This window comes from Gordonia sp. (in: high G+C Gram-positive bacteria) (genome assembly GCF_047600565.1).
In the GTDB taxonomy this organism is placed as follows: domain Bacteria; phylum Actinomycetota; class Actinomycetes; order Mycobacteriales; family Mycobacteriaceae; genus Gordonia.
In genome coordinates this window covers 1370934-1427323 of the sequence record NZ_JASGKN010000001.1, presented here as the reverse complement: position 1 = coordinate 1427323, position 56390 = coordinate 1370934, and the positions used below count along the sequence as shown (strand labels likewise).

Sequence of the window (56390 nt, the reverse complement as noted above, 5' to 3'; positions counted from 1 at the left end):
GCGACGCGCTGCGCAACAAGCGGAAGATCGGTCGACCGCACTTCCTGGTGATGACCGCGACCCCGATCCCGCGCACCGTCGCCATGATCACGTTCGGCGACCTGGACACCTCCTCGCTGTCCGAACTGCCCAAGGGGCGGCAGCCGATCGCCAGTTCCGTGGTCCCGATGGGCAAAGCCAACTGGGTGGACCGCGTGTGGGAACGCGCCGGCGAGGAGATCGACAAGGGCCGGCAGGTATACGTCGTCTGTTCACGGATCGGCGACGAGAAGTCGGCGCCCGACGCCGACGAGATCTCCGTCCTCGACCTGTGGCAGGAACTGTCGACCGAGAAGCTGGCGGACCGCAGCGTCGACTACCTCCACGGCCGGATGACGGCGGAGGAGAAGACCGAGGTGATGGACCGTTTCACCCGCGGCGACCTCGACGTCCTGGTCGCGACCACCGTCATCGAGGTCGGTGTGGACGTACCGAACGCCTCGATGATGGTGATCGTCAACGCCGAACGCTTCGGTGTGAGCCAGCTGCACCAGCTGCGCGGTCGTGTCGGTCGCGGCGAGCATCCCGGTCTGTGCCTGTTGATGACGACGGCGTCGCCGGGCAGCGGTGCGATGGAGCGGCTGGAGGCCGTGGCCGGCTCCAATGACGGCTTCGAGCTGGCGCGCATCGACCTGCAGCAGCGGCGCGAGGGTGATGTGCTGGGCGCGACGCAGGCGGGCGGCGTGAGTTCGCTGCACTTCCTGTCGCTGCTCGACGACGTCGACATCATCGCCGACGCCCGCGACCTGGCCACCGCGATCGTCGACGAGGACCTCAGCCTGGCGGATCACCGCGCACTCGCCGACCTCGTCGACTCCGTCGTCCTGCCGTCCAAGATGGGCTACCTCGAAAAGTCCTGAACGCGCCGCCGTCGACGCTCCGTGAGCCTGTTGACGCTCCGTGAGCCTGTCGACGCTCCTTGAGCCTGTCGAAAGGAACCGCCACGCCTCCCGCTGCGTCTAAACAGCGGGGGTGAGCGATGCGGTGGACGGATCTGCGGGGGCGGCTGCGCACCTGGGAGAAGAGGAATCGGGGCGGCTGTGCACGGCTGCCGATGCGCCACTGGCTGTGGGCGACCGGATTCTCCGGGACCGCGGTGCTGGTGGCGGTGACCGCCGGCTGGCCGGCGGGATCGGAGACGGTGATCGATCCGGCGCGGGTGACCCACGCGCGCACTGCGCTGGTGAGTCTGACCGTGCTGCCGGCGAGACCGCCGCACGACGAGGCCTATTCGCGGGAGGCGTTCGGCCAGGCCTGGACGGATACCGCGCCGGTCGCGGGCGCCGGCAACGGCTGCGACACCCGCAACGACGTGCTGGCCCGCGATCTGTCGGTGAACGGTGCGGTCGCGGTGACGAGCTGTCGTGAAGCGGTGGCGTCGGGACGGTTCCGGAGCCCGTACACCGGGCGGGAGATCGTGTTCACCCGCGGGCGCGGGTCGACGGCGGTCCAGATCGATCACATCGTGCCGCTCTCGTACGCCTGGGACATGGGCGCGTCGGCGTGGCCGCCGCAGCAGCGGACGGCGTTCGCGAACGACCCCGCCAACCTCCTCGCCACCGACGCCGCGAGCAATCAAGCGAAGTCCGATCTGGAGCCGGGCCGCTGGATGCCGGAGCTACGCGGCTTCTGGTGTCAGTACGCGATCCAGTTCATCGACGTCGCCGACGCTTACCGCCTGTCGGTGGACGAGGCGTCCCGACGGGTTCTGGCGACCGCATTGGGGGAGTGCTGATGGGCTGGTCCCTGATTGCCGTACGGCGGCATCGCCGGGGTCGGACGCTGCGATTCAGGGTCTACCGGATCGAGTTCCAGCCGTGGCCCTCGCCACGTCCTGGTCAGCCAGCGATCGTGGGATGCGATGAGAACAGTGCCCGGATAGCCGGCGAGGGCTTCCTCCACTGCCGTCACGAGGCCGAGTGACAGATGGTTGCTCGGTTCGTCGAGCAGAAGAATCTCCGGAGGGTCGGCCAGCAGGATCGCGAGTGCCAGTCGGCGCTGCTGACCCACGCTCAGATCGCCGACCGGGCGATCAAGGTCGCGGCCCGCCAGCAGACCGAATGTGCTCAATGGAACCGTGTCGGCACGCTCGGCGCCCACCTGCCCGGCGTAGATCTCACGCGCTGTGCGCCGCTCGCCATCCGGGTCCGCAACGCTGGAGTCGACGTCCTGGCTGAGAATCCCGATTCGATCCCGCAGCGATCTGGCCACGGTCCCGGACGTAGGCGTGACAGTGCCGGCCAGAACATTCAGCAGAGTTGACTTACCTGCCCCGTTCGGGCCTGTGATCAGCCACTTCTCGCCACGGCTGACACTCAGCGACATCGGAGCGAGACGGCCGTCGACGGCCACGTCCGTGGCCGTCAGAACCGGTTCGCGGGGACCGGTGCGTACGACGCCACCGGCGGTGAGACCCGAGAACTCGAGTTCGGCGGGTGGCCTGCGGACCTGGTCTCGCTCCATGGCGGTGAGCCGTGTGCGGGCGTCGTTCACCCGCCGCGAGACGACCTTCGCATTCCGGTCCGCATAGAACTTCCGGGCGGCCCGGGTCTCGGTGCGCGGGCGCCAATCGCTGTGGCCGACCGTGTGGTGATCGTCGACCCCGGCGCGCAGCCGCGCGATCTCGGCCTGCTCGTCCCGGTACCGGCGTTCCCACCGCTCTCTCGCCTCGGACCGAGCTCGCAGATAGTCGCTGTATCCGCCGGTGAAGCGGGTGACGCCGATCCCGGTTCCCGCGCCGTCCTGAACGAGGGGACCGGACACCGAATGCGGAAGAGGCGTCGGATCGAGGTCGATGATGGACGTCACCGCCTCATCCAGGAACGCGCGGTCGTGGCTGGCGACCACGACAGGCCCCCGCCACCCGTTGAGAACCCCGGTCAAGTAGGCGATCGCCGACGCGTCCAGATGGTTCGTGGGCTCGTCGAGGAGTAGCACTTCAGGGCCGCTGAGTAGGAGGACCGCCAATGCGAGTCGCGCGCGCTGACCACCCGACAGTGAACCTGTGTTCCGCTCCCGGCCGACGCCGCCGAGACCGAGGCCGGCAAGCACCGCGTCGATCCGGCCATCGATGTTCCAGGCGTCGAGACGCTCGGCCTCGTCAAGGGCTGCCGAGTACTCGTCCAAGAGTGCCGTGTCGTTCGGGTTGCCCGTGAGCGCTTCCGACTGCTCGACCACCTGCATGACCGTGCGCCGGAGCCGGACGACGGCCGCTTCGACGGCATCGTCGACGGTATCGGCGGCAGAGAACGGGGGTTCCTGGCGGAGCAGTCCGGCCGCCGGGCCGCCCCCTGCAGGAGGGCTGACCCATACCGTGCCCGAGGACGGTTCGACGTCCCCGACGATCACCCGCAGAAGCGTCGACTTGCCGGCGCCGTTCTCGCCGATCAGGCCGACTCGGTCGCCGGAGGACACGGTGAACGTCACATCGGTGAGTACCCGGCGATCACCGAACGACGCCGATACGCCGTCGACACGAAGGTGGGAAGAAGACTGTGGCATGAGTACAACCTGATACGGAGGCCTGAACCCGCCGGGCGTAACGCCTCGGCCGCGGGTCTGGAATCACTCACATGCGCACGCGTCAACGGTACACCGAGGCCGCGCGATCACCTACAGCGATAACCTGGACGTCATGAGTGCCCCGACCATCGATGACGCCGGTTCGATCGCCGCGACCGTGACCCAGCAGGCGCAGGCCGCGAAGAAGGCGTCCCGCACCCTCGCCACGCTGACCACCGCGGACAAGAACACGGTGCTGCTGGCCGCGGCCGACGCGATCGACGCGGCCGCGCCGCAGATCCTGAAAGCCAATGCGGCCGACGTGGAACGCGCCGAAGCCGCCGGCACCGAAGCCAGCCTCGTCGACCGGCTCCGTCTCACCGCCGACCGCATCGCCGGCATCACCGGCGGTCTGCGCCAGGTGGCGGCGTTGCCCGACCCGATCGGCGTCGTCGTCCAAGGCAAGACCCTCCCGAACGGTCTGGAGCTGCGTCAGGTGCGGACCCCGATGGGCGTCGTCGGCTTCGTCTACGAGGCCCGCCCCAACGTGACCGTCGACGGCTTCGGCATCTCGTTCAAGTCGGGCAACGCGGTGCTGCTGCGCGGCTCGTCATCGGCCGCCGACTCCAACGCCGCCCTGGTGTCGGTGCTGCGGGACGTCCTGACCGCCCACGACCTCGACCCGAACGCCGTCGCCCTGCTGCCCAGCGAAGACCGCTCCAGCGTGACCGCGCTGATCCAGGCGCGCGGCCTGGTGGACGTGGTCATTCCGCGGGGCGGCGCCGGGCTCATCTCCACCGTCGTGGAGAACGCCAAGGTCCCCACCATCGAGACCGGCACCGGCAACTGCCACGTCTACGTGCACGCCGGCGCCGACGTCGACATGGCCCGCGACGTCATCGTCAACGCCAAGACCCGCCGGCCCAGCGTCTGCAACACCGTCGAAACGGTGCTGATCGACCGGAAGATCGCGAACCTGGCCCTCGACCCGATCACGTCCGCGCTGGAGCAGGCCGGCGTCACCATCCATGGTGACGAGCCGGGCATGGTTCCGGCCACCGACGACGACTGGCATCGCGAATACCTGTCCCTGGACATCGCGGTGAAGATCGTCGACGACATCGAGGAGGCGATCAACCACATCGCCACCTACGGCACCGGTCACACCGAGGCGATCATCACCGAGGATCTGCGGGCCGCCACCGAGTTCACGCACCGCGTCGACGCGGCGGCCGTCATGGTCAACGCGTCGACCGCGTTCACCGACGGCGAGCAGTTCGGTTTCGGCGCCGAGATCGGCATCTCGACGCAGAAGCTGCACGCCCGCGGCCCGATGGGTCTGTCCGAACTCACCTCCACCAAGTGGGTCGTGTGGGGCGACGGTCAGACGCGGCCGGCATGAGCGGGCTTCGACAGGCTCAACCAGCGGACGAGCCGGCCTTCGACAGCACCGACGACGTCGTCGGCAAGCTGCGGTCCACCGGATATCTGGCCGACGAGGCGACCGCCACGACGACGTTCCTCGCCGACCGGCTCGGCAAACCGATGCTGGTCGAGGGGCCGGCCGGTGTCGGCAAGACGGAGCTCGCGCGCGCCATCGCCGCCGCGACCGGTGCCGAACTGGTGCGTCTGCAGTGCTACGAAGGCATCGACGAGGCGCGCGCCCTCTACGAGTGGAACCACGCCAAGCAGATCCTCGCGATCCAGTCCGCCGGACAGCGCGACTGGGACCAGACCAAGGACGACATCTTCTCCGACGAGTTCCTGCTGGCCCGGCCGCTGCTGACCGCGATCACCCGTGAGGATCCGACCGTCCTGCTGATCGACGAGATCGACAAGGCCGACGTCGACATCGAAGGTCTGCTGCTGGAGATCCTCAGCGACTTCGCGATCACCATCCCGGAGATGGGGACCGTCACCGCGCAGCGACGCCCGATCGTCGTGCTGACCTCCAACGCCAACCGGGAGCTGTCGGAGGCGCTCAAGCGCCGCTGCCTGTACCTGTACATCGACTTCCCGGACGCCGACCTCGAACGCGAGATCCTGGCGTCGCGGGTGCCTGACCTTCCGGACAACCTGGCGAAGGAACTGGTCCGGATCGTCGGAGTGCTGCGCGGCCTCGACATCCGCAAGAAGCCGTCGGTCGCCGAAACCATCGACTGGGGCAACACCCTGCTGGCCATGGTCACCGGCACGCCGGAGGAGCACGACGGCCGGATCTCCGACTCGATGCTCAAACGCACCCTCGGCGTGGTGCTCAAGCACAAGGCCGACGTGGTGACCGCGCTGCGCGAACTCAAACTCGACGACTGACCCGGACACCGTCATGGCATCGCCCCCCGAACCGCTGATCGACACCCTCACCGGGTTCGTCGACGACCTGCGGAACCGCGGGATCGTCACCGGTCCGTCGAACCTGATCGACGCGGCCCGGGCGATGGAAGTGCTCGACCTGCTCGACAGGGAGAGTCTCCGCGAAGGGCTGGCGGCGACGCTGCTGTCCGACCATCGGCATCGCGACACCTTCGACCTGTGCTTCGAACTGTGGTTTCCACTGGGCAACGAGGCACGCGCCGGGGCCGTCGAGGTCCCGCGCCTACCGGACGGCACGGTCGACGTGGAGGCGCTGCGCGACCTCATCGCCCGCACCCTCGCCGACCCGGAGGCGATCAGCGACGGACGGCTGGACCAGCTGGTGGCCGCCACCGTCAACGAGACCGGCCGCTACGAGTCGGCCAACGGCGAATCGTTCTCCGTCTACCAGGTGATGTCGCAGATCTCCCCGCAGACCCTGATCGCCCGGATCGCCGCCGCCATGCGCGACGGCATGAGCACCGAGGAGGGGGAGCGCCCCGGCACCGATGAGATGGCGCGCCGCGCCGCGCGCGACGCCACCCAGCAGTTGCGCGGCGCGGTCGAAACCGAAGTGCAGCGGCGCATGGCGGCACTGCGCGGCCGGGAGACCGTCGGCGAGTACGCGGTACCCAAGCTGCCCGAACAGATCGACTTCTTCTCGGCCAACCCCCAAGACATGGCCCGCCTGCGCCGCACCATCGACCCGATCGCCCGACTGCTGGCCGCCAAACTCGAGTTCCGTCGCCGCCGCAACCACCGCGGCGCCGTCGACATCCGGTCGACCCTGCGCGCGTCGATGTCCACCGGCGGCGTCCCGATCGCCCTCAAACACCGCAAGCCGAGGCCCGGCAAACCGGAACTCGTCATCATCTGCGACGTGTCCGGATCGGTGTCGGGGTTCAGCCAGTTCACCCTGCAGCTCGTGTACGCGCTCCGTCAGCACTTCTCGCACGTCCGGGTGTTCGCGTTCATCGACACCGTCGACGAGGTGACCGACTACTTCGACCGGTCGTCACCCGACGAACAGTTCGGCGAACGTATGGCCACCATGCTGACGGAGGCACGACTGTCCACCCGTGACGGTCACTCCGACTACGGCCACATGCTGCGCGGCTTCTCCCGCGACTACCTCGACTCGCTGACCCACCGCGGAGCGCTTCTCATCCTGGGCGACGCCCGCAACAACTACGCGCTGCCCAGCGTCGACGCCCTCGAGAAGATCCGCGAGCAGGTGCGCAACGCCTACTGGCTGAACCCGGAACGCAAGGAGAACTGGGACACCGCCGACTCGATCGCCTCCAAGTACGGCGAGGTGATCGAGATGTTCGAGTGCCGCAACGTGGAACAACTCGGGACCGTCATCGGCAATCTGCTGCCGGTGTGACACGGGTACACTCACGCTCCATGGCATCCGCGCCGAAGACACCCCGCCGAATCGGCATCATGGGTGGCACGTTCGACCCCATCCACAACGGTCACCTGGTGGCCGGCAGTGAGGTCGCCGACAAGTTCGATCTCGACGAGGTCATCTTCGTGCCCACCGGGCGGCCGTGGCAGAAGGAGGGGGAACGCGAGGTCACCCCCGCCGAAGACCGGTACCTGATGGCGGTCATCGCGACCGCCTCCAACCCGGACTTCCGGGTGAGCCGGGTCGACATCGACCGCGAGGGCGTCACCTACACCGTCGACACGCTCAAGGACATGCGGAAGCTGTACCCGGACGACGACCTCTACTTCATCACCGGTGCCGACGCCCTCGACTCGATCCTGTCGTGGCACGACTGGGAAACCCTGTTCGACCTCGCCAAGTTCATCGGCGTCTCCCGCCCCGGCTACAAACTCGACGACTCCCACCTCGCCGAACACCTGAAGAACAAGCCCGCCAACACGGTCCAGACGATGGAGATCCCCGCCCTGGCGATCTCGTCTACCGACTGCCGCGCCCGCGCCCGCGCCGGACGCCCGGTCTGGTACCTGGTGCCCGACGGCGTGGTCCAGTACATCGCCAAACACGGCCTCTACCGAAAGGACACCCAGTGACCGCCTCCCCGGACGCGATCGAGGTGGCGACCATCGCCGCCCACGCCGCAGCCGACCTCAAGGCGGAGAACGTCGTCGCCATCGACGTCTCCGAACCGCTGGTCATCACCGACGTCTTCCTGATCGCCTCCGCCGACAACGAGCGCCAGGTCAACGCCATCACCGAGGAGATCGAGGACAAGCTGCGCGACGCCGGCCACAAGCCGCTGCGACGCGAGGGCACCCGTGAGGGCCGCTGGGCGCTGCTGGACTACGGCGACGTCGTCATCCATGTGCAGCACGGCGACGAGCGCGACTTCTACGGTCTCGAACGCCTGTGGAAGGACTGCCCGATCCTGCCACTGGACGGCGACGCGGACGGGGCATGAGCTACGAACCCGATCTCGGCGACACCAGCGTCGAGCGGCTCACCCCGGTCGTCCGGCGCCTGATCCTGCTGCGTCACGGACAGACCGAATACAACAAGAACCGCCGCATGCAGGGGCAACTCGACACCGATCTGACTGCGGAGGGCGTCGAGCAGGCCAAGGCGGCGGCGCAGTCGCTGGCCACCCGGTCACCGCTGCTGATCCGTTCGTCCGATCTCCGGCGGGCCCGCGACACCGCCGAGGAACTCGCCGCGGTGACGGGTCTGGACGTCAGCACCGATCCCCGGCTGCGCGAGACGCATTCGGGGGACTGGCAGGGCAAGACACACCTGGACGTCGACGCCGAGATGCCCGGCGCCCGAAGGATCTGGCGGGACGACGCCACCTGGACCCCGCCGGGCGGGGAGAGCCGCGTCGACGTCGCGAACCGGTCGGTGCCGGTGGTGACCGAACTGGTCGCCGCGCTCAACGACTGGGGACAGGGCGAGAACCCGGAGGCGCCGGTGGTCCTCGTCGCGCACGGCGGCGTGATCGCCGCGATGACCGCGGGACTCCTCGGCCTGCCGGTCGCCAACTGGCCGGTGTTCGGCGGCCTCGCCAACACCAGCTGGGTACAGCTGTCCGGGCACGGCCTGCCCGGTGAGGAACCGACGTGGCGCCTGGACGTGTGGAACGCCTCCGCGCAGGACGCGGCAGCATCAGGCACGCTCGCGGCGGCGGACACGGGGGTGCAGTGAGCGGCTCAGTGCTGGTGTTCGGCGACTCCCTGTCGTACTACGCGGAGACCGGCGGACTGCCCGCCGACGACCGGAGGATCTGGCCGAATCTGGTCGGCGCGGCCGTCGGACGGCCGACCGACCTGTTCGCCCGCATCGGCTGGACCAGCCGGGACGTGTGGTGGGCCATCACCCAGGATCCGCGGATCTGGGCGGCCCTCCCGCACGCCGACGTCGTCGTGCTGGCCTACGGCGGCATGGATTCGCTGCCGTCGCCGCTGCCCACCGCGGTGCGCGAACAGATCCGCTACCTCCGACCCGCCGGGCTGCGGCAGACGGTCCGGGACGCCTACGGCTGGCTGCAGCCGCGGCTGTCCCGCGTGGGCTGGCCGATGGCGCTGCCGCCGGCCGTCACCGTCGAATACCTGGAGAGGGTGCGGGACGCCATCGCGCAGTTGCGTCCGGACCTCCCGATCCTGGTGTGCCTGCCGCCCACCCACGACAGCCCGTACTACGGGCACGTCCACACCGGCCGGATCCCGACCACCGCGGCGATCGCCCGCTGGGCCGACGAGCACCGGCTGCCGACCGTCGACTTCTATCCGGCGACCGCCGCCGATTTCGCGGATCCGGCGATCGACATGAATCCCGACGGCATCCACTGGGGTCTGCACACCCATCGGCGGATCGCGGACGTCGTCGCGCCCGCCGTCGAGCGCCTGCTGGACTGACTCGAGGTGGCATGCCGGGTTCGTCCGGCTAAGTTGTAGGGGTGCCTGTCGTCATCGTCACCGACTCCTCGTCGCGGCTGCCTGCGCCGCTGGCGGAACGGTACGGCGTCCTGACGGTTCCGCTGCATGTCACCATGCCCGACGGCACCGAGTACCTGGAGGGCGTCGACCCGATCCCGGACGACGTCGTCGCCACCCAGGGAGTCACCACGTCCGGCGCCAACAAGCAGGAGCTGACGACGGTGTACCGGACGGCCATCGAACAGTCGCAGGGCGACGGGGTCGTGGCCGTCCACCTGTCCCGCCGACTGTCGAGCACCTGGGCCAACGCCCGCATGGCCGCCGAGGAGATCGGCGACGAACTGCGCGTCGTGGACTCGCGCTCGGTCGGCGCCGGTGTCGGCCTGACCGTACTGGCCGCCGCCCAGGCGGCCGGTGACGGCGATGACCGCGACGCCGTCTACGAAGCCGCCATCCGGGCGGCCGCCACCGGCGAGTCGCTGATGGCGTTGCAGACCCTGGAGAACCTCCGCCACAGCGGCCGGATCGGGGCGGCCAGCCACCTGTTCGCGTCGGCGCTGTCGATCAAACCGATCCTGCACATCGCCGACGGCGTGCTGCAGCTGAAGGAACGTCAGCGCACCATGACCAAGGCCGTGAAACGGATGGTCGACACCGCCGTCGAGGAGGCGGGCACCGATCCGGTGACCATCGCCGTCCAGCACTGCCAGGCACCCGAGCTGGCCGCTGACGTCCACAGGACCCTGCGCACCCAGGTTCCGCGCGTCACGTCGTCGATGATCGTCGACCTGGGTGCGGTCCTCGGGGCGCATGTCGGCAAGGGCGCGGTCGGCGTGACCCTCGGCCGCGGCCTCGAGCCGCTCGACCAGTAGCCACCGCACCGTCCTGTGGACGGCCGCGACTGTCCACAGGGACCGTGCGGGCGGGTGTCGCGCCCCGGCCGTGATTCCTAGCGTCGGGGCATGACCCGAATCGATCCGACCACGTCCCGCCGGGGACTCGACCGGTTGACGCCCGCGACGGACGACCCCGACGAATGGGGGTCGTCGGAGATGCCGGACTGGCTCGCCACCGGCACCGGACGCACCGCCTGGGCTCAGCGGAGAGACGTCTCGGCCTGGTCGGAGGTGCTCGAGGACGACGGCGACGAGGGCCGTGAGGACGAGGACCGCGAGGACGACGACGAGTGGGCGCGCCCACCGCGGCGACGCCTCGCGATGATTCCGCCCGCCGCCGTCGGGCTGGTGGGCGTCGGCGTCATCGCGGCGATCATCGCCGGCTATTCACTGCTCAAGGGTGGTGAGCCGGTGACCCCGGTGGTGTCGTTCCCCTCGTCGGCCGGTCCCACCTCGGCCCAGGCCGACGGCGGCGGCGGGCCTGCGTCGTCCTCGGGGGCATACTCATCGGCGGTGCCCTCGTCGACGGTGACCGAGATCGTGGTCAGTGTGGCCGGTCTCGTCCACCGGCCGGGGCTCGTGCACCTGCCGCCCGACGCGCGGGTCGCCGATGCCCTCGACCGGGCCGGCGGCGGCCGGGAGGGCGCCGACCTGCTGAGCCTCAACCTGGCGCAACCCCTGCGCGACGGCGACCAGGTGCTGGTCGGTACGCGTGGTGCCGGATCGGTACGCAGTGCCGTGGTCGGAGCGGGCGGCGTCGGCGATGCCGGCGGAGGCGCGGGCGGGCGGTCCGGGGCGTCGGGGTCGTCCGGGGCGAAGGTCGACCTCAACACCGCGACCGCCGAGCAGCTGGATGCGCTGCCGGGGGTCGGACCGGTCACCGCGCAGGCGATCATCGGATGGCGCGAGCAGCACGGAGGCTTCTCGTCCGCTGATCAGCTGGCCGAGGTCGACGGGATCGGCCCGGCGCGGCTCGCCAAGCTGCGCGACCTCGTCACCGCCGGATGATGTCGGCGGACCTGCGCCTCATCCCGCCGGCGGTTGCCTCCTGGCTGACCGTCGTCGCCGTACTCGCCTCGCCGACGCTCGTGGCGACCGTGACCGTCGTAGTGCTGGCGGCGGCCGGAACCGTTGCGGCGGTCGCCCTGGTGCGGGGTCCGCGCCGTGGTCAGTGCCGTGGTCCGGCGGCGGCGATTCTGGCCGCCTGCGGAATCGCCGCGGCAGCCGGCACCGTGACCCTGCTGCGCGTGACGGTCGCCGACACGACGCCGCTGCGGTCGGAGAGTGGCAAACCTCTGGTCACCGCGGTGGTGACCGCGGATCCGCAGTTCTTCACCGCCCGGCCCGGTGCCAGGATTCCGGTGCGCGTCGGCCAGGTGGGCCGGCTCCGCATCCGGCCGGTGGCGGCCGATCTGATGATGTCGTCCCCGCCTCCCGAACTGACCCCGGGGCAGCGGATCCGTGTGCGGGTCAGGGTGCGTCCGCCTCCGGACGGTCTGGCCGACCGGCTGACCGCCGCACGGCTCACCGCGTCCGGCGACCTCCGTGTCGTCGGTGAGGCGCCGGTGTGGCAGCGCTGGGCGGGCCGCGTCCGGCAACGTTTGCGGGAGCTGTCCGCGCACGCGATGAGCCCCCGGCAGGCCGGCCTGCTGCCCGGACTGGTCCTGGGCGACACGTCGGGCCTCGATCCGGGACTGGGCGAGAACTTCCGGGCCGCCGGCCTGACCCACCTGGTCGCGGTCAGCGGGTAGAATTCTAAATGGAGGTATGGGAGAATGAACGCGTCAAAACCGCTGGTAGCGCGCGAATACCTGCGCGTCTCGAAGGACGCGGGCAAGAAGGGCAAGAGCCCGGCGCAGCAGCACGACGAGAACCTTGAGTCGTTCGAGCAGCAGGGCTGGGTGGCGCATCACGCCGAGCCGTACGCAGACCCTGACATCTCCGCGTCGAAGTTCACCACCAAGAAGCGTACGGGCTTCGACCAGCTCATCGCCGATCTCGAGTCCAATGCCTTCGATGCGGACATCCTGGCCATGTGGGAGGCCAGCCGCGGATCGCGTCGGGTGTCGGAGTGGCTGTCGCTTCTCGAACTCTGCGCCGACCGCGGGGTCCGCATCTGGGTGACGGCGAATCAGAGCCTCTACGACCCGAACGTCCCCGCGCACCGGAAGACCCTCCTCGACCAGGCCGTCGACGCCGAGTACGAGAGCGCCAAGATCAGCATGAGGATCAAGCGAGACGTCCGCGACGCTGCCAAGGCTGGCCGGGTGCACGGCAAGAACCTCTACGGCTACAAGCGCATCTACAAGCAGACGCCGGACGGCTCCAAGCTCGACAAGATCGTCGAGCACCCCGAGCAGGCCCCGATCGTCAGGGATGCCGCGGACCGCGTCATGAAGGGCGAGAGCTTCTACGCGATCGCCAAGGACTTCAACGAGCGCGGCATACCGCCCCGCCGGCCCAGCCACGCCAAGGACGGCCGCCGCAAGAACATCGGCTGGACCGGGGGAGCGGTGAAGCAGATGCTCTCGATGCCCGCCTACGCGGCCAAGCGACAGCACCACGGCGAGATCGTCGCCGACGCGCAGTGGCCCCCTCTGATCGACTACGACGAGTGGCTGAAGCTCCAGGCCATGCTGTTCCGTCCCGAGCGCCGTCGCAACCCGAACATGTGGACCGTCAAGCACCTGTGCACCGGAGTGGCCTTCTGCGGCGTCGAGCGCTGCGGCGCCCGGTTGCGAGTGGGCAAGCAGAACAAGGGCTCCATGCCCAAGGTCCCGGGGCTCGGCGAGGCCACTACCGCCGAAATCCACGCGGCCAAGAAGGTCCGCGACGCGGCGCTGGCCAAGCGGCGCGAGGAGTGCATCTGCTCCGAGGGCCCCGACGAGGACGGGGTCCCCGGCGCCGACCGCTGCCCCTGGCACTACCGGACCTACACGTGCTCGGGCTTGCCCGGGGTCGACGGCAAGCGCGGCTTCCACGTGGCCATGAAGGTCGAGTACCTCGACGAGATCGTCACCGCCCTGGTGATCGCCCGGCTGGCCCGCCCGGACTTCCTGGCCATGCTCGGCCAGCAGGACGGCGAGGTCGACGCCCAGCGCCAGGAGCTGCTCGACGCCATCGCCAAGAACCAGGCGTACCTGGAGCAGGTCCGCGAGCAGGCGGCCGCCGATCGCGACCTGACGATCTATCGGGACCAGCGGGACCGGATCGAGCCCCTGATCAAGGCGGCCAACGACAAGCTCGCCCGGCTCGCCGACGCCGACCCGCTGGTCCTCTCGATCGCCGCCACCGGGGACGCCGAGGTCGACCAGGAGGCCCGCGAGGCAGCGATCGAGGCCGTCTGGAACCGCCTCGACATCGTCGAGAAGCGCCGGGTGATCGCGGCGATCATGGAGCCGCACGTGAAGCCGGCCGCGCGCAGGGGCTCTCGGACGAAGGACCTGGATCGGGTCGTTCCCGGCTATCGCTGATCGCCGCATCGCCGCGGAGCGGCCACCGGGCCAGTGATGTCACACCCACTGGACAGGATGGTCGCCATGGACCCGTTGGATGAAGACCTCGCGGGGATGCCGACCCTCGACGAGAGGATCAAGTTCACCTGGACGCGCCGGCTCTTCGAAGCGCACCTCGAGCGCGACCTCGACGGCGAGTACGACCCCGAGGTACTGCTGGCGATCCGCGCCCAGGGCACCGCCGAGGCCATCGCCGCCCTGGCCGCCGAGCTGGTGTTCGCCTCGCCCGACCGGCGGGCCGGCATCGCCGCCACTCGGCTGTCCGAACCCGTCCACGCCCACGAGATCGAGCAGCTCCACCGCGAGCTGCAGATGCTCGACGCCCCGCAGGACCTGGTCGACGTCGTCACCCGCTCAATCCCTCGATGGCGCTGGCAGGACCAGCAGCCGGACGCCTGCCAGCTCCGCGTGCATCCGTTGATCAAATGCGACCCCGACCGTTGGTCCTTGCCGGCGGGATGGATCGGCGTAGTCAACGAGCTGAACCAAGACCTGTTCGACGCCATCGGTCCGTACGACGTAGGCGCAGTCGGCCAGAAGCTGAACCGGCTTCGGTATCAAGCGGTGCCTGCCGGCGGCTTCACCGACGCCAACCGCGGCATCGTCACCGAGCTGCGCGACCGCGCGATCGAGGCCTCCCGCCGAACGTGCAGCTACTGCGGGAGGCATCGCGACGACGCGGACCCGTACACCGACCGGTGCACCGAGCATCCGCTGAGTACCCACCCCACGCACGTCCGCGCCCGCCTGCCCGGCTGGCGATAGTCCTCGAAGGAGACACCAATGGAATACCGACCGTCCGAGGCCCGAATCCTGGCGATCATCGCCGCCGTCGACGCCGGCGAGCGCATGGAAGGCGGCGAGTCCCTGACCGACGCCGACAAGGCCGCGATACGACGGGTCCTCGCCGGGGAGACCCTGGTCGAGCAGGAGAGAGCAAACATCCTCGCCGAGCTGGAGGCCTCCCGCACCGCACCGCCGCCGCCCGGCCCGCCGATCGACGACAACCTGCTCGGGCTCACAGATCCCGACGAGCTGGCCCGTGCCGTGCGGCGCCTCGCCAGTTGCCGCATGGCTGAGCTGATGGCCAACTCGGCCGTCCTCAACCGACAGACCCCCGAGGAGAGCCATGACCCATGACAACCGCCCGCTGATCGCGCTGGACATCGACGGGGTGCTCCGCCCGATCGACCCCGACCCGAGCCTGTTCGAGTCCGGCTGGCAGACCCGCGAAGTGACCGTCACGCCGGAGAACTGGCCCCGACGCCGCTACCTGATCGGCCCGCCGCCCCACGCCGTGCAGTTCCCGATCACCTTCAACCCGGCGCACGGCGTCTGGATCAACCGACTGATCGACCGCGGCGTCGAGTGCGCCTGGCTGACCAGCTGGGAGGAGACGGCGAACGCCTTCTGGCCCGAACTGCTGGGCATCCCCGAACTGCCCATGGCAGCGTCCCACGAGCAGGGCGACCTCTCGAAGATGTCCATGACCGCCGAGGAGTGGAAGTTCTACTCGATCACCGAACGGCACGCCGGTCGCCCCATCGTCTGGATCGACGACTGGAACGCGCCCTTCGACGAGGAGCGGTTCGCCGGTTGCGGTCGTCCTGCCTGGATCTTCGAGGACGAGCCCTGGGGCACCCCCGACGCGCTGGTCATCACCACCGACGCACGGTTCGGACTCACCGCCGAGCAGATGTCCCGCGTCGATGCGTTCGTCGACCGATTCCTCCCACCGAAGGGCTGAACGTGACCGACCCGCACACCTACTTCGTGATCCCCGATGTGCATGCCCAGCTCGACGTGCTCGACGCTGCCCTGGAACTGGTGGACCTCGACGATCCCGGCACCCGACTCATCCAGCTCGGCGACCTCGTCGACCGAGGCCCCGACTCCCTCGCGTGCCTGGCCAGGATGCGTGATCTCGACACCGGCCCCAACGGCAGCCGGGTCACCGTGCTGCGCGGCAACCACGAGGAGTGGTTCCGGCTCTGGCTCGAAGCGCCCGAGGACAGCTACACCTGGCTCTACGCCGATCCGATGCTGCAAACGGTCTCTTCGTTCCTGCCGGACATTGACAAGCAGCACCTCGAGAAGCGCTTGATCTCAGTGGCTCGCAACCTCGACAAGATCCAGGTGATCAGTACCGAGGTACGGGACCAGGTTATCGAGGCCCACCCGTGGCTGCCCGGGTATCTCGACCAGATGCCGTTCTTCTACGAGCACGAGCACTTCATTGCCGTGCACGCTGGACTGGATGAAGAGGCTGGCGAACATGCGCTGCTCGGCGCCGACCCGGTGGCCATGATCGAGAAGTACCCGCCCAGCTTCGGCGCCCACGACGTCGGCAAGCTCATCGTGGCCGGGCATGTGTGGGCCCAGGAGATCCGCCCAGATGAGCGAGCCGATCCCTACCTCGACGAGGGCCACCTCTACCTCGACGGCGGGCCAGAGCGGCCGGACGGCCAGCTGAACCTATGCCGCTTCGATGCGAGCTCGCGCGACTGGTTCTACCGGGCCGTCACCGCTGGAGGCATCACCGAGGAGCGGCCCGTCACCCGGACTGACCGCTGAGGAACTAGGCGTCGCAACCGACCCCGCCGGCCGCACGCGGCTGGCGGGGTCCGCTCCTTTTCAGGTGCTACGTCTACGGGATCACTGCGTCTATACCCGCGACGAACGTGCGAAGTCACGCAAGATCATCAGCGACCTTCGCCTTGTCCACCGGTTCGCGTTTGATGTGCCGTGGTCCGGACTGACGTTGCAAGTCGCCCTCGTGCACGATCTGGTTCCTGCGGTGGACGATGCGATCCAGTCGCTGCTGGAGTTCTGATTTGCTCTGCGGCGGCGTGAAGTGGGCCTCGACTTTCGCGAATGGGTTCCTGACGTCGAGCAGGCGCATCCCACGCTCGACGCCACGGCTGCTCTGGAAAGTCATCGTCAGGATGACGCGCTCGAAGGACTCGGCGCGCGCGCACCTTCGGCCTGATCCTCTCCCGGTCCGCCACGACGGCCTCGCTCAACGAGATCAGCTCCTCGAACGGTACGTCGAGCCGCTTCAGCGCCGTCGGCAGCTTGTTCAGGGGCACGTCCGCGACCGCCCAGTGCAAACAGGTGTCTAGCGCCGCCACGCCCTGAGCGAGCGCGAACCGACGCAGTCGTCAGCAACGAGTAGATCGGTCACTGTGTCGGCGGCGCTTAGGAGACCGTCCGCTCGATCGAGGACGTCAACGGCAGCCTGAAGCGGAGAAAGTGGCACGGCCTCGAACTCTAAGCGAACAGGAGCCTGGCCGATGGCTGCACCCGTGAAGCCGTCGATCAGGCAACTGCGGCCGAGTTGCGCGCCGTGACCGTCGAGACGCAGATCGAGAGCTCCGTGAGGCCTTGTCGGCCCTCAAACCAACCCCAAAGAAGTAGTCGCCGGCCAAGAAGTCGGCTTGATTTGGGCCTCGCAGCAAGACTCCGTCGGCCAAGGGGGTCGCCTATCTATCAAACACGGTGAGATCGAGGTCGTGGATAACTCTGTGCAGGATGGTCCGATCGCCATCCGCGAAGTGGTAGAGCACGGTGAACATCTCATGGGGCAAGTAGAAGTAGGGCGGATCGTCGTCCGCGTCGATGCTCAGCAACTGGTCGTCTTCAAGATGTCTGGCCCAGGGCACGACTTCATCGTGACCGCCCTGAACCACACCTTCGATCTGCGAAGTTTTGACCCCAATCGAGCCGTGGACCTCTCTGCCGTGCACCAGGATCATGACGAGCAAATCCCGCGCCTTGCTGGGCTGACCGTCGACTCGCTTGATCAGCTCTGCGAACAACTCCCGGTAGTAGCCACGCTCTTGATCGTCCAGGTCGCTCTCAATCCTCTCGAAGTTCTCAGCAGGCCTGGGCGCTGGCGACGAAGTAGTGGTGTCGACAAGCCGTTCGAGTTCGACGAGAGCCTCTCTGTATCTGGCCTCATGCTTCAGCTTCATGTCGCGCACCACCTCGACCGTGTACTCGTGTTCGAGATCCTTGTTGTCGATGTCCAAGTGATGCTCCGTGCACATCAGCATCAGATTTGAAGGTTCCCTGAGCTCCTCGTCGCTGAGCTCGTGTTCGCCGCGAGCCGCATCCAACTTCACACCGTGGATGTGGGCGACCTGGCAGTTCCACGTGCCGTTGCTCTTCAACAACGGCTTCTTGCACCCGTCGTATGCGCACTGATTGCCTGAATAGAGGTACAACTCGCGCGTCGTCGGACCAGTGGGAGGGAGTCGATTCCGATCAGAGCCGCTCTTCTTCGTCGCCACAACTCTGACCATATCGAAGACCGTCCCATCGCGGCCCTCTGCGCCGCGATCCCGCGAGCGTCATCGCTGACCGGCGTACGCCCGCGTCGCCACCGAACGAGCTGCGACCCCCGCGTCGGGCGCGCTACGGCAGCGGGTCCGAGAAGTGTGCGGTTGCCGGCGCGAACCTGTCGGTCTTCAAGTGAGCTTCGGCCACGCTGGCGTAATCCGCGCGAACCTCATCCGGTACGGTCGCCGGGCGCGATGCAGTCCGTCGAGACCGTCCGCCGCCGCGACCGCGTACTCAAATGCCGAATGCAGATGCTGGAGCAGGTGCGTGTAGCCGTTGGCGGCATGCACGGCGTTCTCCTCTGGGCTCAGGATCATTCCTGCGGCGAGCGTCCCGTCGGGTGTGGGGTGTCCGCCGAACTCGCAGTGAAGTGAGTAGTCCTTGCGCCGGAAGTCGTTGTCCTCGTCGGAGTACAGCCGCGACGGCTTCCAATGGGCCTCGCGCTCCTCGCGACTGGACTTGAGCCAGTCCATGATTTCGCCGGGGGCCACGCTGAACTTCCACAGCAGATACTCACACTCGACCACTTGGCGAAGCAGCGCCGACCACGAGTAGTGGTTCTTGTCTGCGATCATCCCCAGTACTCCGGCGGACAAGGTAGTCGCGGTCATCGTCACCCGCGCGAGACCGCTGTAGGCCAGGCCGGCCTCGAGGTCGCCGCTCTCACGCAGTGACCGCGCAACTTTGTATGTCTCGTCCGCGACCCGTCCAGTCAGCCGCATCACGGTACTCGCAGTCTTCTGCCTGCTCTCGGCCATTGCCGGGTCGACTGCGTAGAGGGCCAGAGCCGTCATCGCTGCGGCGTTGTCGGTTAGCTGGACCGAGGGGTCCTGCGCCTTGAGCAGCCGCGGCAGCTCGCCCACGACCTTGTTCGGATGCACTCCGGACCCCTCTGCGATCAGCGTTGCCGCGTTGGCGGCGATCTCCTGGGCGGCGATGGCCAACAACGCGGTGTTGCAGGTGATCTGACCGGGAACGCCCCCGTCGATGACGACCGACAACAGTGATTCGAGGATCGCGTACTCCTCGGCGAAGTCGGGGTCACACTGTGAGACGACCGACGCGAATGCGGCCGCACCGTTGGTGCCCGACTCGATCGTGAGCTTGCGGACCAGTACCCCCGCGATATGGACCAGCGGGTCGAGCGCGGCCTCGACAGCGGGCACGTCCTTCCGCTTGATCGCTGCGTCGAGACTTCTCTCGAGCCCGCGCATGCGACCGTTGAGCAGATCTGCGCCGGTCAGGCACAGCTCCAACTGCTTCTTGTTCACGCGCCAGCCGGCCCTCGCCCGGTTGCCTTGTCGTTGAGTTCTGCGGTCGTGCGCGTGCCCAGCGGGCGACCGTCGACGTCCCGCACCTCGACGGTAGACACGCGGCCGCGCAGCCAGGTGCCGTCCTCGTCGTCGAACGCCGCGGGGATTCCGAACAGTTCCGCGAGATTGTCGAACGCCGAGGTCTCGATCAGGGCCCAGTACTCCGCGCCGGACTTCGCCGGGTCCAGGACAACGGTGACTCGGCCATCACCAAAGCGCACGTCACTAATCGCCTTGGCCACCATCACCCCGGCCTCCGCGCGCGCAGACGCGAACCTGCTGAAGGCGTCCACGATCTCATCGTCGGAGGGCGGGGTGCTGTAGTTCCTCATGCTTCGGACATTAGCTGGCGCCTACGACAATCACCGCGGCCGGCGCAAGCGCAGGCCGCTGAGTCTCACAAAACCTGACCGGCGATTTCAGCCTCCCGCCTCCGCCATCTGCATCGCAAACTCAGGCGGCGATCCCCTGGCACGCGACGAGGTCATTCCGATGGCTCCCCCGGCTGCTCAATGCCCGGTAGGGTCCACCACACCTGCTGGCGATCAGCCTCGTCCTCCGGAATCCGATCGACCTTGTACAAGAGGAAGTAGCGATGCTCCGCCGGCCGCATGACGGCGGGGAACGGGTCGCGCTGGCCGGCTTCCACCGCTTGCTTCAGCTTGTGGCCATCGAGCACCTTGGCGCAGCTCGTGGTTGCGCGGACGTCCGTGATCGGCAGGACTCGATTGCCCAGCCTCAGTGCGAAGTCGCTGACCGGGACGTTCACAGGCTGGCCGTCAGCGAGGAGTCTGTCAAGTTCGACGACGTCTATCTGCGCCGGGATGACCTCCACGTTGAAGTTGGCGGCACCGGGGGATTCGATGAAGTACCCCTCCAAGACGGCTCGGGCGACACGCAGGTCGATCCGCTCGCGCGTCGAAATCTCGGAGGGCATCTTGAACCTCTGATCCAGGTCCTCTTGGATCGCCAATAGGTCATAGGCCGCCGCCGCTAGCTCCAGGAGTGCGTCGTCGATGTCGTAGTCACTCGTGAACGTGAACGCGTGCTTCCCTTCAATATGCACCTCGCAGCGATTCGAGTCATCACTAAGACCCGATAGGAACTCGATGCACCGCGAAGTCTCATCCGGGTAGAGCTCTGCGAGCCGGTACTTCAACTGCATCGGACCTCCCGGCTCGCAGGAAGTCATCGCACCGAGTCCATCGACTCCGATCGCGAAGTCGAATTCAATCTCGATGCGTTCCAGCACCCGGAACGCCATCGATCCGCCCTCGACACCGTCGCCCGCGTGTTCTAGCACCGCGTCCTGACTGGCGAGGACAGCACCTGACGAGTCCACGAACCTGAACTCGGCCTCGCGCGGCTCGGTGCGCGAATGGGCCGCGATGACCACTCCCGGGTTTGCGATCTCTGTGTTGAACAACGGGTGGCTGCTCTGGACTGCGGCGCGGTTCACGACGCGCGACGACAGGTAGACATTTCCCCGGGCGCCGAACGCGATCGAACGCTTGAACGGTGCGAGCTCCGGGTCGTCGGCAGACTCGAACTTGAAGCCCAACTCCACTCTGATCGGATCGTCTGTCGCTGCACCCGGGTGCTTCGGCCGTAAGCCGTACGTGATCGTGTTCTCGGTGATCGTCATGTCGACGCCCCAGTGAGGATTGAGCGCGCTTGCGAGGTCACGCAGATTCGTCAGCCGATCGCCGAGGTCGTCCGGGCGTCCGAGGAGTGGGGCGGTTTCGAGGCCGTATTTCCTGACGAGGTGTTCGAGCTGATCACGAACAAGGTAGTTGTAGATGTCGGGCATACCCGCGATCATCTCGTCCAAGTCGTCGGAGTCCCAGATCGTGATCTTTGGCCCGTCGTCGTCGGCCAGCCCAACCACGAACCGGCGCTCCCCGGGAGTCAGGTTCTTCGGCACAACCAAGGTCCACTCGTACGGTGGTGGCTTCAGCTTCAGTGCGGTGTCGTACGACTTCTTGATCTGATTCTGCCGGGTCGTCTTGCGGTCTCCGCTGAAACCGTCCGGGAAGTACTTGATCTGGTAGATCCGTCGCCGTTCACCTTGGTCGACGGCGAGGATGTCGATCCCGCCGTCGCCGCCGCGGCCATCAGGAGCGTGGACATCAGCGATACCCGCCCATCGGCGCTTGACCATTATCTGGACGATTCGCGAGAAGCCGTGTTCGCCTAGACCGACCCAGACGACAGCGCCCGTCGTCATGTGCACCTCTTTGGCTCCGAATCGTGAGCTGCACGTCGGCAGCCAAGACGGGAAGATTTCGGGACCCCTCTGACACCTGGCAGCGCTACCTCGAACATCTGTGCGTAACACACGGCGACACCTTTCGGGCAGAGCCCTTCGGCTTGATCTACCACCGGTCGATCAGTAGCGGTCGAATCGACTGCAGCTCCACCAGCACGTCGCGTAGGTCCGCCCCGCTCGTCCACCCCTCGATGAGCGCCTCCACCACCGCGCGATAGTTCCTGCCAGAAATCATCTCGTCCGGGCCGATTACCTCGACCCAGGGCGACTTCTCCTGCACTGCATCGACGTACGCCTTGGTCCCGCCCTAGCAGATCGACATCACCACGACCTCCACCGACGTCGGCTAGGACCGGCGGGCCGAACGACACCGAATGCTTAGGCCCGCTGGCGTAGCACGGGTCTCGGTCGTGCCCGGTGAGGACGACCATGCCGACGTTGCTGGCCATCGCTGCAATCGCGTCGTGCAACGCAGGGTCGGACCGGCCGCGCGGATGCGGTGACGCTAGAGCCGAATCCTGAGCGTACTGGTAGTGCCCCGACGCAACGTCCGAGATCACGAGCACTTTGCGGTTCCGCTTGGCCATCGTTGGACTATACCGACCAATGCCTTCTCGCATGCGGACGCGACGGGCCCTACTCTAGTAACAGAAACTGTTACCGTAACTGGTTCTGTTACTGAGGAGCACGATGGGAACGAAGCCGATTACGACCGAGTCCGCGCCTGATTCGGCCCTCGCCGCTGCGTACGCCCGGCTCGTGGCCGACGGCGATGTTGGCGTCACGGTTCGTGCGCTCCGCGAAGAAGCAGGAGTCAGCTCTGCCGCCGCCGCCGCGTGGCTCAAGGCCAAACGAGAGTCCGACCTGGCGGCCGATGTGCCCGACGGCCTCATGGCCTACTTGAAGCCGTTGTGGGAGCGTGCGCTCGCCACGGCCAGGGACACGGTCGCCCAGGCCCACGCCGACGAGTTGCTCGCGCTCGCCGACGAGCGCGACTCCGCGCTCGAGTCGGCCAAGATCGCCCAGGGCCGCGCCGCCGAGGCGTCCGGCAAGGCGGCTCAGCTCGGTCGGGAATTGTCTGCCGCCGAAGCCGCCCTGGTGGACCTACGGGCCTTCCGGGACCACTGGGTCTCCGAGGCCGAGGGGGCCCGCCGCGCCGCTGCCGAGGCGATCGCGTCGCGCGCAGAGGCCGACAAGACCGCCGCCACGACCGCAGCGGAACTGCGTGCGCGCATCTCCGAGCTGGAGGGCGAGATGAAGGGGTTGCGCGCCGCCTCGGCCGGTCAACCCAAGGGTCGGCGATGACTGCGCATTCGACCAACCCGCCCACGGGTGTCGGACCCGCGCGAGACGATGGTTCCATGCGGCACGACGACATCGCCTCCCTGCAGCGGCTCAGCCCTGCATGGAAGCTGCTCAGCGCCTCGAACGCGCCACTGGTCCTGTCGTTCCTCGGCAGGGTCTTCATCGACGAGAACGTCCGAGAGATCTCCGAGACCGATCTGGTCGGCCGCCTCGACGACGAGCTGTACGCGCTGGCCCAGCAGCTCGGGCCCGATGCCTACCCGAGGACCGCCAAGCAGTACCTCGCTGATTGGTCCTCCACCGAGGCCCGGTGGTTACGCAAGTACTACCTGCCCGGCGACGACGAACCCCGCTACGACGCGACCCAGGCCGTCGAGCGCGCGGTCGCCTGGGTGAAGGGGTTGCGCGAGCGGGACTTCGTGGGCACCGAGTCGCGGCTGAACACCGTCTTCGACCTGCTCCGCCAGATCGTCCACGGATCCGACGCGGACCCGGACGCCCGCCTGGTCGAACTGCGGCGACGGCGCCTCGAGATCGACGAGGAGATCGCCGCGACCGAGCGGGGCGAGTTCACCGTCCTCGACCCGCTGGAGCGCCGGGACCGCTTCCAGCAGTTCGCCGAGACGGCCCGCGCACTGCTGTCGGACTTTCGCGAAGTCGAGGCCAACCTCCGTGACCTCGACCGGCAGATGCGCGAGCGGATCGCGACCTGGGACGGCACCAAGGGCGAACTTCTCGACGAGTTCGTCGGCAACCGCAGCGGGATCTCTGCGTCCGACCAGGGCCGCAGCCTCAAGGCCTTCTACGATCTGCTGCTGACCTCTGACCGGCTCGCGGAGATGACCAGGCTCATCGCGGCCGCTGCCACTCTCGACGGCGTCGACGCCGCCGACGAGCGCCTGACCCGCATCCACTACGACTGGCTCGCCGCCGCCAAGCGCGCCCAGGACACAGTCGGGGCGCTGTCGGAGCAGCTGCGCAGTTTCCTCGATGACCAGGTCTGGCTGGAGAACCGGCGCGTCATGGACCTCCTCCACAGCATCGAGACCACAGCGGTGAGCCAGCGCGAGGACCGCAGCAATGCTTTCTCGCACGAGATCGACGCGCTGGGACCGGACATCAAACTGCCAATGGAACGACCGCTCTACCGCAAACCGGTAGCGGCTAGCATCGACAGCAGTGGCATCGAGGCCGGCGTCGCCGAGGACGTCGGCGATGCGCTCTTTGAGCAGAATCAGGTCGACCCCGCCCCGCTCATCGACAACGTCCGCACCGCACTTCGGCGCGGCGGCCAGACAACGCTCGCCCAAGTCGTCGCCGACGCCCCGCTCGAGCGAGGGCTGGAGGAACTGCTCACCTACTTCCATCTCGACGACGGGGCCTTCGACACGCGGTTCGACGACACTGCCACCGACGCCGTGGCATGGGTGGGCGCCGACGGGATCGAGCGCACTGCCACTCTTCCCCGCGTCATCTACGCTCGCACCAGCGAGATCGGGGCCCGATAATGACTCGCGCCGTGCCCCGCGACCAGCTCAACCTGTCGATCCCGGTCACGACTCTGCTCAAGGGCGTGCTGTACCGCGACGCCAACGAGACCGCTTGGCTGCACCTGCAGGGGCTGTCGACGCAGGTGGGCGACTACGTCTCCACCTTGGGCCTGGAGGTCGTCGTCGACGAGAACCAGGGCTTCGCGTTCCTGCGTTCGCTGCCCGACGAGGAGCTCGAGGAGCGGGGGATCGCGCGACTCGTCCCGCGCCATCGCCTGTCCAAGAACACCTCGTTGATGCTGGCGCTGCTGCGCAAGAAGCTGCTGGAGTTCGATGCCAGCGACGCCGGCACCCGGCTGGTCCTCGACATCGAGCAGATCCGCCAGCTGATGCAGCCGTTCATGCCTTCCGGCGAGAACCAGGCCCAGGCCGTCGACAGGATCGATGCGACGTTGAGCAAGGTCGTCGACCTCGGCTTCGTCCGCCACGTGCGCAAGCAGGAGGGGCAGTACGAGGTCCGTCGCGTCATCTCCGCGTTCGTCACCGCCGATTGGCTCGCCGACTTCGACGAGAACTTCACCGGCTACGCCGACACTCGGTCTGAGGACACCTGATGGGCACCGACACCGAGATCGAGGCGACTGACGCGACGACCGGGCTTCCCGGCTTCCGCCTCCAGCGCCTCCAGGTACTCAACTGGGGAACCTTCGACAGCAACGTGTGGACGCTCGATCTCGACGGCCGCAACGGCCTGCTGACCGGTGACATCGGGTCCGGAAAGTCCACGCTGGTCGATGCGCTGACCACGCTGCTGCTCCCGGCCAACCGGATCTCCTACAACAAGGCGGCCGGTGCCGAGACCCGTGAACGCGACCTCCGTTCCTACGTCTTGGGCCACTACAAGTCCGAGCGCAACGAGAGCACCGGCGCCTCCCGGCCGGTGGCGCTGCGCGGCACTTCCAGCTACTCGGTGATCCTCGGCGTGTTCGCCAACGCCGACGCCGGCAGGCAGGTGACCCTCGCCCAGGTGTTCTGGCCACGCCAGGACTCCGGGCAGCCCGAGCGCTTCTTCACCGTCACCGACCGTGCCCTGGACATCAAGGGCGACTTCGACGACTTCGGGCCCGATCCGCGCACCCTGCGCAAGCGGCTGAAGAAGGCCGGTACCCGCCCGTACGACAACTTCCCCGAGTACGGCCGCGACTACCGCCGCGCCCTCGACATCCGGTCGGAGCAGGCGATGGAGCTGTTCCACCAGACGATCTCCATGAAGGCCGTCGCGAACCTCAACGACTTCGTCCGCCAGCACATGCTCGAGCCTGCCGACAACGCCGGTCAGGTGGCCGACCTCATCACCCACTTCGAAGCGCTAACCGCCGCGCACGACGCCGTGGTCCTCGCCCGCACCCAGATAGAGCAGCTCGCGCCGATACTGGCCGAGTGCGACAAGTACGAGGCCCACCACGGCGACGCGCTGGCCGCTCGCGCCCGCCGCGGTGCGCTCCGCTACTTCTTCGCCGAGCGCCGCTCCGACCTGCTTGCCGATCGCCTGGCCGCGATAGGCAGCGAGCACGCCACCGCCGAGCAGGACAAGGGCGCCGCCGACGCCCTCCTCGCCGAGCTGCGAACGACCCTGAGCGAACTAGAGCTTTCCCGGGCCGGACTCGGTGGCACCGAGATAGCCACCCTTACCGACCGCATCGAGGCGGCCGGGGCAACGCGAGATGCCCGCAAGCGCCAGTTCGACCAATACCAGCAGCTCCTGGCCGACGCCGGCTTGGATCCCGTGGAGGCCTCGCATGAATTCACGGCTCGAGTCGCGGAGACCGCGGCCGCAGTTGCCGAGCTCGACTCGCAGGCGACGGACCTGGGCAATCAGTTGTCCGAGCTGCAGTACTCCCAGCGCGACCTCAAGGGCGATGCAGCAAAGGTCAATGCCGAGATCACCGCCTTGCAGGGCCGCCCCAGCAACATTCCCCACCGGAACCTGGAGATCCGCTCGCGCATCGCCGCCGCGACCGGTCGCGACGAGGCCGACCTGCCCTTCGCCGGCGAGCTGATCGCCGTCCGTGACGACCAATCCCGCTGGGAGGGCGCCGCCGAGCGCGTCCTGCGCGGCTTCGCGCTGTCCATGCTGGTCTCCGCCGATGACTACCCGGCCGTGTCGCAATGGATCAATGACAACGACATGCGCGGGCGAGTGGTCTACTTCAAAGTGCCGGCCCGCATCGTCTCGACAAAGGCGTCGCCGGGGGTCGAGGCGCTCACGCACAAGCTCGACGTCAAGGACGGACCTTTCGCGTCCTGGCTCGAGAACGAGCTGAACCATCGCGCCCGCCACGTCTGCGCCGAATCCATGGAGCGCTTCCGCTCCGAGGACACGGCCGTGACCGCAGCAGGGCAAGTCCGGGCAGGCAGTCGACACGAGAAGGACGACACCCGCTCGGTCGGAGATCGTCGTCGCTACGTCCTGGGCTGGACCAACGAGCAGAAGGTCGACGCGCTCCTGGCCGAGGCAACCGAACTGGGTGAGGGCCTGGCCAAGGCGGCAGCGGAGATCGACGACGTCGTCGCGCGGCGCCAGGCCATCTCCGACCGCCGCCGAGCCATCGACAAGCTATCGGTCTTCGATTCGTTCGAACGCATTCGACTGGATGGGCACTGCGTCCCAGATCGCGAAGATGGTCGAGCGGCGGACCCAACTGGAGAAGTCGACGCAGGAGATCGCCGAACTCACCGAGTCGATCAACTCCACCAAGGAGATGATCACCGAGACCGGCGAGGAGCGCGACCAACTCGTCGGTCGCCTCACCTCGCTGCGCGAGGACGCCGAGCGCGCCGAGGCCGACCGCACCGATGCGCTGGCGATCCTCGCCGAGCCTGAAGCCGGCGATGCCCGCGCGCACTTTCCCGCCCTGACCGAGGCTGGCGCCGCGCCATCCACGCTGACCGAGTGCTTCCAGCACGAGAACGCGATGGCGACGGCGCTCACCGACGAGGCCGACAAGCACGACGAGCGCGCAGGCAAGATCGCCTCGCGGCTCGCCGGCAGGATGGCCGAGTTCAACCGCGATCACCCGTCGCACACCACCGACATCGAGGCCAGCGTCGCCTCGGCCGCCGAGTACCGTGCCCTCGGCGCCAGGCTGACCAATGACGACCTGCCCCGCTTCGAATCCGAGTTCGCCGAGTACCTGCGCAGCGAGACCATCAACGACATCGCGCTCTTCGCCGCATCGCTCGACCAGGGCGAGGACCAGATCAAGCGCAAGATCGACACCATCAACGACTCCCTGGCCGAGATCGAGTACAACCCCGGCCGATACATCCACCTCGAGGTCCACCCGAGCCCCAACGACGAGATCCGCACCTTCCGCGCCGACCTGCGCCGCTGCAGCGACGGCTCCCTCGACGCCGACACCGGCGACAAGTACGCCGAGGAGAAGTTCCTGCTCGTCAAGTCGCTGATCGAGCGGTTCCGCGGCCGCGAGGGCCACACCGAGATCGACCGCAAGTGGACAGCTCTGGTGACCGACGTGCGCAACTGGGTCACCTTCGCCGCCTCCGAACGCCGGGTCGACGACGATTCCGAGCACGAGAGCTACACCGACTCCGACGGCAAGTCCGGCGGCCAGAAGGAGAAGCTCGCCTACACCATCCTGGCCGCGTCCCTGGCCTACCAGTTCGACCTGGAGTGGGGGGCCAGCGCCTCGCGCGACTTCCGCTTCGTCGTCATCGACGAAGCCTTCGGCAGGGGATCGGACGACTCGGCCCGGTACGCCCTGTCGCTGTTCGCCAAGCTCGGCCTGCAGCTGCTCATCGTCACCCCGCTCACCAAGATCACCACCATCGAGCCCTTCGTCTCCGCCGTCGGCTACATCGAGAACAGGACGGGCCGATACTCCCAGCTGCAGTGCCTGACGATCGAGGAGTTCCGCGAGCAACGGGCCCTGCGCGCACTGCGCAGCGCCGCCGCCGAGGGCACCGAGATCGCATGAGCGGTTGGTCCACTCCCCAGGATTTTCGCGACCGGCTGGCCAAGCGGTGGTCCCGCGGCGTCTACCTCCAGGCCATGGCCGCCGGCGAGCCGTTCGAACCAGTCGACGCCAAGATCGCCGGTCCCAGGACCGCCGAGCTCAACAGCCGCCGCGCCGAGGTCGCCGACTGGATCTGCGCCTGGCACGCCCAGGCCCAACGCCCGGAGACCGACGTGGTGTACCGGATAGTCGGCGGACGCGGGTTGGTGGGGCACAACAGCGTGCCCGACCGGTTGCGCATCTCCTCGCTAGCCGATCTGGAGCGCTTCCTCGGGACTGCGGCCCAGACCCGGCGCTACCGCGAGATCCTCGCGCTGACCGCTGACCGCCCATCATTGCGCGAGTGGGCCGTCAAGCGGCCGATGCGCGCGCTGGAGCACCACGACCGCTTCGAGCAGCTCCTGGCCGCCCTGGACTGGATCGAGGCCAACGCCGGCACCGGCTGCCAGCTCCGCGAGATCGACGTGCCGGGCATCGACACCAAGTTCGTCGAGCACCACCAACGAATCCTGCTCGAGCTCGGCGGCATCATCGTCGCGGATGACCTCGTCGATCCGAACGAGAAGTCGATCGCCGGTCGCTTCGGCTTCGCCACCCCCGACCGCCGCGTACGACTGCGCAGGCTCGACCCCGACCTCGCCTGGCCGATGCCCGGCTTCGACGACGTAGAGGTCCGGGCCGTCGACTTGGCTCGCGTCCCCATCGTCGTCGACCACGTGTTCATCATCGAGAACCTGGCCACCTACCTATCGTTCCCACAGACCCCGCGGTCGGTGGCGATCTTCGGTGGCGGCTACGCGGCAACGGTGGCAGGAGGCATCGACTGGCTCACCGGCGTCGACGTGGCCTACTGGGGCGACGTGGACACCCACGGCTTCGCCATCCTGGACCGCCTGCGCGCCTCGCTTCCGTCGACCCGATCAATCCTGATGGACCGCCGGACGCTCCTGGCCCACCGGACGCAATGGGGCACCGAACCCGAGCAAGTGACGCGAGAGCTGCCAAACCTCACGCCCGAGGAGTCGAGGCTCCATCGGGAGCTCGTTACGGGCGAGCACGGCGACCGAGTCCGGCTGGAGCAGGAGCGGATACCGATGGCTGCAATTGACCGCGGCGATCTCGGTTAGCCCAGGCCTTTCGGCGACCGCGGTAAAAACGGACCGTCGCCTGTCCTTCTTCTGTGGCATCGTCATCTCCATGAGTTCGAGCAGCATTGATGATGACTTGCGCCGACTACGCGCCGCGCGTCGGGAACGCAGAGGGCTTCCGCCCGACGACGACATCGTCAGGATCGCGACGTCGGGTTCGACCCAGATCTGGCACACGGAGCAGACGTCGAGCAGCGAACCGCCGCGGGATGTCCCCTACTGCGACTTCACCCCACTTTTCCGCGGCTTCGCCATTGCCCAGCTGGCGGACGTTCTGACCTCGGGCATCGACACCCCTCGCGGCGTGCCATTCTTCGCTCGCGTCGTCGACCTCTCGAAGCCGTGGGAGTTTCCACTCGGTCGCACCGAACCGGCAGTGGCGGTCTACGACTCGGCCCTCGCAGTCCGCAGCTTCGTGAGGGCACCCGAAGGGGCCGGCGACTCGTGGCGCCCTGATCTCCAGCGGTACCCGCACCGCAACGGAGACCTCTGCACGATGTTCGATATGAATGCTCCGCTGCATTTTCCCGGTTCTGTGACGGACGAAGAGCTATACGGCTTCGCCTTTGACGGTGACCCTCGGGACGCGCTCGTCCACGTATATCTCGGGGGCCGCAGGGACGAGGTCCTTGCACGGCTACAGGACCTCGATCTCCCACCTCGATTCCGCATCGCCTTAGACTGATGAACCTGAGCTGTGCCGCATTCAAGGGCGAGCCCGTTGGCGGCGCCCACGTCCATACTCAGTTGGGCAATGAGGTTTGGCCGGACTCGATCCACACGGACCACGCCGCCTCATTGGCAGCGCGAAGCCACTGAGCAGCGACACCAACCCTGCCGTTTGCGAATGACTCGGTGAGGAGATCAAGGACCTCTTGCGTATCCGGTATGAAGAGCAGCACGTACCGAGCCTCGCTCGGGTCGTAGTTGCCGCTGGACGGATCGAGCCGTTCCACTGCAGATTGAACCCGACTCCCGAGGTAATCGGTTGAGTACCCGTTCAGGTGATTCAGCGCGTCAATCGCTGCCGGACACTTCGCCAAGATCCGTAGCGAGGTTCGCAACCGTTCACTTGCCGCGTGAAGCGCAGTGGGCATGCGGGCCCTCCCTTCAAGAAGAAAGCCATAGCGGACGACTCATAATGGTGAGCATCTCACGGTGCTGTGCGCGGTGCCGACGAACGCGAGAACCGATGACACCGGTCTGCGGTTCCTGATCTGCCCATCCGCCCCGGCCAACAAGTTCACTGAGCGCAGTCAGCTCGAACAGCTGCGACCGAGAGGACCACGAAAGTCACACCCTCGATGATCGCCGGGAACTTGAGGTCAATCGGGGGCACCTCCTCAGGCTCGTCGTCGTCGGCGCTGATCGTCGCCAAGATCCGTCCGGTGTCGTTTGTCAGAGGGCGCTGGCAAACTGTGAGGTATGACACATCTTGACGGCCCGGGTCCACCTAGCCACAACCCGCAATGCCAGCGGGCAAACAAGCCGCACTGCGTCTGCTCATGCGTTTCGCTGTTGCACTCCTGCGACTTACTCGACGCTGCTTTGGCGCGCCGGCACCCGCACGGCGCCGACATGTCAGCAATGCTGACGGATATCTACGGGAAGGCCTTCACCGACTTCAATGATCCGAACCCGCCAGGGTCCGAACGCCGGGGCAACTGGCAGAGCTTGTCAACGAAGCCGTCGAAGAAGCAGATTGCGACGCAATACGAGCAGCGGATCGTCGATGTTTGCCTTCATGACGTTCTGGCGTGGGTCCACAGCGCCGCGCCGCTGAACGGATCCTGGCTAGCGTTCGGCGACGGGCTCAGGGCGCGACACAAGTGGGAGAGGGTGGGGCCTCGCCTGGCCGCCGCTATGTCGAGCAGCGGAATCGTATCCGACGACGACACGCGTGGATTCTTCTGGTCCGCGGTCCTTGCGGCGACGGCGAAGGTGCTGGCTGCGACCGCGGCGATGCCGTCTAGGGCTCAGATCGTAGCTGAAATCTCGCGTCCAAGCGCTGTGGCGCCGGGGGTCATCGACCCGATTCCAGCGGTTCCGTCGATGGCCAAAGTCGCCTATCCGCGCTTGTCTTGTGCGAAGGTCATCGAGGAAGTTCGATGCTCGTCAGCGGTAGACATTGCTACGGCTGAGGTCGAATCAGCACTCCGTGCGACTGCCCTGGGGTGGAATGACCAGTTGGTAGTGATTGGTACCGTTGGGATCACTGTGTGCCCAGACCTGTGGCGCTTCCCGACCGCGGTGCGATACCTCTTAATTCCAACTATTGTCGCGTTGCGACGACGGGGTGCGAGATTCAGCCTCGATGGCATACCAGGCCCCGGGGACCAGGTCGAAGCCCTGATACGTGGTGAGCTGAGGGAGAAGTGGAATCGCCACAACGGCCGCGGCGGCCTCTGGTGAGTGCCTGTGGTGCCGGCTCGGCCTGACCGTCCCAGCGACAGCTAGGTGGCCCGTTGCAGATCGAATGCAGAGCCGTGCTCGCAGGGCAGGGGAGCGCGGCCTCTTGATCCCCAACGTTCCGGCGCAGCAGCGCCCCGGCCTCCTGCGCCCACTGGCGACACGAAGCTAACGAGATAGGACTGGCGCGGCTTGCCAAGGCGCTCGAAGCACGCACGTCGCATCGGATAGGCCGCGCTTGCGGGGTGTTCTTCGAATGCGATCTTCGAATGCGAACCGCTGTTGAAGACCGCGCGGATGCTGCCGACTGGTTCATCGAAAAGTGTTGCGGAGTGTCGCATTATCTGACACATTCTGTAGTTTGTAGCTCTACGGCTACACAGGTGATCGGGCACCTAGAACAAGGGGACACATGTGGGGAACGCGGCTCTTCGTCGTGACAAACTGGCGGCATGCCTGCGTCTGCCAAAAACCTCTCGGAGCGAGCGAGGCGGGTGCGGACCTTGCGTAGGACGGCTCTCGCCGAAGCACTGGTCGCCGCACGGCACGAGGCCGGCCTCACCCAGCAACAGCTCGCCGACAAGGCCGGGCTTTCGCGGTCGGCGATCGCCCGACTGGAGACCGGCAAGGCGTCCATCGGCTCGGACCTACTATGGGATCTCGCCGTCGCGCTCGGCCAGCGGCCCAGCCACCTCTTCGCGATCGCCGAGGAGAACCCTGTCGCCGAGGAGACGCTCAAGCCGACCTCGTAGTTGCTCGGCGCCCCGCCCATTTCGGGGGCGATCGTGCACATAGACCTTTATTCCGTTTACGCACTCGATAGTGGCCAGTCATCGGCCGAGCTTGCCCAGCGGCTGTCCGAGCAGCTCGGCCAGGTCGCTCCGCACGACGGCCTGACCCGAGCCCGGATTCAGACCGCTCTGGCAATCCTCAGCGACCCCGGTCGCCGGTCGGCCTACGACGTGCTGGTCGCCGATCCGAGCATCCCGATCACCGAGCAGACGCTCGCGGCGATGAGCGGCGTGCCGCAGCCCGGCGCGGCGCCTGTGCCCTCGGCGCCCGTGACCGCCGCCCCGCTGCGCTCCGACCTCGCTGCCGCGTGCGGCCAGTTGAAGGGTTCGCAGAAGTGGACGCGCAAGAGCCCTTCGCTCAGGGCGGCGCAGGCCGAGCTGTCATCGGACGAGAAGGTCCTCGCCGTGCTCCCGGCGAATCTGGACAGCGCCGGAAGCGATTGGCTGGGCATGGAGTTGACCGCGTTCTGGACCGGCGCGCTGGTGCTCACGGACCGGCGTCTCGTCTACGCGATGGAGTCGCGCGTTGGCCAGGAACGCGCCGAGGTCCTCGTATCGGCGATGGACTCGGTGAACTGGACCAGACGCCTCCTGGAAGTCCTCATCACCATCTCGGCCGATGGCGACGAGCACGCATTCACGACCTACTCCACGAAGGACGCTCCCGCGTTCGTCGCCCGGCTCAACTCGATGGTGAAGCCGACCCAGTCGACGACATCGACGACATCAGCGTCATCGCGCTGGCCCGACCCTCCGCCGCCTCCCACGTCGGGTCCGCCACCCGGTTGGTACCAGAACCCGAATGACCCGGCGCAGCAGCGCTGGTGGGACGGGAGCACCTGGACCGAGCACATCCAGACGGCGACCCCGCCTCCGCCGCCACCGCCCAAGCCCACCGCAGAGCAGGAGAACAAATGAACGCGCCAGGCCGCATCGACCTGTATCGGGTCATCAATCTCGACCCTGCAGCGCCGCCGCACGTCCTCGCCGGCCAGCTGCAGCACCTGCTGACGCAGGTCGCCCCGGGTCCTGACCAGGCGTACCTGCAGCGCGCCCTGGCCATCCTCGGCGACCCGGCCAAGAAGCAGGCGTACGACGCGCTGCTCGCTGACCCCGCGGCGCCGGTCACCGACCAGACGCTCAATGCGATGGCCGGGCCGCAGGCCAACGTCGCGCCGGCCGCGCACCCTGCGCACCAGCCGACCCACCCGGGCCCGGTGGCCGCCTCGGCCCCGCAGACCGGCGCCATGCTCGGCCAGCCGACCTGGCCAGCGCCGGCGGCGCCCCGGAAAAAGCCGCGCTTCAGCAAGAAGGTGCTCGCGGCCGGCATCGGCGGTGCCGTCGTCCTGCTCATCGCGATGATCGGCATCGTCGGCGGGCTCAGCTCCAGCTCGGCCAACTGCGCAGACGTCATCTTCATCGGCGCCGCAGGATCTGGCCAGCGCAGCGCCGAGGCCATGGCCGCCGACGACGGCATGGGCAATATCGTCAACGACACCTACCAGAACCTCCTGTCCGACGCGAACGATGCCGGCAAGAAGGTCGAGAAGCGGGCCGTCGACTACCCGGCGCTGGACATCTCGATGGTGTGGAGCCCGGAGTACGCCAAGTCGATCGAGACGGGCCAGCTGATGGCGACCGGCATGATCCTCAACGCCATGAAGGAGTGCCGCAAGTCGAAGATCGTCGCCGTCGGCTACAGCCAAGGCGCGATGGTCATGCACCGGGCTCTCTGGGAAATCAAGACGAACGGCAACGTCATCGGCCTGCTGATCGCCGACGGCGACCGCGTCATCAACGACCCTAACGTTCTCTACGACGGCGGCGCAGCCAACTACCCGGGCATCGCCTACTCGAAGCTCGGCCAGGGACAGAGCGCGGTGTACCGCACGCGCCAGTTCTCCAACAAGTGGCGCGGCAACATCGGCTCCTGGTGCGAGAAGGGCGACACGATCTGCTCGAACCAACCGGGAGTCAACGAAGGGCTCGTGAAGGGCGGCATCGGCGCCTACGTCCACACCCACAGCTACGACGCCTCCGACTGGCGCCAATGGATCAAGCAGAAAGCGCTGGGCACCAAGTGAAGACGACGAACAAGCTGACATTAATCCTGGGCGCCGTCGCGACGGTGCTCGCCGTCTGCCTCGCGGTAGCGGCGGTCCTCCTGGTCCGCAGCGGCAGCGGCGGCAGCAAGGACGCGCCCTCGGCCGCGACCGAGCAGCTCGGTCCGATCGACGGACTGTCGCCCGGCTCGCAGGCGCCCAACAACGGCGGCAATGCGCCGCAGGCGCCGGTCGCAGGCGCCTACCCCGGCGCCGGCGGGCCGCGCCCGGCCACGGCGCAACCGATGCCCACGGAGACCAAGAGCGGGGCCGACTACGCGTATCTGCTCACGCCGTCAGGCAATATCGGCTGTGATTTCAGCACACAGAACGAGTACACCCGCCAAGGCCAGTGCGGCGTGAAGTCAATGAATGACACGAGCAGCCCGCTCGGCACCGAGCAGCTCGCCGGCAGCACCAAAGGCCGATGGCTGTTCCAGTTCTCCGACAACCGCGTCGGCGAGCCGGTGGGGAGCAGTGGGACGACCGGTTGGATGAACCAGCCGTCCAGCAAGATCACCACGGCCGCGTACGGCCAGCAGTACTACTTCGAGGACTGGGTCGCTGCCTCCGAGGAGTCAGGTCTAACGGTCTGGAACACCCAGACCGGCAGCGGGGTGTTCCTCTCGCGGGAGAAGGCCGAGCGCTTCGACGGCCCCGGTGGCCAGGGCTCGCCGCAGCAGTCATCGAACAAGGGCGAGCCGATCGTGCTCGGCTCAATGCCGTCGAACGGCCGCGGTTACGGAACCGAGCGTCCCCAGGAGGTGTACGCCGGTGGCGACCCGAGCAGCCGGATCACCGGCATCACATGGTCGAGCTGGGGCGGCGATCGAGCCGAGGGCACCGGAGCCGGCACCTACCAGACCGCTGGCAAACCCAGCGAGCAGGGAGTACCGGCGACCATCGTGGCCTCGGATCCAGGCGAGTGCGCTGGCAAGCGTGCCTACACGAAGGTCACCTATTACTTCCCGAGCAAAGGGGAGGCCTTCGGCAGTCGCAGCCCCATGAACGCCTGCTGGACCCGCTGACGCATCAGCGAACTTCAGACCGCAACAACGAAGGGAATCCCATGAAGAAGTTGACCACCACGACCGTCGTGGCCGCCACCATCGCGGCTGGTGCCATCGTCGGCACCACCGTCGCCGCGCCCGAGGCCCAGGCCCAGGTCTTCGACGGCAAGTACACCTGGATTCATTCGGGCGGCGGCCAGAAGAGCCGAGCTGCCGTAACCGTTCGACGAGGCGTGCTGTTCGGCCCAAACTACCGCTACCGGATTCGGTCGACTCCGCGCGGCGGCGTCATCAACGCCCAGTCCATGAAGTGGGTACTCAACCGCTACGGCAACGGCTACCGCGGACCGACCACTTACCGATCGCCGTGGACTGGGCAGGTCCTTCCGTACGGCAGCTCCGCGCTCATCCCGCGCTAGCTCGCGGCCCACATCGAGGAGAACAGCCCCCGTGAAGACGGTCTCCGCCATTGTTGTCGCGGTCGCATTTGTGGCCGGTACGGTTCTGGCCACCCCGCCCGCCGACGCCGCTATCGCACCCGGCACTTACTGGATGCAGGGCGCCTTCGGCTTCGGCATCACCGGTCCGCGGGCCAAGGTGGTCGTGCACGACGACAAGCTGACCTTCCTGACGCCCAAGCGGCACTCCACGGCTTACCACCGCACGGCTGACGGTGGTTGGTGCGACAACGGCAAGGGCGGGCGCTACGTGTTCCACCGCATGGGCACCGGGTACGTCGGTACCGGTTACACGCACGGCATCCCCAACGCCACCTTGGTCCTCATCCCGGCAACAACTGAAAGAGGGAACGCATGAAGAGAATCGCCACCGCCACGACCTTGGCCGCCGTCACCCTGGCCACTGTCGGTACCGCCGTGGTCGCCGCGCCCGCCGAGGCGCGCGTCGACGCAGGCCGGTACACGATCCTGTACACGCACAGCCAAGTACGCCCGTCGCTGATCCTGCCGATGCGGACCCCCGCACCCAACTCGCGGGGCCGTGCCGTGGTCCGTGGACGGACACTCTCCATCACCCAGCACTCGCCCCTCGGCCCGGGAACCACGCAGTACCGGATCACTCCGACGGCGCATGGCGGCGTCGCCAGCGATGGATGCAGCCGGATCACCCTCACGCGGAACAGCTTCGGATACCGAGGCCGACTCACCGACTGCATCGACTACCAGCGTGCCGTCGTCACGCTCGTGCGCCGATAGTGAAGGAAATCAAATGAGCAGCATGAAGAAGATCGCCGCCGGCCTCGTCGTCGGCGGCGCCGCCCTCGCCGGCATCGTGGCCATCGGAACCGGCGACGCCACCGCCACGGTCGACTCCGGTCTCTACAGCTGGGTGCAGGGCTCCCAGCGAGGCAGCGCCGTCGTGCGCGGTGGCACCTTGACCCTCAACGGAACCGCCCACATGCGCCTGATTTCCACGCGCAACGGCGGCTATGGCGACTGGGTCTTCAACCGCTATGTCCTCACCAAAGCCCCCCGTGGCACCTACAACATGACCTGCTGCGGCGCCGGGATTCCCATGGGGAACTGCGGCAGGCTCGTCCCGCGCCGCTGAGCGACCCGCGACCCCAACCCACCCATCGAAGAGAAGGAATCACGAATGAGCATCAAGACCAAGATCGCCGCCGGCCTGCTGGTCGGCGCCGCAGCACTGACCGGCACCGCGGCCATCGGAGCCGGCGAGGCCTCGGCGAAGGTGGCCCCCGGCCGCTACACCTGGGTCGAGAGCGGCATCTTCGGCACCGTCCAGCGCGCCCCGGCGACCGTCCGCGGCAACGCCGTCTACATGCGCGGCGCCCGCATGCCGATCGCCTCGACACGGGCCGGCGGGGTCATCGACTACTCCGGTGCCCGGTACGTGCTGAACAAGCGAGGCGCCGGCTACTCCGGCTCCGCGTACCTGGGCCCCTTCCGGACCGGAGACGTCAAGCTGCTCCCGCGTCGCTGAGTTAACACCGACCGAGCCCCGCTCCTGCTGCCCGCAGGAGCGGGGCTCTGTTCGTTTCCAGGCCCGTTGCAGCGGCGCAGCCGCCAGAAGAGCCCTCCTCGAAGATCCACGATCCCCAGGAGGAACCCATGACCATGTTCGCCGACGTCGTGCCCACGCCCCGCGTCTGGGTCGGCTGCCTGCACTGCTACAACTCCGGACGGCTGGTCGGCGAGTGGTTCGACGCCCTCGGCGCCGAGAACGTCACCACCCAGCAGGTCCACGGCGGCCGCCGGGTCGACCCGGTCGAGCACGAGGAGATCTGGGTCATGGACACCGACGAGATGCCCGTTTCCGAAGAGATGAGCACCGTCGACGCCGGCAAGTGGGGCGAGGCCATCGACTCGGTCCCCGCGCACCTGCGGCGGGCCTACTACGCGTGGATCGCCAGCGGCTCGATCGTCGAGGATGGCGACGGCATGCCCAGCGTCTCCGACTTCGAGGAGCGCTACGCCGGAGAATGGGACTCGCTGAGCGAGTACCTGCAGGACCTGGCCATCGAGTCGGGCCTGCTCAACGGCGTGGACGAGGAGATCGCCAACTACATCGATTGGCGGGCCTACGCGCGCGACCGCGACAGCGAATACACCGTCGTCGACGCTCCCGGGCTCAAGGTGCATGTGTTCCGGGACTTCTGAGCCCGACGACCACGACTGGACGCAGATCTACGCGTCTGAGCTGGTGCCGGGAGACGTGATCGCGACTGGCCATTTCGCGGGCGCGACTGTCGTCGCTCTCCACCACCGGCCCGGAACAGTCGTGCTCCTCCTCGCCCTCCCTGATCCGCCCCGCATCGACACCGTCCGCTACCGCGCTGGCCACAGCGTCCGCGTCGTGGACTGGTGACCCAGCCCGAAGGAGGCCCCGCATGAACAGCCGAGAACCCCGAGACCGCCGCGAGCACGAACTGATGACCATGGCCACGCGGAACCACCCCTGGTTCGCGGACCTGTTGTTCAAGGGCCTCGAGACCGGCTATCGCTTTCGCTTCGAGATCGCGCACGACGGTCTCGACGTCGACCTGATCCAGCGGCTGGAGGCGTCCAGGGCAGCGCGGCCCACCGTGGACGACTGGGAGGCCGAACGCGCCCGGGTCGCCGAGGTCACCGGCCGCGACCTGCCCACCGCCGACCACTACGAGCGCGCCGTCGGCATCCGCCGGCTGTTCGAGCAGCCCGAGCCGGAACCTACGCGGACCGTCACCGTCGAACTGCCCGTGAGCGCCGTCGACAGGTTGCACGAGATGGCCGTCGACACCGGCCTGGGGGACGCCGAGATCATCGCCCGCGCACTTCGTACGGCGACATCCGGCGACTGGATCCGCGAGCTGCGGATCACCCGGCCACGGACCAGGGCGTTCATCTCGATCACAAGCGGGCGGCCCGGAACCGTCCCGGTGTACTGGTACTGCGATCTGTTCGGACTGCGCGATCGCAAGAGCTTCGCCGAGGGCGCGGCCATCGACGTCGACGATGCCCTCGCCCAGGCGCGAGACCACCTGCGCGCGTTCGGGCTCTGAACCATCTGACAGACCCTCGCGGGGCTGGCGGCCAAGGCCGCCGGCCCCGCTCCATTTCGGCGCGTCGTGGAACCGAACGGCAGTCCTGTGCGTCTAAGGAACTATGGATCCGCAGACCCACGACGAAGACGGCTACTACGCGGCCGGCGAGATCGACGCCGCGTTCGAGGCCAGCCAGCCCATCGGCGACCTGCTCAAGTGTCTGGCCATGGAAGGGCTGCTTCGAACCTTCGGTGGCCCGACTGGAGAATGATCTACTTGGGGAACGCGCAGGGAGAGACGGTCCCGTCCACCAACGACACCTCGTAGTCCACGCCGTTCCAGCTCCCAGCCATCAGACGACCGTCTGCACCGATCCAGATCGCGGTGTAAGGCTTGTCGTCCTGGGTTCCGTGGGGGCTTTCCTGGATTTGCCAGACCAAGCCGCCGTCGCCGTTCACAGCAAAGACGTTGCGGTTGTAGACGACCCCTTCCGGCGGGGCCACCCGCACGATTCCGAGGTCACCGACATGCAATAAATCGGCCGCAGGGTACGGCAGTTCGACGCCAAGATCCGCAGCCGGTTCAGCCATCGGCATGCTTGAAATCGTAGTCAGCATCCATGAGTGCGCCAGCAAGTTCCGGATCGCTCGAATCGACCTCGCGTGCAGCCATCAGACCGATGTCCACCCATTCTCGATCTTCCGCGATCGGCTCACGGCTGTTGAGGCTCGCGAGCATGGAGTCCAGCTGCTCCTTCGCGTGCACGTACACGCCGTACTGGCTGTTGAGCTGCAATCGTTCGTCCACGATTCTCAGAGCAGTTACGGCGGACTGCTGCGCTTCCATTCTTGTGACCATGACCCTGCCTACTTCACACGATCGTCGAGGACAACTCGCTCACGCACTCATGCTTCGGGACCTGCCCGCAGCATCAGTTATCGGAGCGTCCAACCGACGCATCGACCGATCTCGTTAAGGGCGTCCGGATTCAGATCAGGGTAGTGGTCGTGAAACTTGGTCAGGATTTCCTCGACGCCCTCGCGCAATGACTTCGAGCCCCACTCAATTGGTGTGCTCGCCGCTTCTCGGGTGAGTCGAGTTACCTCCTCGGCCAGTGCCGCGCCGCGTTCATCGCCGAACCGCTTGCGAAGCGCGTCCTCATCCACACCTGGGATTGCCGTCTCGCCGATCGCAGTCACGATCGCTTCGTTCAGCGTCTTACTGTCCACATCCGCCATCGTTCACCTCCTCGTGAAGATCGTCGTGTGATGGGCTACTAGCCCGAGCAGCAGAGCGCCCGCCATCCTGATAGATGGCGGGCTCTTATCGTTGTGGGCTCGAGTCGGACGATCCGCGGTCCACTTGCTACTCGCTGCCGGCATCATCGACGTTCGAGACGTAGGGGTCGACCCCAGACTCGATCAGCCGGTTCTGGACCTTGAACAGCACTGCATTAGCAGAGTCCAAGCCCTTTGATGCCTCGTGCGCCTCCGCCTCGGAGACCTCATCCTCGCGCATCTCGACTTGATGAGCCCCAGCGTCATAGCGGACGTAGAACTTCCCGCCCTGCTCGAACACTGCGAACCCGCTGTCGTCCTGGAAAAGGTAGTGCTTCATTCGGAACCCCCTCTCGTCAGAATACCGGAGCCACGGTATAGCTGCCGGGCTCTACTGGCTTGATGACCGCTTCGGGGACTCGCCCAGGATATGTGAACCCACCCGGTCTCCAGAAGTTATTTGCACCGAACTCGTTGCCGCTTGGAATCCGCAGCCCCTGCGGTCGGGGAATGTCGATAAGCACTGGATTCTTGCCCAAGTATCCCGGGTCGAACCCGAGCAGTCGCTCGAGCGCCGAGACGTCGCCTCCCGCCTTCGCTATGGCATCCATGGCTACGGATCGCGGTAACACCCAGGTTTCCGAGTGCCCGATCCGCCCGTTCGGTGCTTTCGGTTGAATCCGCACCGCGCCGCCGTCGAATAGCCTTCGATGTGCGGCAATGTAGGACTTAGACAGATAAGTGCTGGGATCCGGCCTGTTCGGCTTCGGCGTATTTAGTACGCGCGTCTTGACTGCGATGTCGAGCGAATCTGCGTCGATCGACGTACCACGCTTGGGATACAAACTGCCCGATTTCCCGAGCAAGCGCCTCGCGGGGCAGTTCTCCCACTTTTTGGCAACGCTCTGCCCGACCCGACTCGCCGTCTGCTTTGCATGCGCAAGACCGTCCGAGACCTTGGCCATGCCTGCGCGTGCCGCGTCCTTCGCTGCGGCTTTGCCATCCTTGAAGCCCTCCTTGAGGGCAGTTCCAGTTCTGGTCACCGCCTGGCCGGCTCCCTTGGCGCCCGCCCCCGCGCCCTTGACCGGGATGATAAGCATGCTGACGCCGAAGACCGCGTCGCCGACCAAGGCGCCTTTGTCGGCGTCCGGGTCGGCGAAGTCTCGGAAGTCGACTCCGATCCAGGCCTTGTTGGCTCTGGCGGCGCGATCCACGGGGTTCTCCGACGGGACGTAGGTGCCGCCGGTCACGCGGCTTTGCGTAAGTCGGACGAAGTCGTAGCCATTGCGGCCGCCGACGATTAGCGGGTTCTGCGTCCAGAACAGTTCGCCGAAGGATTTGCCGAATGTCTTGTACGGGGAGCGTTGGGCGGCCCACGCCCGAGACATCCGCGCTTTCGGGTCCTCGGAGGGGACGTACTCGCCGGGTTCGCTGTGGGATAGCTGGTACTCGTCATAGGCGCTGCGGGCCTTGGCGATCGCAACGTTCTGGGTCCACCACAAGTTCGCGGTCGCCTTCACCGGACCGACGACAACGCCTTTCAGTTTTCCGGCGACCGCCTTGTCCGCGGACCACAGGAAGTCAACGCCCTGCCGCCACAACGGCCGCAGCTTCGTGCGTTTGATCTCCTCGCCGTTGGCGTCGAGCTCGACTTCGACGTCCTTGTCAGTCAGGATCTGCTGCGATCCATCGGGGCGGATCGTGATCTTCTTCCAACCTGGCCGAGGCTCGTCCGGTCCGCCGACGCGGATGGTGACCCGCCCGCGTTTGAGATCGACGTCCACCCGGTCCCTGCCGGTGTGGGTGATGGTGGCGGTGCCGTCGAACCAGCTGGTGCGGACATACCCGTCGGTGTAGGCGCCGCGCCAAGGCCGACCGTTCTCGTCGTAGTCGACGTGCCCGAGCTCCTTGCCGTCCTTGTCGACGATCGTGTCGCGCTTGCGGCCGGTCACCGGGTCGATCCGGGTGGTCGTTCGCGAGTGGGTGTCGGGGTTGGTGGTGACCACCACCTGATTGCCGTTCTCGTCGCGGCGGATCTGCGCGCGTCCGCCCAGGCTGTCGGGGTCGGCGGCCCAGCCGTTGCCGTTGGCGTCGACGTGCCCGACCTCGGTCCGCGGCTTCCCCGGCACCTGCTCGTAGATGGTCACCGACCCGTCGGCGTGCTCGTGGCGCTGCTCGACGCTGCCGTCGGGGCGCTGCTGGGCCTCGAACCTCTCGATCCGGCCGTCGGCGTCGACCGACTCGGTGACGTAGTTCTTGCCGTCCCAGGTCGACTCGTAGTTCAAGGCTGCTGGACGGCCTGCCACCGTCTGGCCCCACTGCGAGCCCGATACGTTCTCGCCGGGCTCGTACTGGGTGTCGTAGCCGGCGCCGCCGTCGGTGAAGGAGGTCCAGCGCTGGAAACCGCCCTGGCCGTTGGCCACGACGCGGCGGCGCTGCCAGACCTTGCCGTTCTTGTCGTACACGGTCTGGTCCACGGTCTGATCGCCGTTGCCGACCGGGATCTGGTTGACCACCCGCATCCCGTTCGGGTCCTTCGATTCCCAACTCGTGCCCTCGGCACGACCGCGCGCATCACCGAGGACCTGGCCGGGCTGGGCCACCATCGGCGCCTTCATCAGCCGGTCCTCGACCGCGTTCGTGCCAGGCCCTGCCACCGCCACCTGCGGCGTGGGCGAGCCTGCTCCGGTCGGGGCCGGCGCCCCTGGTGCGCGGGGTGCGCCGCTAGCTGCACCAGGCGTGGTGCCCGCGGCCTGTGGACCGGCCGCACCAGGTGCGCCCGCAGCAGGCCCGCCGGCTCCTGGCGCCGCAGGTCCCGGGGCTCCTGGTCCCGCAGGTGCTCCAGGTGGCCGGTGGCCTTCGGTCGGTGCCGCAGGCGGGGTTGTTCGCGAAGCCGGTGGTGGCGGTGGAGGTGCGGGGGTCGGCGTCGGGCGCGTCGGCGATTGGGTCGCCGAACCCTGGCCAGGGGCCGCTGCCGGCGGCGGGGATGCCGAGCCCGGGCCCGGAGCCGGTGCGATCCGCGACCCCGACGAGGCCGGAGGAGGGGAGTTCGAGGGCTGCGGCGGCGCCGGTGGCGGCGTCGGCGGCTTGGGAGGGATCGGGGCCATCGCTACTGCTCGCTCGTGGAGGCGATGAGGATTTCGTTGATCGGCGGCACCAATCCCTCGGCCAGCTCGATCGAGCCGAGCATCGCGAAGTAGTCCTCGGTCAGCTTCTCGAAGTCGTCGAACCCGGCGACCAGCGTCGCCAGGACCTCCAGCGTGCCGCCCACCTGCAGGTCCATGATTGTCTGCGCCACCACGACCTCGCCACCAGCGGTGAAGAACTGCGTCCCCGAGCCCTCAGTCGCCGGATCGAGGCCCAGTTCGTCGGTCATGTCGTGGAATTCCAGGGTGTCCGCGTCAATGTCAAAGCCCTCGCGCGCTCGTTGCAGCTGCTCGACCACCAGCGGCTCGGTCACGTAGCCGTGGCGCCACTCGATGCGCGCCGAGGGCACCTCCGGGTTGTGGATCGTGGCCGAGAACCACTCCGGGCCGCGCTCGGTCACCGGCTCGTCGACCAGCCACGGCGAGCCCAGGTCGAAGGAGACCACCGGCAGCACCCGCCACTGTTCATCTGGCACCGGCCCGCCTCCCGTCGCCGTAGACTCCGCTTCCATGACGCTGCACAGCGTAGTCCGCCAGGCGCCCGACCCGCGGCGAGACGGGCCAACGATCGCGGGCGCCGAACGCGGCATCGACCCGAAGACCTGGCGACTCATACCGGTAGCGGTGGTCCCTCTGGACCCGATCGCCCCCACCAGCGTCATCACCGCCATGCTGGCCATCGGCGCCACCCGCATCCACGCCAACGTCTTCGGCCCCGCGGCCTACGGCGAACTCCCGCGTGAGCCGGTGGCCATCGACACCGACCCCGCCCGCCCAATGTCGGCGCTGCTGGGCGCGCCCACCGGCGGCGACCTGGCCGCCCTTGCCGACGAGGACCCCGCTCCCTCGGCCCACGAGATCGACGCCTACACCGACCAGCGCACCGGCACGCGCGCCACGGTCATCTCGCAGCTGCCGGGCCGGGTGCCCATCACTGCCGGCCAGTTCGAGCGCGCAACCGCGCTCATCGCTGGTCGCCACGGCGGCTACTTCGCCGACATCACCCCAACGACCGCCGATTCACTGATGCCGGCGGCACTGAATGCTGCCCGCTTCGTCATCGCCGTCGCGTCCACCGATGACGTCCCGGCGTGGCTGCACGACACGCCCAACCCCGTCCAGCCGTTCCTCGACGCTGGACGACTGGCCATCGCCAATCTCCACGGCACCACGACCACCGTCTACGAGCGCTACGGCGTCCAGACCCTCTCGATCGGCTTCCACCTGTCCCAACAACCCGGCCCTCTGTTCGCGCCCTACGGCATCGACCTCCTGCGGGCCGAGACCGCCACCATCACGGCGATCATCGACGCCCTGGATGTCGCGCTCGGCGCACCCGACCAAATGGGTGCATAAGCGTGCCATCGTGCAAAGCCGACGTGGACGAACTCAAGGCGAGCGGATCGACCGCGTCATCGTGAACGTCCTCGAGATCCGACCCGCTACCCGCCGCCCTGTCGGTGTCCGACGTCATCATTGATCGCATGTCGAGCCAGTCGAAGTCCAAGAACAAGAAGAAGAACCGTCAGCAGAGCACGCCCAAGCCGCTCCCGTTGGCGCCGGCACTGTTCCCCGAGCTGAACGCGACCTTCTACACCGCTGATCCAGCGGCGTTCCTGCGCATGCGCATTGAGTCCCTCTCGCTGATGGCCCTGTCGACCGAGGAGCTCGCGCCGCTGCTGGCCACCTCCCGCCGCATCGGTTCGTTCTCCATGGCACCGTCGGGACCGCCCGACGACGACCAGCGCCGCCGCTACATCGCCGCCGAGGCCGTCATGATCCTGCACCACGGCGCGGAAATGCTGCTGCGGTTGTACTTCGCGCACCTGGAGAAGACCGACTGCCCATGGTTCGGCATGGCCTCGTCGACGAACTTCGCAGAGTTCAAGGACAAGGTCGCCAAAGCCACGTTCGACGATGCCGACGTCGCCATGGTGTTCCTGGGCGGCACCGACCCGCGCGACGCGGCGATCAAGGCCACCGACGAAGAGTTCGCCGACGCCGTGTCGGCGATTAAGCTGCTCCTGGGCCACAGCGCCGAGCGCTTCCTGGGCGAGGCGTTCCTCTACAACGCGGCCAAGCACGGCCTGACCACGGTGCAGGTCGACAACAGCAAGATGGAGTTCGTCCAAGGCGACCAGACCATTCCGCTCCACGACGGCGACATGCTCACCTACCTGCACGGTCCGGCCTCGCCGAGCGCGCCCAAGGACGGGCCTAGGAACCATCTGAGCATGACGGGCTCGATGCCGGACCAGGACCTCGCGGTGGCGACCATGATCTACCACGCGATCGCCGACCTGTGGCAGGTCGCACGGCGCCGCTACACCGGGCAGTCCGGCCAACTCGTCCTGTTCACGCGCGCATCCGTCGAGGCTTGCATCTACGGACCGATCGTCAGTTCCAACAACATCGTCCGCACCGTCGTGACGGAGCTGACCAAGCAGCGCCCCGACGGCAGCCTCACCGGCATCGATCTGCAGCTGCGCATGAACGAGGTGCCCGACGGATGGCACGCCGACGAGGACATGGCGATTCCACGCACCATCGACCTGCCCGTCAGGCAGCGCGACAAGAAGGTCCTCATCAACCCGTCGAACAAGTGGCTCCTGCCGATCTCGCCCAAGGGATCATCGCGAGTCTGATACCGGCACAGCCGGTCGCCGACGTCTCCTCGACCAAACAACCGAGGAGGCACCATGGCCAGCCAGATCCCGCTCGGCGTTGAAATCACCAACAGCTACGAGGACGGCGACGAGTTCGTCCACCGAATCGCGGTGGTCGTACATGCCCCGACGCCCGAGCAGCTCGACGACCCGGACCTGCTCCAGGACTGGGGCATCGACACCCTGCTCCCGTTGACCGGCGAGGGTCCGCACCGGGCGAGCCAGCACGCCTACTACGAAGCGGTGATCCGGTACGCGCCGCTAGGCCTACACGGTCTGGTCGGCTTCGAAGTCAGCGGCGAGGGTTGACTCGTAAGGACCAGCCGGAGGCGCCAGGCGCGACGCTATAGCCTGCAGAACTGGCTTCATATGGCCGGTTGATTTGGATGTTCGCAATCGAGTAGCCAGTTCAACTGGCCCTAGAGCCGTCATTCAAGACTCGATAGAGTCTTGAATGACGGCTTTGCCTTTTATTACGGCCCCATCCGGGGCTTAACCGCGTCTTAGACCCGTAAGACCTCTATATGACTTCAGTACAGGCGCTGGAAGGCCACCACAGATGTCTCGATTCGAGTCTTGAAACTCGCGTACACGGCGGGGACATCATCTGCCCTATTCGCCGATGCCAACGTTGCCGCCAGCAAGACACGTGAGCAGACCCCTGCTCACCGCACGGCGCCCGGATCCGGTGGGACCCTCGCCCGCATGACTCCTCGCCGAAGGTGCCCTCAAGGGCGCAGATGCGGGCCCCACCGTCCCGATCGCCGTAACCGGGACGGTATGCCAGGCTTCGCCTGCGTCATCAGAGGCACCCGGAGCTGGCCACCAGGCGCTGATGCGCCAGGTGGAAGCCCGAGGCTGTGACATGGCTCGGCGGGACTGCGTCCGCCTCGCAGATGCACCAGCTTGCGACCTCTGCGTCAGGCTCTGCGCACATAGGTCGCAAGCCGCGGGCTCCTGGCCTGCGGCAATGCTGGATTCCTGCACTGCTTGCGCCCTAGGGAGCAAGCGCTGCGACAAGAGCTTGCGACCAAGCATCGCCGCAGGTCACCCCGGCGCCTCCTCGGCCTTACGGCCTCGGTCGGCTTGGGGGCGTGGAAAAAGCCAAAAGGGCATAAGGGGGCGTGACGCACCTCGCCCGTTCCGCTTCGCTCCACGGGCCACGGCGCGCCGAGCAGAGCTCGGACGCCTCGGGCGCTACGCGCCCTCGCCCGGGCTGCGCCCGGGCCCCTGGGTTCGATGGCGACGCGCCGCTCCTCGCTCGCTGCGCGAGACTCCTCGGGTGCAGCCATCGACCTCTGATGAAGGCAATGCAGCCCACCGTCGCGACTGTTGCGGCGCGCACCAATGGACTTAGCCATTGGCTGTTATCGAGGGCTCAGCAGATCGGGGCAGTTCCGCACGCGGACCACGAGGCTGTAATCGTCTACGTGATTGCCCGCCGCGATCTGGGCGACCTGCTTCGCGAACAGGGGGAGGTCGTCGGCCAACTCGCGACCGCCTTGGTCTTCGCGCCACCAGATCGCCAGTTCGTCCGGGTCAGTCGTACCGATCTCGGCCATGATCCCCTTCCGGCGGGCACTGCGGCTGCCCCTGATCCCCATTTCGACGGCGACCAGATCGATGGCGTCCAGGTCGGTCCGCACTGTCAGGCCTTCATCGGCGTTAGCGGCCCGTGGAGCCGGCGGCGGATCAATTTCCGACGTTGCCCGCCGGGCGTTCAGGCGAGCCTGCCACGCAACTTCCATGCGCTGCGACGCGGCCCGTTCGTTCGCGTCGCAGGAGATTCGCCAGGCCCGGTCGATCAGCGTTTGGTGCGCCAGGTACACCTCAGGCCAGCGGTCGACAATCTCCGGCGGGCGCAGCTCCCCAGCCAGCACTCGGCGTTTGATCTCATTGAGCGTCGGCGGCCGGCCAGTGTTCAGCTTCGCAACTACCCGGCGCCAGTCGAAGTTCGCGCGGAGTTCGTCGTCGTAGAAGCCTTCGCGCCGCAGGTAGTCGATGTAGCGCGGCCATGCGTTGCGGCCGCCCATCGTCTCGACCTTGAAGCCGGGCAAGGCGGCTTCGACGGCCACCAGGTCTCGGGGGTGCTTGAACCAGAAGCCACCGTGGATGTGCGGGCGGCCCGCCCTGTTCTCACGAGCGGGGATGTGCTCTACGTCGATCCGATCCCCGCCGTCGACGGTTACCAGGTCGATGAGTGCATGAGCGTCGGACAACTCAGCGGCCGTCAGCGGTGCGTTGTTGTGCTTTGCGAATCGGAACCCGCGTGAACGAGTGCGGGATCCCATCTTCTTCCGTGTCATGTCAATGTCCTTCTGTGTAGATCGGTCGGAGGGTTCTATCGCCGGGTCGTCTTATTTGTGGGTACAGAGGCGACGCGGTCTGTTGCAGCTGTGACAGACAGCGATCCTCGGCACAGATGGCACAGGTGGCCGGTCGCAAACTGCGCCCACTGTGAGGCTGTGATCAGCCACGATCCGTTCATGGCACAGATGGCACAGTTGTCGCTCAAGGGACAGTGGCGCCCGCGCGCACGCATTACTGCTGGTCCGCGCTATTCCAGTGCAGAGCCGGCACAGTAGACGGCGAGAAATGCCATTCGGTTGCAGAGAAGTTTTTCTCAAGCCGGCCAGAAACCGGACAACCGTACACAGCTCGCAGATGTTCTCTGCTGTGGCGGGCACGGTGAAACTGCTGAAACTCATGGTGATCTCTCCTTTCTGGATGTCGTGGTCCGGGTACGGTCACGTGATGTCGTGGGCGGTTGCCCTCGATCCAGCGGCGCCGCCGACCCGTTCGCCAGCAGTGCGGGTGAACAGCGCCACGACCACCCGCGCCTCGTCCAGGCGCATCGGGGGCGCGTCGGCGGCCTGGCGCCGGGCCCACTCGCGAACCGGGTCGCTCAGCTGGTCGACGGCGGGCTGTGCCCCGGGGCTGGGGGAGCGCAGCGCCTCCAGCTCGGCGCGCTCGAAGCGCCACTCGCGGCCAACCTTGGCCGCCGACGGGACGAGGCCGTGCCGAAGGTGGCGGTAGACGGTGGAGTAGGCCCAGCCGTGCGCCAGCGCATCGGCGACGGACCAGATCTCGGGTTCAGGTGGGGACGCGGCCTCAACGGACCGGTCGAGTACGGGCGGGGACAAAGCGGGGCCTCGGCAGCTCGATAACTGCTGAGTGGCTCGGGAACTCTGCCCCGCCTATCGCCCGCCAGCTCGCGCTTTCGCTCCTGCTAGCCGCTGCCCAGTGTTGGTGCTCTGGACCACCTCAGTTGGTACACCTCGTGGCCACCATTCTACTGTTCATTGACTGTCGTGACCAGCGAAGACGGCTATTGTTCACCCCGCATAGGTGCATTTCGCCGTCTCTGGCAGCAACTTCTCCATCGTCTGCGGGGCCGCGGTGCTGGGGGTGCGTCTGCTCGGGGCGTCCACCCGTCTCACGGTGCTGCTGGGCCTGGTGGTGATGGCCGGGTTCGTGGTCCTGGTCCGGCCCACCGACAGCGTGCTGCGTGCCGCGATCATGGGTGGGGTGGGGTTGGCGGGGGCGCTCGCCTCCCGCCGGGCCCAGGCGTTGCCCGCGCTGGGTGCCGCCGTCGTGGTCATCATGCTGGTGTGGCCGCAGATGGCGGTCGCCCCGGGCTTCTGGCTGTCCGTGCTCGCCACCCTCGGCCTGGTGCTGTGGGCGGCCCCGATCCGCGTCTGGCTGGCCCGTCGCCGGGTACCGGACGCGCTCGCAGTGCTGCTGGCGATGAGTCTGGCCGCGCAGATCCTCACGCTGCCGGTGGTCGTCGCGATCTCCGGAAGGCTCAGTCTCGTGACGGTTCTCGCCAACGTGGCGGTGGCGCCGGTCGTCGGCGTGATCGCCCTGTGCGGCACGTCCGCCGCACTGCTCGCCGGCCTCGGGCCGCCCGGGGGTGTGCTCGACGTGCCGGCGGAACTGCTGATCAGGGCCACCGGTCCGGAGATGTGGTGGCTGGTGGGCTGCGCCGACACCCTGGGTGGTCGTGCGTGGGCCGCCCCGCATGTCCCGGGCCCGGTGACCGCCGCGGTGCTGGTGGTCGTGGGTGTGACGGTGTGGGTGATGGCCGGGCCGCGCCGCGCCGCGATCGTCACGGGTGTCCGTACTCCGCGACGTCGGGGGCGCGTGGCACGATGGTTCCGTGAGTGACCGGCTGTACCTGCTTCTGGGTGATGACGACTTCCTGACCGGTCGCGTCATCAAACAGGTGGCCAAGGACCGGTCCCGGGAGGCCGGGGCCGATGTTCCCGTCACCCGGGTCCGCTGTGGCGAGGTGACCGGGCCGGAACTCGCCGAACTGCTGAGCCCGTCACTGTTCGCCGAGGAGCGTATCGCGGTGATCGAGGCTGCGGCCGAGGCCGGCAAGGAACCCGCCGCCCTGATCACGGCGACGGCCACCTCGCTGCCGGAGGGCGTCACGATGATGGTGATCCACACCGGTGGCGGCCGCCAGAAGGCGATGGTGGGGGAGCTGAAGAAGGCCGGCGCCCAGGAGTTCGATTGTGCGGCGCCGAAATGGCCGAGCGACCGGCTGGACTTCGTGCGGAAGGAGTTCCGCAGCCTCGGCGTCCGGGTCAATCCCGACGTCGTCGAACTCGTCAGCGAACTGGTCGGATCGGATCTGCGTGAACTGTCGGCCGCCTGCCATCAGCTGGTCGCCGACACCGGCGGCAAGGTCGACGAAGAACAGGTCCGCAAATACTATGTGGGCCGGCCCGAGGTGACCGGCTTCGAGGTGGCCGACAAGGCGGTGACCGGCGATCTCGCCGGCGCGATGGAATCCCTCGCCTGGGCGCAGCATCACGGCACACCGCGCGTGCTGCTGGCCGATGCGCTCGCCGAGGCGGTGCACGCGATCGCCCGGGTCCGGACGCTCGGCACCACCGACAAGTACTCGGCCGCCTCCGAACTGGGCATGTCACCCGGACGCGCGGGAAAGATCCAGGCGCAGGCGCGGGCCTGGAACGCCGACGCCATCGGGCAGGCCGTGCTGGTTGTCGCCGACCTCAACGGTGCGGTCAAAGGCCAGGCCGCCGATCCGGACTACGCGCTCGAACATGCGGTCTCGACGGTCGCCCAGCTGCGTCCCCGCCGCGGGCGTTAAGCGTCGAGCTCACTTCCTACCCGAAGACACAACTCACCCCGGCGACCGCGTGGTGTCGGATATCGCCGGGGTGAGTGGGAAGTGCTGGTGCCTGATCGACAGGCGAACCGTCAGAGCTTGTTGACGGCGGTGGCCATGGCCGACTTCTTGTTGGCGGCCTGGTTCTTGTGGATGACGCCCTTGGAGACGGCCTTGTCGAGGTCGCGGCTGGTGCTCACCAGCAGCTCGGCCGACTTGTCCTTGTCGCCGGTGGCGACGGTCTCGCGGAAGTTGCGGAGCGAGGTACGCAGAGCCGAACGGATCGACTGGTTGCGCTGACGGCGACGCTCGTTGGTCTTGTTGCGCTTGATCTGCGACTTGATGTTTGCCACGCGAATATCCCTTACATCTGGTGTGAACGGCCGCGGTAGCGGCCTTGCGATCATGTCTTTGTCTGCGGGGAGCGGTCGACTCGCGACCTGCGTCTTCGCAACAGCAGTCAAGATTACCAGCGCGAGGGCATTGCTCCCAAATCCGCCGGGTCACCTCGATTAGGCTCAGCACCACTATGTCGATCGTCTACGTCCACGTCGGACTCCCCAAGACCGGAACCACGCATATCCAGGAGCGATTGTGGCGGAACCGCGACCTCGCCCTCGATCGGGCGGGACTGCTCTATCCCGGCGTGACCATGGAGGATCACTTCCACGCCGCCGCGCACCTGCAGCCCGAACGCTACCTGGACTGGGCGTCGCCGGAGGGCGCCGATGCGTGGCCGACGATGGTGGCGCAGATGAAGGCGTGGCCGGGGACGTCGCTGGTGTCGCACGAGCTGTATGCGAACGCCGGGCAGGAGGCGATCACGACACTGGTCGCCGATCTGAGTTTCGCCGACGAGGTGCACGTGATCCTCACCGTCCGCGACCTGGCGCGACAGTTGCCGTCGGTGTGGCAGGAGAACGTCAAGAACCAGCGGCCCACTTCCATGGACGACTTCCTGGCCTCGGTCGGCAACTACGCACCGGACGGTCCGCGTGATCCCGCGATCACCGAGGAGCCGTTCTGGGAGTTCCAGGACTACCCGGAAGCGGTGCGCCGCTGGGCGGCGGTGATCCCGGCCGAGCGGATCCATCTGGTGACGGTGCCGGCTCCGGGCAGCGCCGCCGACGGCGACGGTCTGTGGGAGCGGTTCCTCGCGGTGCTCGGGGTGGACCCGACCCTGCTGCCGGAGGCGGCGGACCGCAGCAACAGTTCATTGTCGGCCGCGCAGACCGAGTTCCTGCGCCGGCTCAACAGCCGGATCCAGCCCGACGACATCGACTGGTGGCGGTACGAGCTGATCGTCAAACGACGGCTGATCGGTGAAGGTCTGGAGAAGACCATCGACGGCAGACCGCAAGGCTTGACCGCGCCGCAACGCGAGTGGGCGGCCGGCGAGTCCGAGAAGCTCGTCGCCGCCGTCCAAGGACTGGGATGTTCGGTGTCCGGCACCCTCGACGACCTGCGGGTGGACACCTCCGGCCCACTGCAGGGCGCGGCGCCGGCCACCACCGATGAAGCGTTCGACGCCGGACTGGACGCGCTGGCGCAATGGATCACGGTGATGCCCAAGCCCGACGACCGTCCGCCGCTGAAATCGCGCGCCGCCAACGTCGTGCGCAGGGCGAAGCGTCGTGCGGTGGGTGTGAAGAACCGCTACTCGGGCTGACCGCTGCCGCGCACAAATGGCAGCACGGGCAAGACCGAGGGCAGATTGCCCTCGGAGCTCCGCCCGCTGCCATTTCTGGGTACGGCAGCGGTCAGCGCCAGCCGTAGCGTTGACGGAGCTCGTCGGCGATGGCCTCGAACGTCGTGGGATCGCAGATCGCGCCCTCCCGCCGGATTCCTTCGGCCGGTACCACCTGAACGCGGTCGAGCCGCACGAAGCTGGGGCGATGCTCGGAGTCCCAGGCACCGGCGCCGATCGGGAACCAGTTGTCGTCGTCGCGGTGATACTCCTTGCTCGACAGCATGAGCCCGAGTAGCAGTTGCGCGTGCCGGCCGACGACCAGCACCGGACGGTCCTTGCCCTGCGTGGGGTCCTCCTCGAACGGCACCCACACCCAGACGATCTCGCCGGGATCGGCCTTGCCGTCCAGATCGGGTGCGTACACGATCTCGCGGGCGAAGTCGCGGGTCGGATGCTCCTTCGGCGGATGCCGCCGTCGTTCGTCGGTCATGCTCCGCTCCTCGAGCTCATCCCGCTCCCTGGGATGGACCCGCTCCTTGAGCCTGTCGAAAGGAGGTACTTCTCCACAGCGGCGGCGGTCAGCTCGCCGACGTCGCTCTTCCCCGGTTTCAGGGAGTGGTCGGCTTTGTCGACCTCCACGACATGCACCGGCCCTGCGAACAGTCGGGCCGCAGCCGCCATCTCGTCGGAGGTGGCGAAGGCGTCGGAGCGTCCGTGGATGATCACGGTGGGGGTGGTGATGTCGGGAAGGTGTTCGGTGCGCTGCTTCTCCGGCTTGCCCGGCGGATGCAGCGGGTACGAGGTGAGGAGCAGGCCGTCCGCGAGTCCGGGATCGTCGGCGACCACCATCGACGCCTGCCGGCCGCCGTACGACTGCCCGCCGACGATCACCGGTCCGCTGCCCGCGCGGTGCCGCAGCGCGGCGACCGCCTTGCGGATCCCGTCACGATCAGCGGGCGCCTTCGACGGCGACGGCGGCCCTTTCGGCCGCTGCTGCCGGTAGGGCAGATCGATCCGGGCGACGACAAGCCCGATCCCGGTCAGCGACGCCGACAGCGTTGTGAGAAGTACGGATTCCCGGTCGCTGCCCGCCCCGTGCGCCAGAATCACCAGCCCTCGTGCCGCGCCTTCCGGATGATCCACATCGGCGACGACGCCCTCGGCCCGCACGGTCTCGGTCATGGCCCCGAGCCTATCGCTGAGTTGTCGAAGGCCAGCATGATTCCAGCCCGCGGTCAGATCGGGAGGTCGCGCGTGGATGGTGTCAGCGGCCGCGGATGTTCCCGAGGCGATTGAGGAACATCGACAACGACCGGCCCGTCAAACATTCATGAACGGAAGAACTCGACGGGTGGTCGCTCTGCTGGGCGTCACCGCTGCGCTACTCACGCTGACCGGTTGCGAAGAAGAACTGCTGTGCGGCTGTGGCCACCACGTACCTTCATCGACAAGCACGATCTCTACGATGACGACACCATGAACGATCATCGGCACCAGTCCGGCAGATGCCCCGACCTGGTGGTCATCGTGATCGCCATCGTGGCGTCGGCACCGGTTTTCCTGGGCCTGTGGTTCTTCGCCGCACTCAGCCTGATGGGTGATCCGGGTTGCCCGCCGAGCGAGTGCCCCAGCATGCACACGAAGATGGCGTGGCATGACGGGATCGTCGTGATCGGCTGTCTACTCCTACCGGCTTTCGTGTGGTTGGGGTCGGGGATCTGGGCGATCGTGGTGAATCGGCGTACCGGGCTGGGATCGCCGATCGCCGGACGCGGAGCTCTGGTCGGGGTCGTGATCGCTCTGGTGTCGTTTGCGATCAGGGTGTTTACCTGATCGAGTACCTTCGCCCGATTCTTGGAGAACGGGTGACGTCGACATGCAGACGGTGCTCGCCAACGGTTGGAGATGGAAGGGTGTCGCGTTTGGCACGCTCTGATCGCTAGTTCGACGCGGTCGCGGTGCGCGGGTCTCGTGGGCCGCCACCGGAGGCGTCGACCAGCAGCTGCAGGACCCGGGCGATCACGGGTGCCGAGATGACCCATCCGACGACGGCCCACGCCAGATTCAGGTGGGTCATTACCGCGCCGACGGCGCGGATGCCGTCGAGACGGTACGACGGCGAGTCCTGTTCGTACCGGATCCGGCGCAGCGGTTCCCGATGATCTTCGGCCGCGCAGATCTGCAGGGCGACGGGGGAGCGGTCGGTGATCCAGGCGGCGAGGTCGCTGCACGGGTCGCAGCCGCGCGCCAGGTATACGCGGGCCGGGGCGATCGCCGGGGACGGTCGCAGGCGCGGCAGCCAGTCGTGGACCGTCGACCGGTAGGCGGTCCACGACTCGCCGCATCGTTCGGACAGTGCGGTGTCTTCGACCCAGGCGGCCAGCCCGGCCGAGAACGCCGCGGCCACGAGTGCCGCCACCAGCAGCATCGGCGACGACAGCACCGCCGCGGTCAACGCGATGAGCACCACCCCGCACAGTTGCATGGGGTTGGCGACGTAGGCGTACGGGCCCGTCGTCACCACCTGTGCCGGCGGGTCCCACGGCCACGGTGTGCCGCCTGCCCGCGCGAA

The 56390-nt window shown here is 67.4% G+C and carries 63 protein-coding genes (2 of these 63 cut by a window edge); 44 read left to right on the top strand and 19 right to left on the bottom strand.

The window, feature by feature from the left end:
* Positions 1-899: the end of an ATP-dependent DNA helicase RecG gene (locus tag QM774_RS06955; RefSeq protein ID WP_414976610.1), read on the top strand. Its footprint begins 1327 nt before the window's first position; the window shows 899 of its 2226 coding nt (coding positions 1328-2226); its start codon lies beyond the left edge, outside the window; its stop codon occupies positions 897-899.
* Positions 900-1018: 119 nt separating this feature from the next.
* On the top strand, positions 1019-1774 hold the full coding sequence (locus tag QM774_RS06950) for an HNH endonuclease family protein (RefSeq protein ID WP_414975184.1): 756 nt from the start codon (positions 1019-1021) through the stop codon (positions 1772-1774).
* On the opposite strand, the gene QM774_RS06945 is transcribed toward QM774_RS06950, so the two are convergent.
* The gene (locus QM774_RS06945; RefSeq protein ID WP_414975183.1) at positions 1711-3540 is read right to left on the bottom strand and encodes an ABC-F family ATP-binding cassette domain-containing protein; all 1830 of its coding nucleotides are present in this window, start codon (positions 3538-3540) and stop codon (positions 1711-1713) included. The genes QM774_RS06950 and QM774_RS06945 overlap by 64 nt on opposite strands.
* A gap of 133 nt (positions 3541-3673) precedes the next feature.
* On the opposite strand from QM774_RS06945, the gene QM774_RS06940 reads away from it, so the two are divergent.
* From QM774_RS06940 to QM774_RS06870, 15 genes are all read left to right on the top strand, one after another.
* Positions 3674-4942, top strand: a complete 1269-nt coding sequence (locus tag QM774_RS06940; RefSeq protein ID WP_414975182.1) for a glutamate-5-semialdehyde dehydrogenase — start codon at positions 3674-3676, stop codon at positions 4940-4942.
* Positions 4939-5853 (top strand): AAA family ATPase, encoded by a 915-nt coding sequence (locus QM774_RS06935; protein WP_414975181.1) that lies wholly within the window; start codon positions 4939-4941, stop codon positions 5851-5853. The genes QM774_RS06940 and QM774_RS06935 overlap by 4 nt, the downstream gene beginning before the upstream one ends.
* A gap of 13 nt (positions 5854-5866) precedes the next feature.
* Positions 5867-7279, top strand: a complete 1413-nt coding sequence (locus QM774_RS06930; protein WP_414975180.1) for a vWA domain-containing protein — start codon at positions 5867-5869, stop codon at positions 7277-7279.
* 20 nt (positions 7280-7299) lie between these two features.
* Complete coding sequence (gene nadD / locus QM774_RS06925; protein WP_414975179.1) at positions 7300-7935, top strand: nicotinate-nucleotide adenylyltransferase; 636 nt, start codon at positions 7300-7302, stop codon at positions 7933-7935.
* A complete protein-coding gene (gene rsfS / locus QM774_RS06920) occupies positions 7932-8303 on the top strand; it encodes a ribosome silencing factor (protein WP_414975178.1) in 372 nt (123 codons plus the stop codon). Before nadD ends, rsfS begins: the two co-directional genes overlap by 4 nt.
* Complete coding sequence (locus tag QM774_RS06915; protein ID WP_414975177.1) at positions 8300-9040, top strand: histidine phosphatase family protein; 741 nt, start codon at positions 8300-8302, stop codon at positions 9038-9040. The genes rsfS and QM774_RS06915 overlap by 4 nt, the downstream gene beginning before the upstream one ends.
* Complete coding sequence (gene octT / locus QM774_RS06910) at positions 9037-9750, top strand: diglucosylglycerate octanoyltransferase (protein WP_414975176.1); 714 nt, start codon at positions 9037-9039, stop codon at positions 9748-9750. Before QM774_RS06915 ends, octT begins: the two co-directional genes overlap by 4 nt.
* 41 nt (positions 9751-9791) lie before the next feature.
* Positions 9792-10643, top strand: coding sequence for a DegV family protein (locus QM774_RS06905; RefSeq protein ID WP_414975175.1), 852 nt, complete (start codon positions 9792-9794; stop codon positions 10641-10643).
* A 90-nt stretch (positions 10644-10733) separates the two neighbouring features.
* Positions 10734-11675, top strand: a complete 942-nt coding sequence (locus tag QM774_RS06900) for a helix-hairpin-helix domain-containing protein (protein ID WP_414975174.1) — start codon at positions 10734-10736, stop codon at positions 11673-11675.
* Entirely contained in the window at positions 11672-12418 is a 747-nt protein-coding gene (locus tag QM774_RS06895) for a ComEC/Rec2 family competence protein (RefSeq protein WP_414975173.1), read from the top strand. Before QM774_RS06900 ends, QM774_RS06895 begins: the two co-directional genes overlap by 4 nt.
* A gap of 24 nt (positions 12419-12442) precedes the next feature.
* The gene (locus tag QM774_RS06890) at positions 12443-14140 is read left to right on the top strand and encodes a recombinase family protein (RefSeq protein WP_414975172.1); all 1698 of its coding nucleotides are present in this window, start codon (positions 12443-12445) and stop codon (positions 14138-14140) included.
* Positions 14141-14206: 66 nt separating this feature from the next.
* Positions 14207-14947, top strand: a complete 741-nt coding sequence (locus QM774_RS06885) for a hypothetical protein (RefSeq protein ID WP_414975171.1) — start codon at positions 14207-14209, stop codon at positions 14945-14947.
* Between the two features lie 18 nt (positions 14948-14965).
* Positions 14966-15322 (top strand): hypothetical protein, encoded by a 357-nt coding sequence (locus QM774_RS06880; protein ID WP_414975170.1) that lies wholly within the window; start codon positions 14966-14968, stop codon positions 15320-15322.
* Positions 15312-15929 (top strand): hypothetical protein, encoded by a 618-nt coding sequence (locus tag QM774_RS06875; protein WP_414975169.1) that lies wholly within the window; start codon positions 15312-15314, stop codon positions 15927-15929. The genes QM774_RS06880 and QM774_RS06875 overlap by 11 nt, the downstream gene beginning before the upstream one ends.
* Before the next feature lie 2 nt (positions 15930-15931).
* Complete coding sequence (locus QM774_RS06870; RefSeq protein ID WP_414975168.1) at positions 15932-16756, top strand: metallophosphoesterase; 825 nt, start codon at positions 15932-15934, stop codon at positions 16754-16756.
* A gap of 115 nt (positions 16757-16871) precedes the next feature.
* Here QM774_RS06870 and QM774_RS06865 read toward each other — a convergent pair whose 3' ends face one another.
* From QM774_RS06865 to QM774_RS06840, 6 genes are all read right to left on the bottom strand, one after another.
* Entirely contained in the window at positions 16872-17120 is a 249-nt protein-coding gene (locus tag QM774_RS06865) for a hypothetical protein (RefSeq protein WP_414975167.1), read from the bottom strand.
* Between the two features lie 544 nt (positions 17121-17664).
* Positions 17665-18474, bottom strand: a complete 810-nt coding sequence (locus QM774_RS06860) for a hypothetical protein (RefSeq protein WP_414975166.1) — start codon at positions 18472-18474, stop codon at positions 17665-17667.
* A 177-nt stretch (positions 18475-18651) separates the two neighbouring features.
* Complete coding sequence (locus QM774_RS06855; protein WP_414975165.1) at positions 18652-19794, bottom strand: hypothetical protein; 1143 nt, start codon at positions 19792-19794, stop codon at positions 18652-18654.
* The gene (locus QM774_RS06850) at positions 19791-20168 is read right to left on the bottom strand and encodes a hypothetical protein (RefSeq protein WP_414975164.1); all 378 of its coding nucleotides are present in this window, start codon (positions 20166-20168) and stop codon (positions 19791-19793) included. The genes QM774_RS06855 and QM774_RS06850 overlap by 4 nt, the downstream gene beginning before the upstream one ends.
* Positions 20169-20320: 152 nt before the next feature.
* Positions 20321-22063 (bottom strand): hypothetical protein, encoded by a 1743-nt coding sequence (locus tag QM774_RS06845; RefSeq protein ID WP_414975163.1) that lies wholly within the window; start codon positions 22061-22063, stop codon positions 20321-20323.
* Positions 22064-22211: 148 nt separating this feature from the next.
* Positions 22212-22385: a hypothetical protein gene (locus tag QM774_RS06840; RefSeq protein ID WP_414975162.1), complete on the bottom strand. Its 174-nt coding sequence runs from the start codon at positions 22383-22385 to the stop codon at positions 22212-22214.
* 410 nt (positions 22386-22795) lie between these two features.
* Here QM774_RS06840 and QM774_RS06835 point away from each other — a divergent pair, with 410 nt between their 5' ends.
* From QM774_RS06835 to QM774_RS06740, 20 genes are all read left to right on the top strand, one after another.
* Positions 22796-23410 carry a hypothetical protein gene (locus tag QM774_RS06835; RefSeq protein ID WP_414975161.1) on the top strand — a complete coding sequence of 205 codons (615 nt, stop codon included), beginning with the start codon at positions 22796-22798 and terminating at the stop codon, positions 23408-23410.
* A gap of 56 nt (positions 23411-23466) precedes the next feature.
* A complete protein-coding gene (locus QM774_RS06830) occupies positions 23467-24918 on the top strand; it encodes a DUF3375 domain-containing protein (RefSeq protein ID WP_414975160.1) in 1452 nt (483 codons plus the stop codon).
* A complete protein-coding gene (locus QM774_RS06825; protein WP_414975159.1) occupies positions 24918-25514 on the top strand; it encodes a DUF4194 domain-containing protein in 597 nt (198 codons plus the stop codon). The genes QM774_RS06830 and QM774_RS06825 overlap by 1 nt, the downstream gene beginning before the upstream one ends.
* Complete coding sequence (locus tag QM774_RS06820) at positions 25514-27784, top strand: ATP-binding protein (protein WP_414975158.1); 2271 nt, start codon at positions 25514-25516, stop codon at positions 27782-27784. The genes QM774_RS06825 and QM774_RS06820 overlap by 1 nt, the downstream gene beginning before the upstream one ends.
* 91 nt (positions 27785-27875) lie before the next feature.
* On the top strand, positions 27876-28898 hold the full coding sequence (locus tag QM774_RS06815; protein ID WP_414976609.1) for an SbcC/MukB-like Walker B domain-containing protein: 1023 nt from the start codon (positions 27876-27878) through the stop codon (positions 28896-28898).
* The gene (locus QM774_RS06810; protein ID WP_414975157.1) at positions 28895-30064 is read left to right on the top strand and encodes a Wadjet anti-phage system protein JetD domain-containing protein; all 1170 of its coding nucleotides are present in this window, start codon (positions 28895-28897) and stop codon (positions 30062-30064) included. Before QM774_RS06815 ends, QM774_RS06810 begins: the two co-directional genes overlap by 4 nt.
* A 70-nt stretch (positions 30065-30134) precedes the next feature.
* A complete protein-coding gene (locus QM774_RS06805) occupies positions 30135-30770 on the top strand; it encodes a hypothetical protein (RefSeq protein ID WP_414975156.1) in 636 nt (211 codons plus the stop codon).
* A gap of 893 nt (positions 30771-31663) precedes the next feature.
* The gene (locus QM774_RS06800) at positions 31664-32497 is read left to right on the top strand and encodes a hypothetical protein (RefSeq protein ID WP_414975155.1); all 834 of its coding nucleotides are present in this window, start codon (positions 31664-31666) and stop codon (positions 32495-32497) included.
* A gap of 491 nt (positions 32498-32988) precedes the next feature.
* Positions 32989-33246 carry a helix-turn-helix domain-containing protein gene (locus QM774_RS06795; protein ID WP_414975154.1) on the top strand — a complete coding sequence of 86 codons (258 nt, stop codon included), beginning with the start codon at positions 32989-32991 and terminating at the stop codon, positions 33244-33246.
* Positions 33247-34203, top strand: coding sequence for a DUF2510 domain-containing protein (locus QM774_RS06790; RefSeq protein ID WP_414975153.1), 957 nt, complete (start codon positions 33247-33249; stop codon positions 34201-34203).
* Positions 34200-35369, top strand: coding sequence for a cutinase family protein (locus QM774_RS06785; protein WP_414975152.1), 1170 nt, complete (start codon positions 34200-34202; stop codon positions 35367-35369). Before QM774_RS06790 ends, QM774_RS06785 begins: the two co-directional genes overlap by 4 nt.
* Positions 35366-36415, top strand: a complete 1050-nt coding sequence (locus QM774_RS06780; protein ID WP_414975151.1) for a hypothetical protein — start codon at positions 35366-35368, stop codon at positions 36413-36415. Before QM774_RS06785 ends, QM774_RS06780 begins: the two co-directional genes overlap by 4 nt.
* A 41-nt stretch (positions 36416-36456) precedes the next feature.
* Complete coding sequence (locus QM774_RS06775) at positions 36457-36816, top strand: hypothetical protein (protein WP_414975150.1); 360 nt, start codon at positions 36457-36459, stop codon at positions 36814-36816.
* 31 nt (positions 36817-36847) lie between these two features.
* Positions 36848-37213: a hypothetical protein gene (locus QM774_RS06770; protein ID WP_414975149.1), complete on the top strand. Its 366-nt coding sequence runs from the start codon at positions 36848-36850 to the stop codon at positions 37211-37213.
* Positions 37210-37611, top strand: coding sequence for a hypothetical protein (locus QM774_RS06765; protein WP_414975148.1), 402 nt, complete (start codon positions 37210-37212; stop codon positions 37609-37611). The genes QM774_RS06770 and QM774_RS06765 overlap by 4 nt, the downstream gene beginning before the upstream one ends.
* Before the next feature lie 13 nt (positions 37612-37624).
* Entirely contained in the window at positions 37625-37966 is a 342-nt protein-coding gene (locus QM774_RS06760) for a hypothetical protein (RefSeq protein ID WP_414975147.1), read from the top strand.
* Between the two features lie 45 nt (positions 37967-38011).
* The gene (locus QM774_RS06755; RefSeq protein ID WP_414975146.1) at positions 38012-38359 is read left to right on the top strand and encodes a hypothetical protein; all 348 of its coding nucleotides are present in this window, start codon (positions 38012-38014) and stop codon (positions 38357-38359) included.
* 128 nt (positions 38360-38487) lie between these two features.
* Positions 38488-39036: an antirestriction protein ArdA gene (locus tag QM774_RS06750; protein WP_414975145.1), complete on the top strand. Its 549-nt coding sequence runs from the start codon at positions 38488-38490 to the stop codon at positions 39034-39036.
* A 230-nt stretch (positions 39037-39266) separates the two neighbouring features.
* Positions 39267-39917: a hypothetical protein gene (locus QM774_RS06745; RefSeq protein ID WP_414975144.1), complete on the top strand. Its 651-nt coding sequence runs from the start codon at positions 39267-39269 to the stop codon at positions 39915-39917.
* Between the two features lie 103 nt (positions 39918-40020).
* Complete coding sequence (locus QM774_RS06740; protein WP_414975143.1) at positions 40021-40170, top strand: hypothetical protein; 150 nt, start codon at positions 40021-40023, stop codon at positions 40168-40170.
* Between the two features lies 1 nt (position 40171).
* Here QM774_RS06740 and QM774_RS06735 read toward each other — a convergent pair whose 3' ends face one another.
* The 6 genes from QM774_RS06735 to QM774_RS06710 form a co-directional block, all read right to left on the bottom strand.
* The gene (locus tag QM774_RS06735) at positions 40172-40495 is read right to left on the bottom strand and encodes a hypothetical protein (RefSeq protein WP_414975142.1); all 324 of its coding nucleotides are present in this window, start codon (positions 40493-40495) and stop codon (positions 40172-40174) included.
* Positions 40482-40745, bottom strand: coding sequence for an immunity protein Tsi6 family protein (locus tag QM774_RS06730; protein WP_414975141.1), 264 nt, complete (start codon positions 40743-40745; stop codon positions 40482-40484). Before QM774_RS06730 ends, QM774_RS06735 begins: the two co-directional genes overlap by 14 nt.
* A gap of 89 nt (positions 40746-40834) precedes the next feature.
* Positions 40835-41137, bottom strand: coding sequence for a hypothetical protein (locus QM774_RS06725; protein ID WP_414975140.1), 303 nt, complete (start codon positions 41135-41137; stop codon positions 40835-40837).
* Between the two features lie 127 nt (positions 41138-41264).
* Positions 41265-41516: a hypothetical protein gene (locus tag QM774_RS06720; protein ID WP_414975139.1), complete on the bottom strand. Its 252-nt coding sequence runs from the start codon at positions 41514-41516 to the stop codon at positions 41265-41267.
* A 16-nt stretch (positions 41517-41532) separates the two neighbouring features.
* Positions 41533-43794, bottom strand: coding sequence for a hypothetical protein (locus tag QM774_RS06715; protein ID WP_414975138.1), 2262 nt, complete (start codon positions 43792-43794; stop codon positions 41533-41535).
* A 491-nt stretch (positions 43795-44285) separates the two neighbouring features.
* The gene (locus QM774_RS06710; protein ID WP_414975137.1) at positions 44286-44834 is read right to left on the bottom strand and encodes a hypothetical protein; all 549 of its coding nucleotides are present in this window, start codon (positions 44832-44834) and stop codon (positions 44286-44288) included.
* Here QM774_RS06710 and QM774_RS06705 point away from each other — a divergent pair.
* The 3 genes from QM774_RS06705 (at position 44833) to QM774_RS06695 (ending at position 47297) form a co-directional block, all read left to right on the top strand.
* A complete protein-coding gene (locus QM774_RS06705) occupies positions 44833-45678 on the top strand; it encodes a hypothetical protein (RefSeq protein ID WP_414975136.1) in 846 nt (281 codons plus the stop codon). The genes QM774_RS06710 and QM774_RS06705 overlap by 2 nt on opposite strands.
* Before the next feature lie 128 nt (positions 45679-45806).
* Positions 45807-46967: a hypothetical protein gene (locus QM774_RS06700; protein ID WP_414975135.1), complete on the top strand. Its 1161-nt coding sequence runs from the start codon at positions 45807-45809 to the stop codon at positions 46965-46967.
* Between the two features lie 54 nt (positions 46968-47021).
* Positions 47022-47297, top strand: a complete 276-nt coding sequence (locus QM774_RS06695; protein ID WP_414975134.1) for a hypothetical protein — start codon at positions 47022-47024, stop codon at positions 47295-47297.
* A gap of 1058 nt (positions 47298-48355) precedes the next feature.
* Here the strand turns inward: QM774_RS06695 and QM774_RS06690 are convergent.
* Positions 48356-49294 (bottom strand): hypothetical protein, encoded by a 939-nt coding sequence (locus QM774_RS06690; RefSeq protein ID WP_414975133.1) that lies wholly within the window; start codon positions 49292-49294, stop codon positions 48356-48358.
* A gap of 441 nt (positions 49295-49735) precedes the next feature.
* On the bottom strand, positions 49736-50131 hold the full coding sequence (locus tag QM774_RS06685) for a helix-turn-helix domain-containing protein (RefSeq protein WP_414975132.1): 396 nt from the start codon (positions 50129-50131) through the stop codon (positions 49736-49738).
* 205 nt (positions 50132-50336) lie between these two features.
* Between QM774_RS06685 and QM774_RS06680 the strand changes: the two genes are divergently transcribed.
* Together QM774_RS06680 and holA are read left to right on the top strand one after the other, a co-directional pair.
* Positions 50337-51155, top strand: coding sequence for a ComEC/Rec2 family competence protein (locus QM774_RS06680; RefSeq protein ID WP_414975131.1), 819 nt, complete (start codon positions 50337-50339; stop codon positions 51153-51155).
* Positions 51148-52110, top strand: a complete 963-nt coding sequence (gene holA, locus QM774_RS06675) for a DNA polymerase III subunit delta (protein ID WP_414975130.1) — start codon at positions 51148-51150, stop codon at positions 52108-52110. The genes QM774_RS06680 and holA overlap by 8 nt, the downstream gene beginning before the upstream one ends.
* 110 nt (positions 52111-52220) lie before the next feature.
* Here the strand turns inward: holA and rpsT are convergent, their stop codons facing one another.
* Positions 52221-52481, bottom strand: a complete 261-nt coding sequence (rpsT, locus tag QM774_RS06670) for a 30S ribosomal protein S20 (protein WP_414975129.1) — start codon at positions 52479-52481, stop codon at positions 52221-52223.
* Positions 52482-52657: 176 nt separating this feature from the next.
* Between rpsT and QM774_RS06665 the strand changes: the two genes are divergently transcribed.
* On the top strand, positions 52658-53797 hold the full coding sequence (locus QM774_RS06665) for a sulfotransferase family protein (RefSeq protein WP_414975128.1): 1140 nt from the start codon (positions 52658-52660) through the stop codon (positions 53795-53797).
* A gap of 91 nt (positions 53798-53888) precedes the next feature.
* Here the strand turns inward: QM774_RS06665 and QM774_RS06660 are convergent, their stop codons facing one another.
* Together QM774_RS06660 and QM774_RS06655 are read right to left on the bottom strand one after the other, a co-directional pair.
* Positions 53889-54308 carry a type II toxin-antitoxin system PemK/MazF family toxin gene (locus tag QM774_RS06660; RefSeq protein ID WP_414975127.1) on the bottom strand — a complete coding sequence of 140 codons (420 nt, stop codon included), beginning with the start codon at positions 54306-54308 and terminating at the stop codon, positions 53889-53891.
* Positions 54305-55000, bottom strand: coding sequence for an alpha/beta family hydrolase (locus QM774_RS06655; protein ID WP_414975126.1), 696 nt, complete (start codon positions 54998-55000; stop codon positions 54305-54307). Before QM774_RS06655 ends, QM774_RS06660 begins: the two co-directional genes overlap by 4 nt.
* Before the next feature lie 234 nt (positions 55001-55234).
* Here QM774_RS06655 and QM774_RS06650 point away from each other — a divergent pair, with 234 nt between their 5' ends.
* Positions 55235-55651, top strand: coding sequence for a hypothetical protein (locus QM774_RS06650; protein ID WP_414975125.1), 417 nt, complete (start codon positions 55235-55237; stop codon positions 55649-55651).
* A gap of 106 nt (positions 55652-55757) precedes the next feature.
* Here the strand turns inward: QM774_RS06650 and QM774_RS06645 are convergent, their stop codons facing one another.
* Positions 55758-56390, bottom strand: the end of a protein-coding gene (locus QM774_RS06645; RefSeq protein ID WP_414975124.1) for a methyltransferase family protein. It continues 654 nt past the right edge of the window; 633 of the gene's 1287 nt are visible here — the last part of the coding sequence; its start codon lies off the right edge, out of view; its stop codon occupies positions 55758-55760.

What these genes read in the sequence shown, in the direction of transcription:
- QM774_RS06665 (WP_414975128.1), top strand. Translation starts at nt 52,658, where the DNA reads ATGTCGATCGTCTACGTCCACGTCGGACTCCCCAAGACCGGAACCACG.
- QM774_RS06760 (WP_414975147.1), top strand. Translation starts at nt 37,625, where the DNA reads ATGAGCAGCATGAAGAAGATCGCCGCCGGCCTCGTCGTCGGCGGCGCC.
- QM774_RS06720 (WP_414975139.1), bottom strand. Translation starts at nt 41,516, where the DNA reads ATGAAGCACTACCTTTTCCAGGACGACAGCGGGTTCGCAGTGTTCGAG.
- QM774_RS06865 (WP_414975167.1), bottom strand. Translation starts at nt 17,120, where the DNA reads ATGACTTTCCAGAGCAGCCGTGGCGTCGAGCGTGGGATGCGCCTGCTC.
- QM774_RS06810 (WP_414975157.1), top strand. Translation starts at nt 28,895, where the DNA reads ATGAGCGGTTGGTCCACTCCCCAGGATTTTCGCGACCGGCTGGCCAAG.
- QM774_RS06830 (WP_414975160.1), top strand. Translation starts at nt 23,467, where the DNA reads ATGCGGCACGACGACATCGCCTCCCTGCAGCGGCTCAGCCCTGCATGG.
- QM774_RS06730 (WP_414975141.1), bottom strand. Translation starts at nt 40,745, where the DNA reads ATGGAAGCGCAGCAGTCCGCCGTAACTGCTCTGAGAATCGTGGACGAA.
- QM774_RS06885 (WP_414975171.1), top strand. Translation starts at nt 14,207, where the DNA reads ATGGACCCGTTGGATGAAGACCTCGCGGGGATGCCGACCCTCGACGAG.
- QM774_RS06750 (WP_414975145.1), top strand. Translation starts at nt 38,488, where the DNA reads ATGACCATGTTCGCCGACGTCGTGCCCACGCCCCGCGTCTGGGTCGGC.
- QM774_RS06755 (WP_414975146.1), top strand. Translation starts at nt 38,012, where the DNA reads ATGAGCATCAAGACCAAGATCGCCGCCGGCCTGCTGGTCGGCGCCGCA.
- QM774_RS06825 (WP_414975159.1), top strand. Translation starts at nt 24,918, where the DNA reads ATGACTCGCGCCGTGCCCCGCGACCAGCTCAACCTGTCGATCCCGGTC.
- QM774_RS06735 (WP_414975142.1), bottom strand. Translation starts at nt 40,495, where the DNA reads ATGCCGATGGCTGAACCGGCTGCGGATCTTGGCGTCGAACTGCCGTAC.
- QM774_RS06655 (WP_414975126.1), bottom strand. Translation starts at nt 55,000, where the DNA reads ATGACCGAGACCGTGCGGGCCGAGGGCGTCGTCGCCGATGTGGATCAT.
- QM774_RS06710 (WP_414975137.1), bottom strand. Translation starts at nt 44,834, where the DNA reads ATGGAAGCGGAGTCTACGGCGACGGGAGGCGGGCCGGTGCCAGATGAA.
- QM774_RS06690 (WP_414975133.1), bottom strand. Translation starts at nt 49,294, where the DNA reads ATGACACGGAAGAAGATGGGATCCCGCACTCGTTCACGCGGGTTCCGA.
- nadD (WP_414975179.1), top strand. Translation starts at nt 7,300, where the DNA reads ATGGCATCCGCGCCGAAGACACCCCGCCGAATCGGCATCATGGGTGGC.
- QM774_RS06940 (WP_414975182.1), top strand. Translation starts at nt 3,674, where the DNA reads ATGAGTGCCCCGACCATCGATGACGCCGGTTCGATCGCCGCGACCGTG.
- QM774_RS06705 (WP_414975136.1), top strand. Translation starts at nt 44,833, where the DNA reads ATGACGCTGCACAGCGTAGTCCGCCAGGCGCCCGACCCGCGGCGAGAC.
- QM774_RS06930 (WP_414975180.1), top strand. Translation starts at nt 5,867, where the DNA reads ATGGCATCGCCCCCCGAACCGCTGATCGACACCCTCACCGGGTTCGTC.
- QM774_RS06725 (WP_414975140.1), bottom strand. Translation starts at nt 41,137, where the DNA reads ATGGCGGATGTGGACAGTAAGACGCTGAACGAAGCGATCGTGACTGCG.
- QM774_RS06900 (WP_414975174.1), top strand. Translation starts at nt 10,734, where the DNA reads ATGACCCGAATCGATCCGACCACGTCCCGCCGGGGACTCGACCGGTTG.
- QM774_RS06950 (WP_414975184.1), top strand. Translation starts at nt 1,019, where the DNA reads ATGCGGTGGACGGATCTGCGGGGGCGGCTGCGCACCTGGGAGAAGAGG.
- QM774_RS06880 (WP_414975170.1), top strand. Translation starts at nt 14,966, where the DNA reads ATGGAATACCGACCGTCCGAGGCCCGAATCCTGGCGATCATCGCCGCC.
- QM774_RS06915 (WP_414975177.1), top strand. Translation starts at nt 8,300, where the DNA reads ATGAGCTACGAACCCGATCTCGGCGACACCAGCGTCGAGCGGCTCACC.
- QM774_RS06785 (WP_414975152.1), top strand. Translation starts at nt 34,200, where the DNA reads ATGAACGCGCCAGGCCGCATCGACCTGTATCGGGTCATCAATCTCGAC.
- QM774_RS06695 (WP_414975134.1), top strand. Translation starts at nt 47,022, where the DNA reads ATGGCCAGCCAGATCCCGCTCGGCGTTGAAATCACCAACAGCTACGAG.
- QM774_RS06945 (WP_414975183.1), bottom strand. Translation starts at nt 3,540, where the DNA reads ATGCCACAGTCTTCTTCCCACCTTCGTGTCGACGGCGTATCGGCGTCG.
- QM774_RS06850 (WP_414975164.1), bottom strand. Translation starts at nt 20,168, where the DNA reads ATGAGGAACTACAGCACCCCGCCCTCCGACGATGAGATCGTGGACGCC.
- QM774_RS06875 (WP_414975169.1), top strand. Translation starts at nt 15,312, where the DNA reads ATGACCCATGACAACCGCCCGCTGATCGCGCTGGACATCGACGGGGTG.
- QM774_RS06775 (WP_414975150.1), top strand. Translation starts at nt 36,457, where the DNA reads ATGAAGAAGTTGACCACCACGACCGTCGTGGCCGCCACCATCGCGGCT.
- QM774_RS06660 (WP_414975127.1), bottom strand. Translation starts at nt 54,308, where the DNA reads ATGACCGACGAACGACGGCGGCATCCGCCGAAGGAGCATCCGACCCGC.
- QM774_RS06765 (WP_414975148.1), top strand. Translation starts at nt 37,210, where the DNA reads ATGAAGAGAATCGCCACCGCCACGACCTTGGCCGCCGTCACCCTGGCC.
- QM774_RS06935 (WP_414975181.1), top strand. Translation starts at nt 4,939, where the DNA reads ATGAGCGGGCTTCGACAGGCTCAACCAGCGGACGAGCCGGCCTTCGAC.
- QM774_RS06845 (WP_414975163.1), bottom strand. Translation starts at nt 22,063, where the DNA reads ATGACGACGGGCGCTGTCGTCTGGGTCGGTCTAGGCGAACACGGCTTC.
- QM774_RS06890 (WP_414975172.1), top strand. Translation starts at nt 12,443, where the DNA reads ATGAACGCGTCAAAACCGCTGGTAGCGCGCGAATACCTGCGCGTCTCG.
- QM774_RS06805 (WP_414975156.1), top strand. Translation starts at nt 30,135, where the DNA reads ATGAGTTCGAGCAGCATTGATGATGACTTGCGCCGACTACGCGCCGCG.
- QM774_RS06820 (WP_414975158.1), top strand. Translation starts at nt 25,514, where the DNA reads ATGGGCACCGACACCGAGATCGAGGCGACTGACGCGACGACCGGGCTT.
- QM774_RS06895 (WP_414975173.1), top strand. Translation starts at nt 11,672, where the DNA reads ATGATGTCGGCGGACCTGCGCCTCATCCCGCCGGCGGTTGCCTCCTGG.
- QM774_RS06745 (WP_414975144.1), top strand. Translation starts at nt 39,267, where the DNA reads ATGAACAGCCGAGAACCCCGAGACCGCCGCGAGCACGAACTGATGACC.
- QM774_RS06700 (WP_414975135.1), top strand. Translation starts at nt 45,807, where the DNA reads ATGTCGAGCCAGTCGAAGTCCAAGAACAAGAAGAAGAACCGTCAGCAG.
- QM774_RS06835 (WP_414975161.1), top strand. Translation starts at nt 22,796, where the DNA reads ATGGGAACGAAGCCGATTACGACCGAGTCCGCGCCTGATTCGGCCCTC.
- QM774_RS06715 (WP_414975138.1), bottom strand. Translation starts at nt 43,794, where the DNA reads ATGAAGGCGCCGATGGTGGCCCAGCCCGGCCAGGTCCTCGGTGATGCG.
- QM774_RS06815 (WP_414976609.1), top strand. Translation starts at nt 27,876, where the DNA reads ATGGCGACGGCGCTCACCGACGAGGCCGACAAGCACGACGAGCGCGCA.
- QM774_RS06740 (WP_414975143.1), top strand. Translation starts at nt 40,021, where the DNA reads ATGGATCCGCAGACCCACGACGAAGACGGCTACTACGCGGCCGGCGAG.
- QM774_RS06800 (WP_414975155.1), top strand. Translation starts at nt 31,664, where the DNA reads ATGTCAGCAATGCTGACGGATATCTACGGGAAGGCCTTCACCGACTTC.